Consider the following 57671-nt stretch of genomic DNA (forward strand, 5'->3'; position numbering starts at 1 on the left):
CGGGGACAGTGTCAGGCGGGCAGTTTGACTGGGGCGGTCGCCTCCTAAAGAGTAACGGAGGCGCCCCAAGGTTCCCTCAGAATGGTTGGAAATCATTCGCAGAGTGCAAAGGCAAAAGGGAGCTTGACTGCGAGACTGACAAGTCGAGCAGGGACGAAAGTCGGGCTTAGTGATCCGGTGGTACCGCATGGAAGGGCCATCGCTCAACGGATAAAAGCTACCCTGGGGATAACAGGCTTATCTCCCCCAAGAGTCCACATCGACGGGGAGGTTTGGCACCTCGATGTCGGCTCATCGCATCCTGGGGCTGAAGTAGGTCCCAAGGGTTGGGCTGTTCGCCCATTAAAGCGGTACGCGAGCTGGGTTCAGAACGTCGTGAGACAGTTCGGTCCCTATCTGTCGTGGGCGTAGGAAATTTGAGAGGAGCTGTCCTTAGTACGAGAGGACCGGGATGGACGCACCGCTGGTGCACCAGTTGTTCCGCCAGGAGCACAGCTGGGTAGCTAAGTGCGGACGGGATAAGCGCTGAAAGCATCTAAGCGTGAAGCCCCCCTCAAGATGAGATTTCCCAACTCGTAAGACCCCTTGAAGACGACGAGGTTGATAGGCCTGAGGTGGAAGTGCAGCAATGTATGGAGCTGACAGGTACTAATCGGTCGAGGGCTTATCCAAAAAACAACTAATTCGCAAATTTGTTTCGTATCCAGTTTTCAGGTGATCAAACATCTGAATGAAGCTGCACGCCTTTTCTAAGGGCTGATATTTTCTCGCAGCGATTTCGAGGAGCGGATGCTCCGAAAAATCATGTTTGGTGGCGATGGCGGAGGGGTTCCACGCGTACCCATCCCGAACACGACCGTTAAGCCCTCCAGCGCCGATGGTACTTGGACCGAAGGGTCCTGGGAGAGTAGGACGCCGCCAAGCAACTGAGAAAGAGCACTACCGTATGATGCGGTAGTGCTCTTTTTGTATGCTCAATAAGTATGCTATTTAAAATACCTGCAAATCTGCAGGAATTTCCGAGCGTTTTAGCTTTGAAAATAGAAAAAGATGCAAAAGTGCAGGAATTTTCGGCCCGTCCGGCCGAATCGGGCCCCGGTAGCAAAAAAGCCTGCAGATTTGCAGGAATTTCGCTCAGCAGGGGCTATCTCCTCAAAAAAGCCTGCACATTTGCAGGAATTCCCACATGTGAGTGCGCGATTCCCCCCATTCCAACTCACCGATATCATCATCGGTTGGTTTTAAAAATTATAAAGCGTACCGTATCTACAAGTGGTTTTTTTTCGTTTATAACAGTGAGGTTGAATATATAAGTACTCAAAGAGAACTTCAGGAGGTGTGCCGGCATGCGGAAAGAGCGGGCGGATGTCAAACCGTTGGAGATGGCGGTAAAAGACTCTGACACATATAGGGATCGGATCGTTCTGCACCACCAGGCTCTTCGGCAGTACTGCCGCGCTTTGGCAGGCTCTCCGTGGGAAGGTGATGACCTGGTTCAGGATACTTGGCTAAAGGTTTGGTCCGCGCTGCAGAAAGGTGTTGATGAAGGCCGGATTACCCGTGCGTACCTGTACAAGATTGCCCGTAATGCGTGGATTGATCGGAACCGGAAAAAGTCTCTTTCGTTGGTGCAGCAGCCCCTGGAGGAGTTGCAGCATCCAAACTCGGATCCAATGGAAGTGTGGATGGCCATGGAAACGCTGGTGCAGCAGCTGGCGCCGGGACAACGTACGGCTCTTTTGTTGGTGGATGTGCTGAAATATACCGCCGCGGAGGCGGCGGAATTGACGAAGTCCTCCGAAGGGGCGATTAAAGCCGCCCTTCACCGGGCCAGGGCGAAGCTGAGGAAGACGGCCGACGGTTCGAAATCCGAAGCGGATGCGCTCATGACATACGCTTACCTGGAAGCATTCCGCCAACAAAATACGGCCGCCATAGTGATGTTGATGAATGATGGCGTACCGAAGGAAGCGGTGGTTTCCGTTCTGCGGTCAAACAATGGGGCACCGCAACGTGCACACCGGATTGATAATGCGACGATGGATCAAGGAATAAACTGCCGGGCAATAGCGGCTTAATTTTATGGAGGTGTGCAAAATGAGCAATATGATAATCCCGTATGTTATCGAACAGACCGGTCACGGCGAACGTTCCTATGATATTTACTCCCGTTTGTTGAAAGACCGGATCGTATTCCTGGGATCGGCCATAGACGATCAAGTGGCGAACAGTATTACCGCCCAAATGCTGCTGTTGGCCGCGGAGGATCCGGAGAAGGATATTTACTTTTATATCAACAGTCCGGGAGGCTCCACCTCCGCCGGCTTCGCCATCTACGATACGATGCAGTACATCAAACCCGATGTGCAGACCATCTGCTCGGGATTTGCGGCTTCGTTTGCGGCGATCCTTCTGCTGTCGGGAACGAAGGGAAAACGGTTTGCTCTCCCGAACAGCGAAATTATGATTCACCAGCCGCACGGCGGTGCTCAGGGGCAGGCCAGCGATATCGAGATCAGCGCGCGGCGGATTCTTCGCATTCGGGAGCGGCTCAATGAAATTGCCGCGGAACGTACGGGACAACCGATCGAGCGGATCGCCCGGGATATGGATCGGGATTATTTTATGAGCGCGGAAGAGGCCAAGGACTACGGGATTATCGATAAAGTGATCACCAGCGCGAAGAGCGCTTCATAAGGGAAACTTAAAAGCGTCGTTGTTCAGCAAATGAACAGCGGCGTTTTTTGATTACTAAAAATAAGCGATATTGTGCACCCTAGATGGACACCCGTATACGGTAGAAAGCCTTCGAGTCAATCGATCCACTTGTCCTTGACAGCCTATAGGGCCTTTGCTAAGATGGCAATAATATATTTTTGTAAGTGAGATTCGGCGTTGATTTTATAAGGAAAACAAGACCGGACCCGATTAAAAAACAAGGAGGAAAACCTAAGGTGTGGGAAAGAAAATTTGAGAAGGAAGGCCTTACATTCGACGATGTATTGCTGGTTCCTCGCAAGTCGGAAGTATTGCCTAAAGAGGTGAGTGTGGCCACGAAATTGAGCGATAAGGTGAAGCTCAATATTCCGCTGATCAGCGCAGGGATGGATACGGTGACGGAGGCGGCCATGGCGATCGCGATGGCACGGGAAGGCGGCATCGGAATGATCCATAAGAATATGCCTATCGAGCAGCAAGCCGAGGAAGTGGATCGGGTGAAACGCTCGGAAAGCGGCGTAATCACCAATCCTTTCTCACTTACGGCGGACCATCTGGTTTCCGATGCGGAAGCGGTGATGGGCAAATTCCGGATTTCCGGGGTGCCGATCGTGGACGACGAGCATAAATTGATCGGGATTTTGACGAACCGCGATTTGCGGTTTGTGCATGACTACAGCATCAAGATCAGCGAGGTCATGACCCGCGACAACCTGGTTACCGCACCGGTTGGTACGACGCTGCAGGAGGCCGAAGTGCTTCTGCAGAAGCATAAGATCGAGAAACTGCCTTTGGTCGATGAGAACAATGTCCTGAAGGGCCTTATCACCATTAAGGATATCGAAAAAGCGATTCAATTCCCGAACGCGGCCAAGGATGCGCAGGGCAGACTGTTGGTCGGCGCTGCCGTAGGGATCTCGAAGGATACATTTGAGCGGACCGAGGCATTGGTCAAAGCCGGCGTTGACGTGATTACCGTCGATTCCGCGCACGGGCACCATATCAATATCATCGATGCGGTAGCCGAGCTGCGCAAGCGTTATCCGGACCTGACGATCATCGCGGGCAATGTGGCCACCGGGGAAGCCACCCGGGCGCTGATCGAAGCCGGCGCTTCCGTGGTCAAGGTCGGCATCGGACCGGGATCGATCTGTACGACCCGCGTCATCGCCGGCATCGGTGTACCGCAAATCACCGCGATCTACGACTGCGCGACGGTAGCCCGTGAATACGGCGTGCCGATCATCGCGGACGGCGGGATTAAATACTCCGGCGAGATCACCAAGGCGATCGCCGCAGGGGCGCATGCCGTGATGCTGGGCAGTCTTTTTGCGGGGACGGAAGAGAGCCCTGGGGATTCGGAAATCTACCAAGGCCGCCGCTACAAAGTGTACAGAGGCATGGGCTCCCTGGCGGCGATGAAACAGGGCAGCAAGGACCGTTATTTCCAGGACGACGACAAGAAGCTCGTACCGGAAGGCATCGAAGGCCGCGTGGCATACAAAGGACCTTTGGCCGACACGGTCACTCAATTGATCGGCGGTCTCCGCTCAGGCATGGGTTATTGCGGCACGAAGACTTTGGACGAGCTGCGGAACGATACGCAGTTTGTGCGTATCACCGGAGCCGGCCTGCGCGAAAGCCATCCGCATGACGTTCAAATCACGAAAGAGGCTCCGAACTACTCGCTGTAAACAGCGTGGGAGCCAACATATACCACTTGCAGGCAGGGCGGAAATCGCCCTGCTTGTCTTTTTTTGCGCTAGGGCCTGTGATAGAATAGATAAAGCAATTCAACGAGTAACTATGCATACTGGAACCTTGGATTGATAGACTAGATAGATTTACGAGAGAGGAGCTTTAAGAACATTGAAACTGAAACAACCCCCCCTTCATAAAACGAAATCCAGACGGAATATTGTCCGCAAAGGCGTGGCGTCCGTTCTGTTGTTTAATATGCTTTGCTTCTCGCTAGCCCCAACGTTAGCCTTGGCGGAGGGCGAACAAAACCAAACCCAATCCCAAACGGGATCTACGACGACATCTACGAAACCTGCATCGCAGCAGAGCGGAGCCGTGCAAATTCCATCTCCGGAGTCTCTGCAGTTGCAAGTGAAATCGGCGGTGCTGCTGGAACCGGTATCCGGCCAGGTGTTGTTGAACATCAACGGGGATCAGGCTCTGCCTCCCGCGAGCATGACCAAAATGATGACGGAATACATCGTGGCCGATTTGGTCAAGCAAGGGAAGTTTAAATGGGACGAAATGGTAACCGTTGGAGAAAATGCGTCTGAGACGATCGGTTCCCGGATTTTTTTGGCCGAAGGGGATCAACATACCATGGAGGAATTGTATATCGCCATGGCCGTCGGCTCGGCCAATGACGCCACCGTCGCTCTGGCGGAGCATGTAGCCGGTTCGGAGCAGGCTTTTGTCAAAATGATGAATGATGAAGCGAAACGCATGGGGATGAAGAATACCCATTTTGCCAACTCCACAGGCTTGGATATCGCGGATATGCCCGAGAAATACAAGACGCCCGGGAATCAGGAAACGGTGATGTCGGCGATGGATGCGGCGATCCTGGCCAAGTACATCGTCACCGATCATCCCGATTTTGCCCGGTTTACGTCCATTCAAACGCATAAATTCCGGGAAAGGGACAAAGCCCCGATTGTAAACTACAACTGGATGCTGGAGGCGAACAAGAATGTAACCAACTTCAAGAAGTACGCTTATGAAGGGCTGGACGGCCTGAAAACGGGACATACTTCGAATGCCGGGAACTGTTTTACGGGAACGGCCGAGCGTAACGGGGTGCGGTTGATCAGCGTCGTTATGGGAACCTCCTCCGAATCGGCCCGCTTCGTCGAGACCCGCAAGGTGCTGGATTACGGCTTCAACAACTTCGAAACGAAACAAATCATCGCTCCAAAAGCGACGGTGCCGGGAACGGAAACCGTTACGGTGAAGAAGGCGAAGAACACCTCCGTACCAGTCGTTAGCGATCAAGCCGTGAGCTTCGTGATTCCAAAAGGGACGGATACCAGCAAAGTACAGGCCAAGGTAACGCTGTCCAACGAAACGCTGACCGCACCGTTGAAACAGGGGACCAAGGTAGGCACGGTCACGTACTCCTTCAAGCCTGACGGCATGAACCAGACGCTGGAGAAGACCGTCAACCTCATTACCGCACAGGATGTGGAAAAGGCGGGCTGGTTCAAGCTGCTGATGCGGGCGATCGGGGATTTCTTCAGCGATTTGTTCAACGGAATCAAGAACCTGTTCTAGTCTTCCTTATTCCGAGTGGATATGTTGTATATTTCAGGCGACTATTGTAAAATATCAAGTTAGATTATTATCGGGAGGCATGGACATGGAAACAGGAACATCGCGAGTAAAACGAGGCATGGCTGAGATGCAAAAAGGCGGCGTGATTATGGACGTCATGAACGCGGAGCAGGCGAAAATCGCCGAAGCGGCCGGCGCTACTGCCGTAATGGCTCTGGAACGAGTTCCTTCCGATATTCGTGCCGCAGGCGGCGTTGCCCGCATGGCCGACCCTACCATTATCGAAGAGGTCATGAAAGTCGTTTCCATTCCGGTCATGGCGAAAGCCCGAATCGGCCACTATGTCGAAGCGAAAGTTCTGGAATCCCTTGGGGTAGACTACCTGGACGAGAGTGAAGTGCTGACTCCGGCCGATGAGGTATTCCATATCGATAAACGCGATTTTACGGTTCCTTTTGTCTGCGGAGCCAAAGACCTGGGCGAAGCGCTGCGCCGGATCAGCGAGGGAGCTTCCATGATCCGGACCAAGGGCGAGCCGGGAACCGGCAATATCGTCGAAGCCGTGCGTCATATGCGTTTGATCAACAGCCAAATCCGCAAGGTACAGAATATGTCCAAAGATGAACTGTATGCCGAAGCGAAAAATTTGGGTGTTGCCTACGATTTGCTGCTGGAAGTTCATGAGAACGGCAAGCTGCCGGTGGTTAACTTCGCGGCGGGCGGTGTAGCCACCCCGGCGGATGCGGCTCTGATGATGCATTTGGGCGCAGACGGGGTGTTTGTCGGATCGGGGATTTTCAAATCGGATAACCCCGAGAAATTTGCCCGTGCTATCGTGGAAGCGACGACCCATTATACGGATTATAAATTGATCGCCGAAGTCTCCAAAAACCTGGGCACGCCGATGAAGGGGATCGAAATTTCGAAGCTGTCGGCGGCGGAACGGATGTCGGATCGCGGCTGGTAAGAAGGAGAATCGGGGTTGCCCGGCGAAGAAGAAAGAAGGTTAGACCATGAAAGTTGGCGTATTAGCCTTGCAGGGCGCAGTAGCGGAGCATATTCGCAGTATAGAGCGTGCGGGAGCGGAGGGGGTTGCCGTAAAGCTCCCCGAGCAGCTCTCGGAGCTGGATGGACTGATCATTCCCGGCGGGGAGAGTACGACGATCGGCAAACTCATGCGCAAGTATGGGTTTATTGAGGCGATCCGCGCATTTGCAGCCCAAGGCCATCCGGTGTTCGGCACCTGCGCCGGGCTTATCGTCATGGCCAAGGAGATTGAGGGCGGCGAGGAACCGCATCTCGCCCTGATGGATATCCAAGTATCCCGGAATGCGTTCGGACGGCAGCGGGAGAGCTTTGAGACGGATTTGGACGTAAAAGGCCTGACCCAACCGCTGCGGGCGGTCTTTATCCGGGCGCCATTAATCACGGCGGTGGGCGATCAGGTCGATGTTTTGTCCACATACAAGGAAGAAATCGTGACGGCGCGCCAAGGCCACCTGCTGGTATCTTCTTTCCACCCGGAGCTCACGGACGACTGCTCGTTGCATGCCTATTTTCTAGAGATGATCAAGAGTAAAGCGGGAGCGGTTTAGGCCCATGATCTACCTTGACTCTTTTTTCAAAGGGTCGAGGTTGTTTTTCTTTTTAAATTAGAGGTTACGTTTATTAAAGGTTACGTTTTTCGGCGGTCCCGGCGGTCTGTTCAGGTGATGGAGTCGGTACGGCTGTGACGGGAAGAATCTAGGAGGGACTACCCATGTTGGATGTTAAAATATTGCGAAACGATTTTGCACGCGTCGAAGAGGCTCTGAAAAACCGGGGGAAATCGCTGGACCTGATCGCCGGCTTCCCTGAGCTGGACGAGAAACGCCGGGAGCTTCTGCAGGAGAGCGAGGCGCTCAAAAACCGCCGCAACACCGTATCGGCCGAAGTCGCCCAGCGTAAGAAGAACAAGGAGAACGCGGACGAGCTGATCGTGGAAATGCGCGAGGTTGGCGACCGGATCAAGCAGCTGGACGACGAAGTGCGTGAGCTTGAGGCCAAGATCGACGAATTGACGATGAGCATTCCGAATATCCCGCACAGCAGTGTTCCCGTGGGGGCGTCGGAAGAGGAAAATGTGGAGATTCGCCGCTGGAGCGAACCGAGAAACTTCGGTTTTACCCCGAAAGCGCATTGGGATATCGCGGCGGACCTGGGGATCCTGGATTTTGAAGCGGGCGCCAAAGTGGCGGGTTCGCGGTTTACTTTTTACAAAGGACTTGGAGCTCGTCTGGAGCGCGCCTTGATCAACTTTATGATGGATCTGCACAGCAATGAGCATGGTTACGAGGAAATGCTCCCACCCTACATAGTGAATCGAGACAGCTTGTATGGAACCGGACAGCTGCCGAAATTCGAAGAGGATCTGTTCAAACTGACGGAGAACGATTATTACCTGATTCCGACGGCGGAAGTGCCGGTGACGAACTACCATCGGGACGAAATCTTAAGCGCGGAGGACCTGCCTCGCAACTACGTGGCGTACAGCTCTTGCTTCCGTTCGGAAGCCGGCGCGGCGGGCCGCGATACGCGCGGGCTCATTCGCCAGCATCAGTTCAATAAAGTGGAAATGATCAAGATCGTGCACCCGGATCACTCTTACGAGGAATTGGAAAAGATGACGGCAAACGCGGAGCGGGTGCTTCAGCTTTTGAACCTGCCGTACCGGGTATTGACGCTGTGCACCGGCGATATGGGCTTTACGTCCGCGAAGACGTATGACCTTGAGGTCTGGCTGCCGGAGAGCGGCGTATACCGGGAAATCTCGTCCTGCTCGAACGTGGAGGACTTCCAGGCCCGCCGGGCCAACATCCGCTTCCGCCCCGAGCCGAAGGCCAAGCCGGAGTTCGTACATACGCTGAACGGATCGGGACTTGCCGTGGGACGTACCGTGGCGGCCATTCTGGAGAATTACCAGCTTGAGGACGGCAGTGTGGAAGTGCCGGAAGCGCTTCGTCCTTATATGGGTAATCTGCAGGTTATTGCCAAGCGGAAATGACTTGATCTCCGCATGGGGATATGATAGAATCTGATTTGTTACGCGAATCAGATTCTGATTTGGAGAGGTACCGAAGCGGTCATAACGGGGCGGTCTTGAAAACCGTTAGGGTGCAAGCCCACATGGGTTCGAATCCCATCCTCTCCGCCAGTTTATTATTATGATCTGAATACGAATGAAACCATGGAGGCGATGAAGATCGTCTCCTTTTTATATTTTGGCAAGTGCTGCCGCCTTGTATAAAGCATCCTCTGGAGAAGCAAGTTAACGGATGAACTTCAATTTACCTTGCAAAGGGGGAAATCATCCGTGACGAAGCCGCAAACCTACACCACGCCCGGAACTCAGCCCGATACGAGCAACCATAGGGAGCGCGGGCATGGCGGTCCTGAGCCGCTTTCCGGCTCGAAAAAAGTAAAAATGCGCCAGCAGGGCGGCAGCAGAAACCCTGAAGGAAGCGGACACCGCTAAGCGTGTCTTACCCCCGGCCTCGCGCCGGGGTTTTTCATGCCAATTTGGAATTTTAGCAAGACAATAAGCTCATAAAATGTCATAATAGATATAGAGGCGTCATAAAATGTGCCGATTTCAAGGAAATGGAGAGATGGAGAAAAACTATACTTTTTGAAAGGAACGTGATGCGTTTGAACTTGGTAGAAATGAACAACATCCCCACCCCTGACGCGAACGCGGGGGCGGCTCCTCGGCAGCATAAGCAAAGGACCGTAGGAAGCCTGGTGCTTCGATTTTTCTTTATTATAGTGGGAGCCATCCTGGTCTCCGTTGCGCTGGAACTATTTCTCGTCCCGAACAAGATTACTGACGGTGGCATTACCGGCATCTCTGTTATGTCCTCTTATTTGACGGAATTACCCTTAGGTATCTTCCTTTTCCTCTTCAATCTTCCCTTTCTTATTATCGGCTACAAACAAATCGGCAAAACTTTTGCAATCTCCACGTTGGTAGGGATTACGGTCATGTCGGTCGGAACCGCGTTGCTGCATCCCGTAGAAGCTTTTGTGCAAGATACCTTGCTGGCCTTTGTCTTTGGCGGAATTCTGCTTGGACTCGGTACGGGCATTGTGATCCGTTTCGGCGGATCCTTGGACGGGACGGAAATTGTGGCGATTCTTATTTCCCGGAAGTCCCCATTTTCCGTAGGCGAGATCATTATGTTTTTCAACTTTTTCATTCTTCTTAGCGCAGGTTTTGTGTTTAGCTGGGAACGGGCGCTGTTCTCCTTGCTGGCGTATTACATCGCTTTTAAAACGATAGACATCGTAGTGGACGGTTTGAACGAATCGAAATCGGTCTGGATTATCAGCGATCAAATCGATGAAATCGGGGCAGCCATTGTTAGCCGGCTCGGCCGGGGCGTCACTTATTTGTCGGGGGAAGGCGGGTTTACCGGGGACCCGAAGAAAGTGATTTTTTGCGTAGTCACACGTTTGGAAGAAGCCAAGCTGAAGGAAATCGTGAATCATTATGACGAAAATGCATTTTTGGCCGTAGGAAATATCCATGACGTAAAAGGCGGACGTTTTAAGAAGAAATCCATTCACTAAATTTTTGAAAATGTATTTCCGCTGAAACGAAAATGGTTTATGATAATGGTAGTTTTGATTTTTTTTATAGTCAGCTTTACATGACGGAGAGGGGTTATTAATGTCTAGGAAGTTTTACGTGTCGGCTTTGGTGTTGTTGATGTCGGTCGTTCTGGTGCTGTCCGGCTGCAACGCCAAAAAAGAACCGAAGGAAGCGCTCGGAAGTGCAGCGATTCAGGCGCTGAAGATGGACTCTTATGTTCTTAACAATCAAATTAAAATTTTGGATTTGACGTTCGACGGGTCCTCTTCCCAAGCAGCGGAAATGGGCGCCGTATTCTCGATGTTGAAGAACGCCGAAATTAACGTGAACCAGATTTACCAGAAGGATCCGATGCAAACGGAAGCTACTCTGGAAGTTAAATTGACCGGCGATATGACAACGACGATCACGGTACCTTTTGTGATGACGAAGGAAAAGATGTATGTCAAAATCCCAAGCATCCCGTTCCTCCCGATGCCGGAGAACATCGTAGGGAAATTCCTGGAGCTGGACCTGAAGGAACTGGCGGAACAAAGCGGCGAGGAATTCAATCCGGACCTCTTTAACGCGGATAAGACGCAGAAGCTGGCGGGTGAAATCTCCAGCGCGGTATTGGCCGAGTATGATTCGGCGAAATACTTCAAGAACGTGGATCCGAAGGAAGTGGAACTGCCTGAAGGATTTAACGCCAAGCAAGTCGTGCAGTTCAGCGTCAACAACGACAACGTGAAGGAAGCGATCACGATTCTGATCAATAACGCGCTTCCGAAAGTGCTGGATATCGTGGGCAAAGAAGAGTACCGCGCTATGTTCGATTTGAAGCCTGAAGATATCGAGGAAGCGAAGAAGGCGCTGAAGGAAGGCGATCAAGCCGAGCTCGGCAAAGCGCTGGATGAAATGCAAAAGCACCTGAAGGTCAACAAGTTCGTAGTCAATACGGCGATTGACAAGAAGGACTATCCATCGCATACCGATATGACCATGGATTTGGAAATCAACGATCCAGAATCCCAGATGAAGGTGAAGCTGGCGCTGCAGGCGAAGAGCACGTTCAGCAAAATCAACGAGAAGGCTGCATTCTCGATCGGAATTCCAAAGGACACGATTACGCTGGATCAATTGGAACAGGAAATGGGCGGCATGGGTTATTAATCCGATCTGTGCGGCTAACGCAAAAAAACCTTGCGAATCATATGATTCGCAAGGTTTTTTATGTTGATAACCGGCTCGTACTCAGGGCGAAGGTTCGCCGTTAGCCGGCTTTTTCCGGAGCTTCCGGAAAAAATCGCGCAGCAGCGAGCCGCACTCTTCCTCCAGCACACCGGAGACCAATTCGGTCCGGTGATTGAACCGGGGTTCCTGGAGCAGGTTCATCAGCGTCCCCGCGCAACCCGCCTTCGGATCGGGGGCCCCGTAGACGACCATAGGCACCCGGCTCTGGACGATCGCCCCGGCGCACATGGGACAGGGCTCAAGGGTGACGTACAGCCGACAGTGCAAAAGCCGCCACGCCTTTAGGTTCCGGCTGGCCTGCCGAATGGCGATCATTTCGGCGTGAGCGGTGCCGTCATGCGTGCTCTCTCTTAAATTGTAGCCCCGGCCGATAATTTCGTCGCCGTATACGATAATGGCGCCGATCGGGACTTCCCCGAGCGTTTCGGCTTTGTACGCCTCTTGAATCGCCTGCTCCATCCAGTACTCATGAGGCTGTGTCGATGGGGGAGGCTCCGGAATCCACGGAAGCGGCATGTAATCAATTCAGCTCCTTCAACGTCATTCGACATATTTTGTTCAGCGAACAAGCATTCGTTCTTAACATGTTGTGGACAAACCTGTGTATAACCCAGGGTTTATCCCCAATCTTATTCACATATCCTACTATGACGATGTTTATATGTTTATAATATGTGGACAACTTCCTGATTTATAAAAAGGATATGCACAGGATGAGTAGGTATTTTTTCTTATTGTAGGGAAATCATCTGGGAAATTCAACGTCTTTGCAAATCTTGTCGTTACAGGTATGATGGGGATAGCAACAGCATGTGCCAATTATCTCCATTGTCCGCCTGAGGGGGGAAGATTCTTTTGACGATTAAAACCAAACTCGCCCTCATTATGACGGCTTTTACCGTAACCTTGCTTTCTATTAATATTATACTCAGCTATTTAACGACCCAGGATAATCTACGCAGAGACAGCGAAGCGAATATGCTGCTGACCGCCAAACAAATCGCTTTGGCTGTAGAGCAGAGCCGCTCGGTTTATGAATACGTGAAGAATATGATCGACCCGCAGACCAGCCGGGATTTTGTCGATGAAACCCTAAGAATGACGAGTCCGGAACGAATCACTCAGGAATCTTTGCGAGCCAACCGGCACTTGCTTGAGATTTCGGGTCTACAGCCGGGGAGCAGCGGTCAGAAGCCGTCTTTGCTTTTTGGAACCTACAATTATCGAAAAGACCCGAATGTTGGCGATATGGCGCGAGATGCGCTGCTTAAAGGCACCAACCTGCTTCATGAAACCGAAATCAACGGCAGGAAGGTGCTGGAGAGCTATATTCCGATTCAGCGGCACTATCAGGAGGCTTATGTCATCCGCATTATCTCCAGCTACCAGCCGATTTCTTCGGTCATTTACAAACATATGGTTAGCCAGGTTTCGGTATCCATTGTGCTGCTGGTCATTGTGATAATCGCCAGCAATGTATTGGCGGGTCAGTTGATCCGGCCTATTCAGGATATGTTGGGGAGGGTGGGCCGGCTCTCCTCCGGCGATTTCGATGCGCGTATACGCCTGAATCGGAAAGATGAGCTCGGACAGCTTGCCGGCCAAATCGATACGATGGCGGACAGTTTGGGCCATTACATGACCGTTTTAAAGGAAAAGAGCGAAGAAAACCGCTTGATGAAGGAACACTTGGAATCGATTATCAACCAGACCGCCGATGCGATTCATGTCATCGATTTGGAGGGCAGGGTGCTCCGAGTGAACTCGGCCTTTGAAGAATTATTCGGGTGGACCAGCGAGGAAATCGTCGGGACCAAACCGGACTTTATTCCCCCGATTCTGTTAAGCGAAGGGGAGAGATGGTCCAAAGAGACCCGCCGCGGGAAACCCTTCGTTCTGACGGAGACGGTACGGCTGCGCAAGGATGGGAGCGAGGTCCATGTCAGCATCAGCGAGTCTCCGATTTATGACGAGCACGGTCGGATTATGGCTTACATTAGCATCACCCGAGATATGACCGAGCATAATAAAATGGAGGAGCTGCTCCGCCGATCGGAGAAACTAACCACAGTCGGCCAGTTGGCGGCTGGAGTGGCTCATGAAATTCGCAATCCCCTCACCACGTTGCGGGGATTTCTTCAGATGCAGCAGCGGACCAAGTCGATTAATCAAATGCATACCGATATTATGCTGTCCGAGCTTGACCGGATCAATTTGATTGTGAGCGAGTTTCTGATTCTCGCCAAACCGCAGGCCGTTCAGTTTGAGGTGAGGGACGTACGGTTTACGTTGGGCGATGTGATATCACTCCTGGATAGCGAGGCGCATTTACATAATATTGAGTTCCAGCCCCATTTCTCGTCGTCTCCTGTTCTGGTACACTGTGAAGAGAACCAACTGAAGCAGGTGTTTATCAATATTTTGAAAAATGCGATGGAGGCCATGCCGGCCGGCGGAACCATCCGGCTGCAGCTTGCGGAAGAAAGCGGGGCCGCGATCATCCGGGTAACCGATGAAGGGGAAGGGATCTCCAAGGAGCGGCTGGAGAAGCTGGGTGAGCCGTTCTATACGAATAAGGAAAAGGGAACCGGTCTCGGGCTGATGGTCACTCAGCGAATCATTGAAGGGCATCGAGGTTCGATGCGGATCGAAAGCGAGCTTGGCAAAGGAACCTGCGTGACCATCATTCTTCCAAGTACCGAGGCCAGGTCCGATACGGACGAGGACGGAAAGCAGAGTTTAGCGTGAAAGGTGACTAGGCGTGAGAATTAATAAATTTATCAGTGAGACAGGGTACTGCTCCCGGCGGGAAGCGGACAAGCTGATCGAAGCCGGCAAGGTGACCATCAACGGTCAGACGGCCATGCTCGGCAGTCAGGCGGAAGAAGGCGACGATGTCCGGATTGACGGGAAGCCGATTCAGCAGAAACGGAACCGCCATGTGTATATCGCTCTGAACAAACCGCCGGGAATTACAAGCACCACGGAAAGCCATGTCCGGGGAAATATCGTGGATTTCGTCGGGCATCCGGAGCGGATTTTTCCGATCGGCCGCCTGGACAAGGATTCCGAAGGATTGATTCTTCTGACCAGTGACGGAGATATTGTGAATAAGATTTTGCGAGCCGAAGGAAAACATGAGAAGGAATATATCGTAACGGTGGATAAACCGATGACTCCTTCCTTTTTGAAGGCGATGGGAGAAGGGGTTAAAATTCTGGGCGAAATGACGCTGCCTTGTCAGATCACCCGGGTGACGGATCGGGTGTTCCGGATTATTCTGACGGAGGGCAAGAACCGGCAGATTCGCCGGATGTGCAGCGCCCTGGGCTATGAAGTGAGGAAGCTGCGGCGCATTCGCATCATGAATATTCATCTGGGCGATCAGAAACTGGGAACCTGGCGTGAGCTGACTCCGCAGGAAAAGCGGGAACTCGGGCAGGCCTTGAATTACGAGCTTACTTAAACAACGACAACGACGTTTACGGACAAAAAAAGGCTGCCCAAACGGGCAGCCTTTCCGTTGTTTCTACAGTGCTGTATGCCGAGGTTAATCCGGTTATGGCTCGTGGGTCGCCGGCATGCCGATTTGTTGATCCCCGTCCTGGTATTTCCGGATAATCGAAACCTCGACCCGCCGGTTCTGGGCCCGGCCCACGTTCGTATCGTTGCTGGCTACAGGATGATACTCGCCGTAACCGATCGCGCTGAATTTCTTCGGATCCAGGTTTTCGTTAAGCAGCAGAATTTTCATAAAATTCAAAGCCCGAACGGAGCTGAGGTCCCAGTTGGACGCGAACTCATGATTTGAAATCGGAACGTTATCGGTGTGTCCCGATACAATGACTTCATAATCAGGGAATTTTTGCAGCATATTTGAAATCGCCTTGGCCAAGGCGCGGGCGTCCGGCTTCACTTGCGCTTCCCCTGAAGGGAAAAGGGCGTTGTCGCTGATCGTTATCATCAGTTGGGACTGATTCAGTTTGGTATCCAACTGTGTCGTAAGGCCGTTATTCTTGATGTAGTTATCGAGCTGTTTCTTTAACGCCTCCAGGTTCTCCGTCTCTTTTCGCATCAATTCCTTCTTCTGCTTCATCAGGTTGTCGGTCTTCGAGACATCTTCCGGATCCGGGGAGGTCTTGGTATTGCTCTCCAGCGCGGTTTGATCCAGGACTCCGGCACCGCCGGTAAGCACGCTTTGAAAAGCTTCGCTCATTTCCTGAAACTTCTTGGCGTCTACGGTACTCATGCCGAACAGAACGATAAATAACGCGAGCAGAAGGGTCATCAAGTCCGAATAAGGCAGCAGCCAGCTCTCGTCCGAATGCTCCTCATGTTCCTGGTGCTTCTTATTCTTTTTGCTCACCTTCACCCGCCCCCTTTTCTAAAATTTGCGCACGTTCAGCAGGGGTTAAGAAGACGGCCAGCTTTTGTTGAATCGCAATTGTAGATACGCCGGATTGAATGGAAAGCAAGCCTTCCACCATCATCAGCCGAACTTCCATCTCTTTCTTTGAAAGACGCTTCAGTTTATTGGCGATCGGGTGCCACATCACATAACCTGTGAAAATACCGAAAACCGTTGCGATAAAAGCCCCGGAAATGGCGTGGGACAATTTCGCGATATCGCTCATATCGGACAAAGCGGCGATCAAGCCGACAACCGCCCCGAGTACCCCGAGAGTAGGCGCGTACATCCCCGCCTGCGAGAAGATTTGGGCTCCCGCTTTATGGCGTTCTTCGGTGGCTGCGATATCTTCCGTAAGGACGTCTTGAACGAAATCCTGATCGTTACCGTCGATGATCATCCGCATCCCGCCGCGTAAAAAATCATCTTCAATTTCCTCCACCTTGGCTTCCAAGGCAAGCAGACCTTCACGGCGGGTAATGGTCGCCCATTCCATAAACAGGGTAATCAACTCAGCCTTGCTGATCATTTTGGGCTTGGACACTGTGAGTTTGAGCAACACGGGGAATTTCTTGATGTCCGAGAGCGGAAACGCCACAAACAGCGTTGCTGCCGTCCCTACAAAGATAATGACAAAGGCCGCAGGGTTCGAGACCAAGCTTTCAATAGGTGCACCTTTCAGGAACATCCCTAAAATAAGCGCCACGAAACCGAGAATAAGTCCAATAATCGTTGAAATTTCCATTGCACACCTCGTCCTTGAGATAATTGTTTCCATTTTTCTGTCACCCGCATCCTTGCTGGAGACATTACAACCTTGGCCGAAAAACGGTTTATCTTTTTTATCGACAGAATTCCCTTTTTTTTTAAGGTGTTTTTTCCGGTATAATGAGAATACAGTCTGTATTAGACTCTAGGAAGGGAGCCATTTGGCGGTGGGAGTAAAGCACGGTAGAGATTATGAACAAATTTTGGCAGATTTGACGGAAGCCGTTGGGCGTATTCCGGATAGCTATGAATTTTTTGAAATGGAGGCCGCGGAGTGGGAAGGACTTTCCGGCGATGAGCGTTATGAGGTACAGGAGGCTTTGGCGGAAGATTTATTCTTTGCGCTGGGAACCGAGCCTGTGATTAACGTCGGCAGCGCCGTGGTCATCCACGATGCGGACAACCACCGAATCAACCTCTTGATCGGAGAGGACGAGTTGACCTCCGTAGCTTTGATCTGACAACGGGTGGCGACTTTTTGGAATATTGTCCGGGAGCATGGTAAAATAAAGACTTAAAGGAATTCACACGCTGACGCTGCCAGCCAGGCAGCGGGTTAATCCGGAAATGCTCGTCCGCGCATGAACAGCCGACCTCGGGAATACAATAAACGGATGCTCGTGCCGGACCCGGACCGGAAACGATGAATCGAATCCTTAACTGCAGGATTACATACAGGGAAGTTTAAGGAAACGGGGAGGAAGAACAATGCCGTTTACACCGCAAGAAGTAGAGGCGCATTTGGAAAAGCTGGAAGGTTGGGAATTGGAGGAGGGGCGCTGGATCGTCCGGAAATACACCTTTTCCAACTTTATGAAAGGGATCGCCTTTGTGGACGAGGTTGCCGCCATTTCGGAAGCGTTTAACCATCACCCTTTTATAACCATCGATTACAAAACGGTGACGCTCCGGCTGACCTCCTGGGAGGAAGGCGGCATCACCGCCGTGGATATCAAGGAAGCGCAGCAATATAATGAAGCCTTCGAGAAGGCCCGCTCCGCTGGCTAGAAACGGACGCAGGAAGCGAAGCCAACCCGAGGCCGCAGAGAGAAGCGCCCGCCGGAAACCTGAACTCAGGCCCGGCGGGCGTGTTGTTGTATGCGTTATTTCTTCTCGGAAAGATACATCGCGACGTTGGCGATCTCCTCTTCCTTCAATTTATCCTTGAAGGAAGGCATCATGCCCTTACCTTTGGTGATGGTCCCGAACAATTGGTCCGCAGACAGCTCGGCACCTACTTTTTGCAGGTTCGGACCGGCTCCGCCTTGCAATTGATCTCCATGACAGCTAATGCAGTTCGCCTTTATAACAGCTTCGGCTTGTTCCGCATTTAACGTGATTTCAGGCATTTGCGGTTTCTCTTCCTGAGCAACCTGTTCCCGGCCGGGCAATGTAAACATTAACACGGCTGCGAAGGCGCAAGCCACGACGAGTAATCCGCTCATGATCCACTTCTGCATTCCGATCGTCCCTCCTATGTAAGTTACCCCTTCCATTATAGCGGAACAGGCTCATTGATCATAGCGTTTGTGTCAAAAAAAGTAACGAATTACTCCTCTTTTTTGTATATTTCCCAAAATGATGTGCTATTTATCATAGACGCGTTTTATCAAAGGGCTAAGGTGAGGTTGGGGCGCCTTTGTAAACCATGCAGTAGTAAGGTTTGGAAATTCCGCCGGGAGTCATTTTCTCGTACAAATCGGTAATGACGAACCCGGCCTTTTGATAGGCCCGAATCGCCCGGGTATTCCAGGTCAGAACCTCCAGGTCGATGACATCCTGCGGTTTGCGCCGCTGTGCTTCCTCCACGATCGTCAGCACAAAGCTTTTACCCAGTCCCTGGCCGCATAAATCGGGCCGCATCCCGATGCCGAGCCGTGTAACCCCCTCCATCGGGAAATATTGGGCAAACCCGGCGAGTTCGTCATCCGGGGTCAACAAAGAGACATACTGCTGCGCTCTTAAGGCCGGGTTCCCAAACTCCACGTCGAGCGCTTTCATTTGTTCCCAGGGGAGCCAGCTGTAAATATCGTATGGGGAATCGTATTTCCAGGTACAGATAGCCGCGCCGTGGCTTTCCTCCATGGGAACGATCCGGAAAGTGGTGACGGGTTTTTCCATGTTTGCGCCTCCTTAAACAATGGGAAATGAATATCGGGTGTGTCTCTCCATCGATTTGAAATTTCTATTTAACATCACTCTAACGGGAAATGGTTTGCTTGTAAAGATAGGAGGAACCTAGGTGTTTCGTCCTCCGTCAGCGGGGTAATGAGGAGTATGGGAAGATTTGGAGAGTGGGTATGGGAGAGAAAGCGGCAAACGAAAAAAAATAAATTTTGGCGGAAAGGCCATTTTCAGAAACCTTTTTGAACGGACTTTCGTTATATGGTATATAGCGAAAAAAAAACGCAGCGGTTCCGGCAAGAACCACTGCGGTGTCAGCAATGTTGAAATGAGCGCCTCAAATTAAGCAACGGGATCAAGATTCAGCATACGTGGAGTAACCGGTTTTGCTGAGAATTCTTTTGGCCCCGACATATTTGGACTTATAGTAACTGCTGTTTAATTGATCGGTACGGATTCCTTTGGATGAAGAAGCGTGCGCGAATTTTCCGTCACCGATGTAAATGCCGACGTGGGATACTTTATTCTTGCCCAAAGTATTGAAGAATACGAGATCCCCCGGCTTCAACTGGCTTTTGGCGACAGGAGTGCCTTGCTTGTATTGGGCCGAAGAGACGCGGGCCAGCTTGACGCCCATTTGCTTGAACACGTATCTGGTAAATCCGGAACAGTCGAATCCGTTCGTGGTAACCCCCCCGTATTTATAAGGCGTCCCGTATACGGACTTCACAACGCTGTTCAATTTCGTATCTGCGGCGGATACACTCCCCGTCCCTAAGGTGAACAAAATCGCCAAACTCGTCGCTGCTGCTGCAAATGTCTTTCTCATGCTGTAAAAGTTCTCCTTCCAAGGCCTGCGAGGTTAGCTTGAGGATTCGGTTGAAGGTTCCCTATGATCCCTATGTATCGGTAATCAATTCACCCAAAATGGTTCCCCCGTTTCCCGGGTGCCGGGAATTCGGCTGATCTAGTTGATGCACCCAAAGTTGTGACGTGGCGAACATTGTTTACAAAGTTGTTACTATTTACTTTGGTTATTGTACCAAGCCTGTCTTGCTTTGGCAAGTCATTCTAAGGCTGCCGGTTATTTTAAGCCGATCGTCCCGTTTATGACAAGGAGAGGCGGGTAATTTCTCCTAAGCGGGCTATGCAAAACAACCATGAAAAAACCCGCAGTCCTCGATTCGGGTGAATCGCTGCGGGCTTGTCGTAATTATTCTACATCGTCGTGATCTGTGGGTTCGCTGGTAACTTCCTCGTACTTGTCGGTACTCAGAATCCGTTTCGCCCCGACATAACGTTGTACATAATACTTCTCGCTTAATTTGCTGATAATTACGCCTTTGGAAGAAGAAGCATGGGCAAACTTGCCATCGCCGACATAAACGCCGACATGAGAAACGCCTTTACCGGATGTGTTGAAGAATACGAGATCGCCGGCAATCAGGTTTTCCTTCTCTACGGCCGTACCCATCTTGTATTGGGCGCCGGATTGATGCGGCAGTTTAATGCCGATCTTCGAAAAGACGTACATGGTAAATCCGGAACAATCGAAGCCGGCCGTTGTAGTGCCGCCGGAAGCATATTCCGTTCCCAAGGCTTTGTCGATGACGCCGTCCAATGTGGAATCGGCGAAAGCGCTGCCAGTGCCAACGGAGAAAAGAATGGCAAGACTTACTGCTGCTGCGGTCAACTGTTTCTTCAAGAAAATGCTCCTTCCAATGCCTACGAGGTTAGCTTAAGGATTCGGTTGAAGGCCCCCTATGATCCCTCTCTTGCGAGATCAATTCACCCAAAGTGGTTCCCCCGTTCCCCGTCAAGGGAATTCGGCTGTAGTATACATCCGATTTACTTACATATTCGACACCCGACACAGTTCTCCTGCCAAGGTGACAAAAATAATTACAAAATCGTTACTGAATTGTGCTGTTGCTATTGTAACAAAGGCAAGTATATTTTGGCAATGGCTATTTAGCAAGATTTAGAGGCGAAAACACAGGGAAAAGCCCCCGCATTAACGCGGAGGCCTTGTGGCGCAAGGGCTGCACAAAAGTGAAAAAAATTTAACCTTTATGTAACTTGGTTTGCCAGAGCTCATATTGAGAGGATACCGACCAAATTTGCAATAGACTGCGAATAAAAGGATAGGTTTGCTGCAAAATCATAGCGGTCAACCCGGTCCAGATCCAAGAGAAGGCCCCGCAGATGAGAAATAGGGCGGCTCCGGCCGTGCCGAGAATCAGGGATATGGCGATGCCGGGCAGCAGGTGTCGAAGGCTGATTAGTAGAGAGTTCCATATCCCCTCCTTGAACAGGAAGCCGAGTTGGGAGAACAGCAGGACTTGGCGAATGACCCAGCCGTAGACGGCCCATCCCGTCAGCAGCCCGACCATCGCAAGCAGAGGCCCCATTCGCCCGCTTTCGGGGACAAGCCAAGGCAAGAGGGTCGCCAATTGGGGGACCACCCATAGCCCGGGCAGGGCGAGCAGAATCAACTCTAACAGGAAAAAGAGGGTGACTGGCTTCCAGAATTCCTTCATCCCGCGGAAGAGGGGAAGCCCGGACCTTTGCTCCTCCGGAGGTCTCAGCCCGTAAAGAATACCGGCCTGGAACAGCGGCGTCATCAGCAGACGTAAGACAATCAGGCCTAGCAGCATCCACAAATGCTGGTGGATGGCCGGGTTCCGTCCAAGCTCGATTTGCCCCTCGATCATGTAGAGAACCCGGCTCATTTCATTCGGCGGGGGATCGGGATACCGCGACAGCAGAGCGATAACGGCCGAGTGAATCAGCCGATAGAAGAACAATCCCCAAAGCAGTTGGTACAGAAACAGGATGATTACAGAGGGAAATTGGCTTCGAACAAGCCCCCATCCATTCCGTACGTAGGTCATTATTTTCCCTCCTAAAAGTTTTGTGAGCGTTACATCTGGAGATAGCATCGTACAAAACATACTTCGTAAGCATAGGCTTAGTTTTGTGAGCGTAACATCACGGATAGCATCGTACAAAACATACTTCGTAAGCATAGGCTTAGTTTTGTGAGCGTAACATCACGGATAGCTGCGTACAGAACTTACTTCGTAAGCATAGGCCTAGTTTCGTGAGCGTAACATCACGGATAGCTGCGTACAAAAAGCATAGGCTCGGTTTTGCGGCTTACCAGACGAGGGCCCCCAGCATCGCTTCCAGCAGCTTTACGACCCCAAGCGTAGCCCGGGTTCCGGTAGGTTCGGCGACCTCCGCTCTCATGTAGTTGTTGATATGTTTGTTCTCAAGAACGAGCGAATAATCGGGATCGATCTGCACCCAGTCCAGAGGTGCCTTGTACCGCAGCGTCATCTGAACGGTTTCACCTTCGCCGTTCCAGACTTTGCGGACCGTGTGCCCGTCCTTGAAGCTGAAGAGGAGCGGAACCTTAGGGGCGCTTCCGCCCCGGCGGCTTAGCGTAACCTTCGATTCATACAGGGCCGCCCCGTTCTTGCCGGCAATGGATTGGACCGCTATGCGATCCACCGAAAAATCGGCCATTTTGCCATCGTATACATACTGGTTAAAATAAGCCTTCCAGCTTCGGCCGGTCACCTGCTCGACAATGCGTTGGAAATCGGAGGTGGTCGGGTGTTTAAACCGGAATTTTTGGCTGTAATTGTAAAGGATTCGCTTCATGGCTTTGGCTCCAACCTGGCGCTCGATATCCAGCAGAATCAATTGTCCCCGGGAATATACATTTTTGGCGTAAATATCGCTGGAGCCAAACTTCCAGGAGACTTGCGCCAAGGGGGCCGGGTTGGAGACAAGCGCGGCCTGCAGCGGCAGATTCGGCGCAATCCCGAATTCCTGCTCCATCAATTTGTCCTCCGCATAGGAGGCGAAGGCTTCGTCCAACCAGGCCTCTTCAAATTCGTTATTGGCCACCATTCCGTAAAAAAACTGGTGGGCCACTTCATGAATCACGGTGCGTTCCAGCTCATCGTAACCCGGGGATTCGCTGTTCGCCCCAAAGGCCGTGACCAGCGTCGGGTATTCCATGCCGCCGGCCCCGTTGCCCTGTGCGGGCGGAACGACGACGGACAGCGTAGAGTAAGGGTAGCGCCCGTACCACTTGCTGAAATTCGAGAGGGCCACTTTGGCCGCGTAGAAATACCGATCTTTCAGATCCTGGTGAGCCGGATCGAGATACAGCTTGATCCGGACTCCCGGCACCTCCGCCGAGGAAAACGGCTCTTCGGCGTAAACGAAGTGGGGAGAAGCCGACCAGGCAAAATCGTGGACATCGTCGGCATAGAATTGAACCGTCTTCCGGCCGTCCTTGCGAACCGCCGGCTTGGTCTGGAATCCGGTCGCGGCCACCGTATACGTTTCGGGCACATTGATGCTTACGCTATATATGCCGAAATCGGAGTAAAATTCCGAGTTGCCGTGGTATTGGTGAAGGTTCCAGCCCTCCGTTTGACGGCCGCGCGTCCCGGCGGGTTCATATACGCTGACTTTGGGAAACCATTGGCCCGCCATGACAAAATCGCCGGCGGTGCCCATACGGGCAAACACCTTTGGCAGATTCACTTTAAATTGAATTTTTAAAGTAAGGTCTTCGCCTCCGCGTACCGTCACGGGCAGACGGATTTTCGCCAAGGTCCGGTCATGCGTATTTCCATCGTCCGGCTGAACGTATTGAAGCCGGTGTAGCAGGGAAATACCGTCCGTGGTGCGGATCTCCGTCAACTCCATGCCGCCCCATCCGTCTTTGGGCATGAGGTCTCCGCGCAGCTTCCCGCCGGATTCCTTCATAAAAGTGGATTCGCCGGAGGCGAAAGCATTGGGATACAGATGCAGATAAAGCTCGTTCACGGATTTTTTGCCGGGATGTGTCCAGGTTAGCGTTTCGGTGCCGATGAGCGTTTGGTTCTTTTCGTCGAGATGCACCTGGATGTGATATTCCGTAATCCGGTCGCTGAGCACCTCCGCCGTCGGATGTTGTATGCTTTCGGTCAGAGGGAGCGCGGGGGCGGGCCCGGTTTTGGCCGAGTCCAGGGGCTTGGCCTTTTTGGACGCAAAGGAAGAAAGGTGCGAAGGCTCCGGGCTCAGCGTGTACCGGATGGTACCGGCGATGAGGCACAGGGCGAGAAAGGAAATGCCGATGAATAAACTACGTCGGGTCATACAATGGATACCTCCCGTTGACAAGCATCTACAGCATGTATATGTTTGCATTTGGGAGATTATTAGCTAAAATTAAATAAATGAATGAAACCCGCGCAAATGGCGGCTTCCCGCCGCTTGGCATAAACATCGGCGTTAAGAAAAGGACGACTCGGGAGGGAATTATGGATAATAAATCGGAATCGCAGAAAACAGGCAAAAAGATATTTGCGTTGAACATTATCAGCAATGAGGAGAAGAGCAAGCATAAGGGCTTTGGCGCGGGCTCGATCGATTTGAACAGCATGTCTCCGGTGATCATCGACGGCAATGAGGCTTATATCGATATCGGGGCGATGCACGCCAAGAGCAAAGTGGAGAAAGGAATCAAATTCTCCACCAACCGCGAAGATGTGCCGGCCGGCCGCCAGGTTTGGATCGTGTGGGTCGCTGTGGACCGTTCGCCGGAGGGCCAATTCTACGGCGGGCTTACGGCCTGTGAAATGTGGATCGATTCCGAAGCGCGCCGCGGGTGGAAGATTCTCGCCGATCATGTAAACAAGATGGATTACGCGTTGAAACGCCGCATTATTCTGGACGGCCTTTCGGCGGAGCAAAAGAACGCCTTGAAACAGCTGTTGATCGATACGAATCAAGAGTGGTGGGAACGCTCGCCCGACGAGCTGAAGGCGGCGTTGGAAGCCTAATAACAAAGGAGGTTGGCCCCGAGTCATGGGTATGACGGGGGCCAACCTCCTTTTTTGGTTTGCGGGATACTCATCACCGCTTAGGATTTGCCGAGTTCATATGTTTTGGTTTCGGGCGGCGTGCCGGAGCCGGGCAGAGCCCACTGGAAGTTCAGCCGGTTTCCGTCCCGGCCGGTGTAAATCAGCCCGTCGCCGGAGTTCCAGTCGCCGCCTTCGATTTTCTTGCTGCTGGCTTGATCCAGGAGCTTCCGGTGAAGCGGCGTGGCCTTACCGGTCGCGCGATCCACGATAAGCAGAGCGCCGGTGGAGAAGGGGCGGATCAGCAAAAAGTCGGGCTCGACGGCTTCCAGGCCGTATTCGTCGTCCGGGCCGCCGCTTTTTTCCAGGTCGATCGTTTCGGCGACCTTGCCGTCCGGCGTGACAAGCTGCGCGGTTTGGCCTTCGTTGAGCACGATTTTTCCGTCATGGGAGAGATCGGCGTTTTTTATACGGACTTGGGAGAGGCCTCCCCCGTAAGACAGGCTGGACTGGGCGACAATCGCGCCGCTGTGGATGACCGCGCGGTGAAGGCTGCTGAAAATATGCGGTTCCCCATAAGCGTTATCGACATCGACAATATAGGTGGTGTCATCGACTTGACGCGCGCTCAAGTTCAATTCATCGGGGATTTCGATATGGACGGTACCGAGCCGGGAGGGAAGCTGCCCGGTCGTCCCGCCATAAAGGACGCCCTGCTGCCGATTTAACCAGAACAGCATACCGCCGGTCTGAGTTAGCCGATATTTCGAAGAATAGGTGTAGCTGATTTTCTTCGGTCCCGCGGCGTTTACCGGAATGCCGAACAGCTTGGAAAACAGGGAGGCGGGCACGTAAGTCACTCCATATCTAACTTGAACGGGGGCGCCCAGGGAAACGGGAACCGCGTTCTTTCCGACGGCTTGGGCGCTTCCGGGTTGAAGCTTGGCATATTGGCTGACCCCGGTAAGCTCCAGAGCCTTGGTCTGTGCGTTAAACGTCAGGTGCAGGTCGAACAGCTCGGCGACGTCCCGCAGCGGAACATACAGCTGGCCGGATTGCTTAAATACGGGGTGCTTAAGGGAATAGACGACTTTTTGATTCGCCGAAACCGCCGCCGCAGCGGCGGCCTTTTGCGGGGCGGTCAGACCGGGCAAGGCTCCTGCGGTTCCGAGGGAAAGAACCAGACACGCCAAGGCGGTCTTGGATAGAGCAGTTCTCTTTTTTTTCATGAAGGAACCTCCTTTTCTACCTACTTTATGTAAAACGCAAAAGAGCCCGGTAAAGTTGTTGTTCTGCGCCCCGGTTTGCCCATAATTTCCTATAGTTATAATTCCTCGCCAGTCTTAGCAAAACCGAGGCAAAAACCGATATAAAAATTATAAATAATCACGAAAAGTTAGTAGACCCGCCGCTAGACAGCGGACATCGACGAAAAAGGAGAGAGCGGGTTGAACAGTTTAAGTTGGGGAATCGTCGTAACGGTCGGCATCATTTTTCTCATCGGCTCGTTCGGATTGGCGCAGAGGTACCGCAAGCGGCTGAGAGAGCTTTCGTCCAAGCTCGATCAAGCGGAGCGGAGGGCCCGCCTAATGGAAGATATGCTGAATAACATAAATTTGGGGACGTGGTCTTACGACAGCATGACGGACAGCGTCTCCTTTATTTCCAGAGCCTTTATTGGAATTACGGGTTATGTTCCCGAGGACTTTACGAGCAGATCGGCTTGGGAGCAAATTGTTTATCCGGAAGACACGGATCGCCTCCATACGATGGCTTACCGGGTAAGCCGGGGGGAAACCGTCGTCGATTCCTACCGTATCGTCCATGGCAACGGCGAGATCCGGTGGATGGAGTTCCGGATGATTCCTACCATGAATGAATTTGGGCAAATGGTCCGGCTCGACGGCATTCTCACCGATATTACGGACAAGAAAAAGATCGAGAAGGAATTGCTGGAGTTTGAACATCGCTTCTCCCGGCTGACCGAACTCTCTCCCCATCCGCTGCTGGTGCAGAAGGACGGGCGATTGACTTACGTCAACCCGGCGGGACTGCGGATGCTCGGTGTGGAGAAGCTGGATGATATCGTGGGGGAGGAGATCTATTGTATTCTGCCTCCCGAAGAGTGGGAGAAGGCTCGGCAGCGTATTCGGGTCATTGTGGAAGAGGAGTACGGGGAAGCCATCGAATACCAAGTGCTGTCACGGGACGGTCAACTGATCCAGACGGAGGTCACCGGGGTGTACGATGCCTCTTCGGGTTCTACCGTTCACGTATTTTACGATATTTCCGAGCGCAAAAAGGTGGAGACCGCATTGAAAGAGAGCATGGAACGGTACCGCAGGCTGGTTGAGCTGTCCCCTGTCGCTATCGCTTTGTGCCACGACGGTCTGATCATTTATGTAAACCCCGAAGGTTTGCGGATTCTGGGGGCCTCCAAACTGTCCGATGTCGTCGGAACGACGCCTTGGGATTGGGTCAGCGAGGAAAATCGGGATTGGGCCGAAGCGCTGATGCGGGACTTGGTCCGGAACGGTTCGCTTCCGCCGGAAGAGATGACCCTCGTGCGGACGGACGTGGAGAAGTTGGAGGCTTTGGTCGTCGGCATTTATGACCCGGCCCATGCCTCCGTCGAGATTGTTTTTGAAGACATTACATCGCGAAAGATGGCGGAGAGAGCGTTATTGGCCAGCGAGGAACTCAACCGTCACCTGGTCGAGTTGTCCCCGCTTTCCATTATTCTGCACCATAATTACAAGATCGCCTATATCAATCCGGCGGGGACGGCCTTATATGGCGCCAAGATGCCGGAGGAGATGCTGGGCCTGACGTTGATGGAGCTCCTCGGGCCGGAGGACGTCGAAGAGGTCATGACCTGCATATCCGGGCAGTTGGAAGGCCAGGGCAACACGCCGCTGATCCAACACCGGATGATCCGCAAGGACGGCGGTGTCCTGGAGGTGGAGTCGGTCACGACCGGCCTCCCTCATTTGGGACGGGGGACCGCGATGACGATGGTTTGGGATGTGACGACGCGAAAAAAGGCCGAAGAAGAACGGCAAACGGCCGAACAGAAAATCCGGGAGAGCGAGGACCGGTATTTCCGGCTGCAAATGAGCCTGGACCAGTTCTCGTCCGATCTGTTCGGTGTGGTGAAAGTGGAGGAGTTAAACGGCCGGTTGGTAAGGGAGGCCCGGCAGGTATTGGATACGTGCCGAATCAGTCTGATGAAGATCGGTGCGGATGGCGCAGTGGTGGTCACCCACGGGGGCAAGGAGGTTCCCGACGGCGTGCTGCAGAGCATTCGGGAGCGGGGGCCGGACCGGCTGCCGTTATGCCAACTGATCGATACCTTGGACGGGCATTATGTCAAAATCGGGGAAATGAACGGAGAGAGCCGGATTCTGTGCGTGGGGGAAAGCTCGGCGCTGCTCTTAATTCAGGCGCAGCGAGTTTGGCTGGAGACACTCTCCCGGTACGTGAACGTTTTGTACGATAACTTCCGGGTGATTGAAGACTTAAGAAGGAATGTGGATCAACTGGCCTCCGGACAAATGATGCCGCAATGGCTGCTGCGCTTTATGTTTCATCTGTCCGAAAATGAACGGAAGCGGCTCTCGCAGGATCTTCACGATGCGGCCCTGCAAGAGCAGATCATTTGGTATCGCCGGCTGAACCAGTTATCGGCCAATGCCGATCTTCCGGCCCGGTATCGGGAACAGCTGGAGGAAATCGAGCAAGGGCTTCTGGATGTCGTATACCAGATTCGCATTACCTGCAACGAGCTTCGTCCTCCGCTGCTACATGAGGAAGGGTTGGAGCGGTCGTTGGAAGCCCTGTTTGAATTTACCCAGATGCGTACCGATTACGCCATCCAGTTTGACTACTCGGATCTCGGCTACGTCATCCATGACGATGTCATTATCGGGTTGTACCGAACCGTACAGGAGATGTTGTCCAATGCAGCCAAGCATTCCGGGGCTTCCCGCGTCGTCATTAAATTGTTTTCCGAGGATGACCGGATAAACCTGCACTATGAGGACAACGGGATCGGCATGGATGTGGACAAGACGGCTAACACCTTTAACAGCATGGGGATATACGGAATGAAGGAGCGGATTCGCAGTATGGAAGGATGTATTGCATTCGCTTCTCCGGCGGAGGGCGGATTGTTTATCCGAATCTCGGTTCCGGTCCGATCGACAACAGGATAATCAAGGAGGAAGCGGAAATGATCAGAATTTTACTGGTGGACGACCATCCCGCCGTGATGGCGGGGACGAAGGTCTTGCTGGAGCAGGAAGGGGACATGGCGGTTGACCTGGCGGAAACGGCGGAGAAAGCGATGGAATTGGTCAGGCGGCAGGAGTATGAGCTGATGCTGATTGATCTGCACATGCCGCACCTCAACGGGATTGACCTGGCCAAACAAATGCTGGCTATCGCTCCGGACACGGCGGTTCTGATCTATACCGGTTTTGAATTTACCCATCACTTCAATTTAATGGTGGAGACCGGTATTTCCGGCTTCGTTCTCAAGACCTCGAATAAAGAGCAGCTGGTAACTTCGGTACGTTGCGCTCTGCGCGGGGAGGCCGTGCTGCCGTTGACGCTGGTGAAACAGCTGAGGAGAATCTCCGTGCAAGAAGCGGAAGCGACCGGGGGCGGATCGGGGATCGGGGTTATCTCGAACAAGGAATACGATATTTTAAAACAGATTGCCCGAGGCAAGAGCAACAAAGAAATCGCCGAGAATATGCTGGTGAGCCAACGGTCGTTGGAATATACGCTGACCAGTCTTTTTCAGAAATTGGGGGTGAAATCCCGAATCGAAGCGGCTATGAAAGCTAAAAACCTGGGTCTGCTATCCGACTCCGATTTTTCTGTACCCCCAAGATCATAACGCCTGGTTGAATAGTTCTAAAGTCCTGTAAAAAGTCCCTATGGGGCTTTTTTTTTTTCGACATAATTCCGCATTTATATACATAATTCTCTATAATTCCGCAATTTTTTTGCGGACCCCCGCAATAATTTTTCGGTTACCGTGGGTCGGGGCGCGTGTATCATGAAAATCAAACATAACTTAGGACATTCCTCACAGAAAGAAGGTAAAAATATAGTGCAAAAGTATGACGGGGCGACGGAGCTGCTTAACAGCGCCATAGAATCGATGCAGCATGTATTCTCTTGTCCAATCCAAGTGGGTGCGCCTCTTTTGTTCAGCCAAACCTTGATTCAGAGCGATGTCGGCGTTTTGGTCGGTATTGTGGGAGACTTGGAAGGCCGGTTGATTATCGAAGGGGAGAGCCGGATTTTTACGCATTTAAGCCAAAGTATGTTCGGCATGCCGCTGGAAGGAGAGATGCTCCACAGCTTCGTTGGGGAAATGGCCAATATGATTGCCGGCAACACGTCCACTCTGCTCGCCAACCGCGGAAAGCGCATCGATATCACGCCGCCGACCATCATGGTGGGGCAAATGCAAATGTACGGCTTTAACCGGGGAATTAAAATCGCGGTGGAGCTTGAGGCTGTCGGACCGGTGAACACCATATTATTGCTTCAAGGCTAAGGGGGAAATTTTGATGAAAAAGATATTGGTTGTAGATGACGCCGCATTTATGCGTTTGATGTTAAAGGGAATATTGAGCAAAAACGGATACGAGATTGTCGGCGAAGCCGAGAACGGGCAGGAAGCGGTGGAGAAATATCGCAGCTTGTCACCCGATTTGGTGACGATGGATATCACGATGCCGATCATGGAAGGCGTGGAGGCTGTCAGACAAATCAAGAAGTTGGACCCCAACGCAAAGATCATCATGTGTTCGGCAATGGGGCAGCAAACAATGGTGGTAGAGTCCCTCCAGGCGGGGGCCAAGGATTTTATTGTGAAACCGTTTCAGGAAGAACGGGTGCTGGAATCCATTCGCAAGACCCTGGGAGCTTAACAAGAGGCAAAGGCGGGTATCACAGTGAATTTTATTCGTTCTCATCATAACGAACACTTGTCGGGGGAAGATCTCGAGAAGATCTTGGAGCACTTGGAAGCGGAATTGGAGCAGATCAAAGACGAGGATAGCGAGGGATAAGACATGGGATGGTACCGTAACTTGAAGGTTGCAGCAAAGCTAAATCTGGGGTTCTTGTTTATGTCTGTCATGCTGGTGTTTGTGGGGTACTTTGGTTTGAACAGTTTGAATAAGATGAGCGACAGCCTTTCGGATATGTATGACAATAATTTGGTTACTGTAAGAGACGTGTCCGACGCCTATGGGATGTACCAGCGTTTGCGCGTAAACATCCGCGATATGTGGTTGTTATCGGAGACGCAAGCCGATCGGGAGGAATACAGCCAGAAGATCGACAGCTTCATGAGCGAGGTCGACCAAAGCGTCGCCCAGTACAGAGGGACCGTGTTGACCCCCAAAGAGTTGGAGATGCTGGATGCATTCGTGCCGGTCTGGGAGTCTTATAAGAAGCTGGTCGACCAGTCAAGGGAACTTATCAACGCGCAAAAAACCGAAGAATTCCTTGCATTTTTGAAGGGGGATCTGGAAACGACCGGGGATGAAGTGATGGCCGGCCTGCAGGATCTGGTGAAAATAAATGTCCAACTGGCCGAGGAACGTAATGTGGAAGGCAAGCAGTTATATGAGACTTCCAGGAACATCACGATCTTGGTTCTGGTGGCTTCCATTATCCTGAGCATCTCTTTCGGCCTTGTGCTGTCCCGAAGCATTTCCGGACCGCTGCGCCGGGTCGTGGATCTTGTTGAGCGGGTATCCGAGGGAGACCTTCGGGACACGATCGACATCTCGAGCAAGGACGAAGTCGGACAGCTTGCCGCCGCCATGAACAACATGATCGGCGGGCTGCGTACGATCGTCGGCGGTGTGGTCTCTTCCGCGGGAGGCGTTTCGGCAGCGGCTCAGCAAATCTCGGCCAGCACCGAGGAAATTGCCGGAGGAAGCACCAGCCAAGCGCACGCGGCACAAACGATCAACGAGCTGTTCAAAGAATTGTCGGCAGCCACCCACTCTGTGGCCCGGATTGCGGAACAGGCGTCGGACATTTCCGCCGATACGATGGACATCGCCGAGCAGGGCGGTAAAGTGGTCCGCTCTTCGGTGGATGGGATGAATGTCGTGAATGAACAAGTAGCCAAGCTGGAGGAAGATTCGAATCGGATCGGTGAAATTATCGAAGTGATCGACGATATTGCGGAACAAACGAATTTGCTTGCCCTGAACGCGGCGATTGAAGCGGCTCGTGCGGGTGACCAGGGCCGCGGCTTTGCGGTCGTGGCGGATGAGGTCCGCAAACTCGCGGAACGGAGCGGAGAGGCCACCAAACAAATCACAACCATCATTAAAGGGATGCAGGAAAATACGCGTCACAGCGTCAAGGCGACCCGGGACGGCGTGGCGTACTCCAAACAAACCGGCGAGGCCTTCGAATTGATCATCAACAAAATCAACGAGTCGGCGGGTAAAGTGACGGAAATTGCCGCGGCGAGCCAACAGCAGGCCGCCCAAACCACCGAGGTTATGGCTGCCGTCGAGAGTATTTCGGCCGCTACCGAGGAAGCCGCGGCGAGCTGCGAGGAGACCGCTTCCGCGGCGCAGTCTTTGTCGGGGCTGGCGGAAGAACTGAATCATACCATTTCGGTGTTCAAGTTGAATTCATAATGAGGCGGTGTCTAACGTGAAATTAAAGCAAGCGGCATTCTCCATGAAACTAAGAGCCCGTATGTTGCTGACCATCCTCGGGGCTATTGTTCTCCTGCTCGGTTTCCTAGTGACCTTTGTCAGTATCAGTACTCGGAACGAGGCGATCGACTCAGCCATGGAACTCTCCAAAGTATCCGGGGAGAAGATTGGAGTAGAAGTACAGAAGGAGTTTGACAACACGATCGTTTCCGCCCGGAACCTGGCCGACGCGTTCCAGAGTATGAAGCGGACGAATACGGTCAGCCGGGAAACGGTCAATGCGATGCTTAAAAATATGCTGGATAACAACCCCTCTTATATCGGGGCCTGGACGGTTTGGGAACCGAACGCGTTCGACGGCAAGGATGAAGCCTACCGCAACAAACCCGGATCGGACGAGACCGGAAGATTGCTGTCCTACTATCAAAGAACCGGAAGCGGCTCCAGGCTGACGGCAAGTGAGAATTATGAGGTTCAGGGGGCGGGGGATTACTACCTGCTATCCCGAAACAGCGGCAAGGAAGTCATCCTGGACCCCTACAGCTTTACCATTGAAGGGAAGGAGGTCATGATGACGTCCATCACCGTGCCGGTAAAAGAAGACGGCAAGGTCGTCGGGGTCGTGGGGGTGGATCTGGAGCTGGAATATCTGCAAACGATGATGAGCCAGTTTAAGTTGTACGATACCGGTTTTGCCCACCTCTATTCCCATGAGGGAACCATCGTGACGAATCCCGACCGGGAAGCCGTCGGGAAGAAATTGAGCGAAGCTTTCCCTACGGCGGATGTACAGGACATTATGACCTCGATTCAAGGCGGCGCCAGCTATTCGTCAAACTGGGAAGGGTCCTATCTCCTGTACACGCCGATCTCGATCGGACAGACCGAAACGCCGTGGTCGGTGGCTACGGTCATTCCCATGAAGGAAATTACGGCGGACTCGGATCGGCTGCTGACCACGATTATTCTCGTCGGAGTCATCACCACCCTCTTGCTTGGCGCGGTTATCGTCTGGCTGACCGGCAGTATCGTTAAACCGCTCAACCGGACCGTGGAGGTCGGGGAATACATGGCCCGCGGCGATTTCACGAAAGAGCTGCCGGAAAGGCTGCTGCGCCGAGGCGATGAAATCGGCGTATTGGGCAGGGTATTCCAAGAAATTACCCGGAGCATGGGCTCCATGCTGGGACAGGTGAGTCAAAACGCCGCCCAGGTCGCCGCCGCTTCCCAGCAAATCTCGGCAAGCGCGGAGGAGCTGGCCTCGGGCAGCGGAGACCAGGCGTATTCGGTGCAGACGATCAATGAGCTGTTCAAAGAGCTGTCGGGCGCGATCAATGCCGTAGCCGCCAGCGCGGCGTCGGCGTCGGAATTGACCAACAAAACGGCAGGTATAGCCGCGAAAGGCGGGACGGTCGTACAGCGTTCGATCGAAGAGATGGGGACGGTCAGCCGCCAGGTCCTCCGCTTGGAAGAGGACTCCAGCCGGATCGGTGAAATTATCGAGGTCATCGACGATATCGCCGAGCAGACCAACCTGCTTGCGCTGAACGCCGCGATTGAAGCGGCCCGGGCTGGAGAGCAGGGACGCGGGTTTGCCGTCGTCGCCGACGAGGTCCGGAAATTGGCCGAACGCAGCGGGGAGGCGACGAAACAGATTGCAGGCATCATCAAGGGCATGCAGCACAATACGGCGGAAACCGTGAGAGCGGTGGAAGCCGGGGTGGTCTCCACCGGCAAATCCGGGGAAGCGTTCGATCATATCGCTGCGATGATCAGCGAATCCGCCAGCCGGGTGATGGAAATCGCCGCCGCGAGCGAGGAGCAGGCGGCCCAGGCGACCGATGTGGTGTCCGCCATCGAGAATATCTCGGCCGCGACGGAAGAAACGGCGGCAAGCAGCGAGGAAACGGCGACGACGGCGGGCGCGCTGGCCGAACTGGCCGAGGAATTGAACCGCATGGCTGCGGCGTTCAAAATCTGATCATGCGGAGGTAGAGAAATCATGCAGGCGAGCGGTCAGGAGCAGTACGTTGAATTCGGAATCGAGCAGGAGCAGTACGCGATCCGGATCGAAGACATTCACGAAATCATTAAAATACAGGATATTACCGCAATTCCCAACGTCAAGGACTACGTGAAAGGCGTGATCAATCTGCGGGGGCGGATCGTCCCCGTCATCAGCCTTCGCTGCTTCTTCGGCAGCGAAGAGGTTCCCTTCACGAAGAGCAGCAGAATCGTCGTTATTCACCATCAGGAGGAGGCGGTCGGGATTATCGTCGACCGCGTTAACAAGGTCACCACATTTTCGGACATTCAGCCTCCTCCGGAACGGGTCGGAGGCGTGCAGGGGAGCTTTTTCACAGGAATCGGGCTTGCGGAGAGCAGACTGGTCGGCATTTTACGGCTGGACGAAGTTCTTCTGCATGAATAAGGGGGCCAACCGGGGTGCTGTCTGAATATAGAGAGGTTTTCCTGGAGGAGCTGGAGGAACAGCTTCAACTGATGGACGAGGAGATTTTAAAACTGGAGCAGGAAGAGGACTGCTCGCAGGTCGTGCAGAGCCTGTTTCGGGCCGCTCATACCTTGAAAGGCTCCTCCGCCGCCATGGGCTATGATGTCATGAAGAATTTGACGCATGAAATGGAGCAGCTGCTGGATCTGGTTCGCAGCGGCAAGCGGGGGGTGACCGGCAAACTGATTGACCGGTTGTTCTATGCCCTGGACCATCTCAAGCTGCTGAAGCTGGATATCGTCGATGGCGGCGGAGGAACGGGGATCGATATTTCCGTTTGTGTCCGGCAGCTGCGGAGTTATGCCAGCGGAGAAGAGACGGACGGCGAAACTGCGGCCATTGTGAACGGCGAAGCCGAAACGGAGACAAAGGCGGGGACAGGAGCAGAGACAGGCGAATTCGGCGGAATGGAGGGCTTTAAGGCTCAAGAGCCGGATTTCGCCAAGCCTCCACTACCGTTGAATGTTCGCTTGAAGGCCGGCGAATGCCTGGATCAGGGGCTGAACGTGCACTGGATTTTCGTGCGAATCGCGGAGTCCTGCGCCATCAAAGGCGCCCGGGCTTTTGTCATCCAGTCCGGCCTGGCGGAGTGGGGGGAAGTGCTGTTTGCCAGCCCCGAAATGGAGGAGCTCCCGGAGCAAAACGGCGAAACGGCGGATATCGCTTTCCTTCACGCCGGTTCGGGGCGAAGTCCGGGAGACCTGCAAACGCTGGTATCCGACATGATGGATGTCGCCGAGGCGAGAGTCGAGGCGGTTTCGTCCGAGGAGTTCGAGCTGGTGCAGCCGCAGCTGTCCGCGGCCCTTCCTCTGGAGCCGGCGATGTCGGCCATACAACCCGTGCGGAACGAGGAGCGCGGAGCGGGAACGTCCGCCAAGGGCAAAACCCAAACCATCCGGGTAAGCGTTGAGCGCCTGGAGCATTTGATGAACCTGGTCGGCGAACTGGTGATCGACCAGACCCGCATTCATGAGGTCGAGCGGGTCCAGCGCAGACGCTTCAACGATCCCTCGGTTGAGGAGCTGGGGCATATCTCCGATCATCTTTCGCGAATTATCGGGGATTTGCAGGAAAGCGTGATGAAGACCCGCATGCTGCCGATCGAGCAGTTGTTCAATCGTTTCCCCCGTATGATCCGCGACTTGTCGCGCGATCTGGGGAAAGAGATCGAGCTAGTCATCGAGGGGAAAGACACCGAACTGGACCGGACGCTTATCGAGGAGATTGCCGATCCCCTGATTCACTTGATCCGCAACGCCTTGGATCACGGGATCGAGAAACCGGAAATTCGCCAGTCCAAAGGGAAACCGGCCAAGGGTACCCTTACGATCCGGGCTGCCCATGAGGATAACCAGGTCGTCATTTATGTGATAGACGACGGGGCCGGAATCGATGCGCTGAAGATGCGGAACTCGGCGATCGGCAAAGGGGTGATCACCGAGGAGGAGGCCGCCTACTTATCGGAGCGCGAGTCCGTCGAATTGATTTTCCGTCCGGGGTTTTCGACCGCCGCGGTCGTCAGTGACGTATCCGGCCGGGGCGTCGGCATGGATATCGTCAAGAGCCATATCGAGAAGCTGAACGGCTTGATCGAAATCGACACCGCCGTCGGGCAGGGGACCTGCTTTAAAATCAAGCTGCCTTTAACGCTGGCGATTATTGAAGGACTGCTGGTGAAACTGACCGGGCAGACCTACATTATCCCGATGAGCAACATTGCGGAAATCGTCCGCGTGACGCCGGAGGACATCAAAACGGTACGGGGACAATCGGTCATTCTGCTGCGTAATCAGGTGATCCCGGTCGCCTGGATTCATGAATATTTCCGTTTGCCGAAACCGGAGGGGCACAAGCCATACATTTCTCTGGTGATCGTCGGGTCGGCGGAAAAAAGGCTGGCGATGGTGGTGGACGAGTTGATCGGAAACCAGGAAATTGTGATCAAATCGCTCGGTTCCTACATCGGCAAGGTGCCGGGGATCGCGGGAGGAACGATTTTGGGAGACGGCAGCGTCGCACTGATCATGGAAATCGCCGGTCTGATCGGGAAAATCGGCGGAAAGGGCGCCGTATCACAAGGAGGATAATGGGGATGCATAGTACACTACAGCCGGATCAGGATTTCGAACGGTTTATTCAGCTGGTTAAAGGCAAGTCCGGGATCGATCTGGCTTTATATAAGGAAGCCCAGATGAAGCGGAGGTTGACCAGTCTCCGGGAGCGCCGGGGCTACAAGAGCTTTAGCGACTTTTTTCAGGCTTTCTCCGCCGATCCCGCCCTTTACGCCGAGTTTCTGGATCAGATGACCATCAATGTGTCCGAGTTTTACCGGAATCCGCAGCGATGGGAAGTGTTGGCGGACAAGGTCATCCCGGAGCTGCTCAGCCGCAGTCCGCGGCTGAAATGCTGGAGCGCCGCCTGTTCCACGGGAGAGGAGCCGTATTCCATCGCGATGGCCCTCTCCCAGTTTATGGACCTCCGGGAGGTTCAAGTTCTTGCCAGCGACTTGGACCAAAATGCGATTGAACGGGCCAAGATCGGCAATTATCAGGCGTCCGCGGTCAAAGACGTGCCGCAGGCGCATTTGAACCGATTTTTTACCAAGCAAGGGGAACGTTATTTGGTCTCGGACTCCTTGAAACGCTGTGTGCAGTACAAAAGGCACAATTTATTGGCGGATGCTTACGATACGGGATTCGACTTGATCGTTTGCCGGAATGTGCTCATTTATTTTACCGACGAAGCCAAGGAGACCGTCTTCTCCAAATTCAGCCAGGCTTTAAAGCCGGGGGGCTACTTGTTTATCGGGGGGACCGAACAGATTTTCCAACCGCTGCAGTATGATTTGGAGGCGACGGAGACCTTTTTCTACAGAAAACGTTTGGCCCGTTAACAGATCACATAACAAAGGAAGATACCAGTCATGGGAAAAATCAAGGTACTCGTCGTAGACGATTCGCTGTTTATGCGAAGAATGATCGTTCGGCTGGTCGAAGAAGATGCGGATATTGAAGTGATCGGCACCGCGCGGAACGGGGCGGAAGGCGTGAGAATGGTCAAGGAGCTCCGGCCCGATGTGGTGACGATGGATATCGAGATGCCCGAAATGAACGGCATTGAAGCGTTGGGGAAAATCATGGAGGAATTGCCGACGCGTGTCATTATGCTCAGTTCCCTGACCCGGGAAGGGGCCGAGGAAACGATTACCGCCTTGCAGAGCGGGGCGGTCGATTTTATTCCGAAGCCTTCGGGTACGGCGACCGCCGGGCTGGCCGGGGCGAAGGAAGAGATCGTCGGCAAAATCAAGGCGGCCGCGCGCACCCCGTTATCGGTGCTGATTGCGGCGCGCCGGGGCGTTACCCGGCAGACCGCCTGGGAGCCGAAGCGTGCCGCGACGGAAGGAACGAAAGAGTTCTCGCAAGTCGTGGCGATCGGCACTTCCACCGGCGGACCGAAAGCGCTTGAAACGGTACTGACCGGGCTGCCGGCGGATTTTTCGCATCCTGTGCTTGTCGTGCAGCATATGCCCGCGAAGTTCACGCTGTCTTTGGCGCAGCGGCTGAACAACTTGTGCCGGATCCGCGTCGTAGAGGCGGAGGACGGTCAGGTGGTGCAAGGAGGGACGGCCTACATCGCGCCCGGCGGCTATCATATGACCTTGGTCCGGAAGCAGCGGGAGGTCCGGATTGTCCTGAATCAGGAGCCGCCGCAAAACGGCCATCGTCCCGCCGTCGATGTGATGTTCGAGTCGGTGACCGCGTTGACCGGCCTGAAAAAACACTTTGTGCTTATGACCGGTATGGGCAGCGACGGTGCGAAAGCGATGGCGCAGGCGAAGCGTCAGGGCGCCGAATCGACGATTGCGGAGGCGCAGGAAACCTGCGTCGTCTTCGGAATGCCGCGGGCGGCGATCAACCTGGGGTGCGTCGACCATGTCGTTCCGTTGACGGTCATCGCCGCCAAAATCCGGCAATTGACCGGACATTAAACCAAGAGGGGCGTTCCCGGATCAATAGGGAACGCCCCTCTCTTTGTCGATGACCGAGACATACGGATTGTCTCGGTAATAGAACCGCCACGGCAGGTCGGCGTATTCCGCCGCGTAGGCGATGTTGATGCGCGGCGCCGCGATGACCGCGGGCGGGGGCGCGGCCTCGCCGCCGGGCGCCGCCGCCGGGGCGCGCCCGGGACCGGGCCAGCCCGCCTCCAGGCGGAGAGGGCTGTCGCTGCGGTGCAGCAGCGCGCCGTTCAGCGACTTGTCGATCTCCAGGGCCCGGCACAGTTTGCCGGGACCCCCCGACAAGTCCACGGGCCGGCGCGCGCGGGAGCCGCGGCGGGCACGCATGAGCGCCTCGTCGCCCGGCGTGAGCGGCTCCACCGCCCGGATCAGGACGGCCTGCGGATCGTCCGGCGGGCCGGTGACCACGTTCAGGCAGTGGTACATGCCGTAGATCAGGTAGATGTAAGCGGCCCCGCCCTCGCCGAACATAATCTCGGTGCGGGCGGTCCGGCGGCCGCCGTAGGCGTGGCTGCCCTTGTCCTCGATGCCGCCGTAGCTCTCCGTCTCGACGATCCGGCAGCGGATCGTCCCCTCCGCGGTCTCCCGGACAAGGACTTGTCCGAGGAGCCGGGGCGCCGCTTCCAGGGCGGAGACGGCATAAAAAGATAGCGGGAGCAGCTCTCCCGACTGAAAACTTGCCGAATCGGACTTGCCGGGTTGGCCCGTCATAGCAGCATCCACTCCCATCGGGTCTGATAACAGGAATTCATGAGATTCATGAGCTCCATGAGTTCATGAGTTACATGAGTCCATGTTACTCAATCCGCCTCTTTATGCGCAAGCATGTATGCTCCCCCTCACCGTTATACCATTAACGGGAAAAAGCGGAGCTAAATGCCGGGTCATTGTCCTAAACGGCTCAATTACCTGGAAAAACTCCCGCTAATTGCCCCCACATGGCGAAAATCTGCCGATCGGGTGCGATTTAGCGGGAGTTTTTCCATCTATTCATCAATCCGGTTCGACCTAGTTAAATTTAACGGGAGGAACTCCCGTTATTATCTACGCCGCCGGGCGACACCGGCCTTTGGCCGCCTTTTACGCTACTCCATCCACCAGCGCTTCAGGTCGCTCCACCAGGAGCGGCTTTCCTCCTTCTTCTGCACCGGAAGCGGCTTGGCGGGTTCCTCCCCGCCGCCGTGCTCGCTGCAGAATTCGGCGGGTTCCGTGCCCCGGACGAACACCTCGAGCTTTTTGGACGGGCAATCGGGGGTGGCCAGCTTGCCGGTGGCGGCATCGATATAGACGCTGACCACATCGTCCGGCATCGGAAAAATCTTCGGCGGCACCTTCTCCAGCGCTTTCTCCGTAAACTTGGCGAAGATGGGCGCCGCTTTGCGCGACTCGGCCGTGCCGAGCGTCTTGCCCTTGTCGTAGCCGACCCAGACGGCCGTCGACAGCTCCGGCGTGAAGCCGACCAGCCAGGCATCCGTGCTGGTCGTGCCGGTTTTCCCGGCGACCGGCCTTTTAATTTCGGCCGATACCCGGTTGCCGGTGCCTCCGGTCTCGAACACGCTCTCCATTAACCGGGTCAGCACATAGGCGGCCGCCGGCTCCACGATTTTTTCCGCTTTCGGGGCGGAAGCTTCATATAAGACATGCCCCTCGGAATCGGTAATTTTCTGCACGGCGAACGGCTTGACGCTGCGCCCCTGGTTGCTGATAACCGCAAAGGAGGTCGCCATCTCGAACGGACTGACCGGCGAGGTGCCGAGCGCCAGGGAGGGCACGGCTTGGAGCGGGCTCGTAATGCCCATTTTCCGCCCAAGTTCGATGACCTGCTCGGCCCCGATCGTCAGGATCGTGTTGACGGCGTAAATGTTGTCCGAGGCCGCGATCGCCTGGCGCATGTCGATGTCGCCCAGGTATTTGTCGCCGAAATTTCTCGGGCTGTAAGTTTTGCGGTTGTCATCGTAATGGAACAACGTTGGCTCGCTGCTGAACTTGCTCGCGCTAGTCAGCTTGCCGGAGGCCAGCGCCGATAAATACATGATCGGCTTGAAGCTCGAACCCGGCTGCCGGGTCGTGGCAAACGCGTGGTTATATTGGCTTTCCGTATAGTTACGGCCGCCTACGAGCGCCTTGATCTCCCCGGTCCGCGGGTCGATGGAGACAAGCGCCCCCTCGAGTTCCGGCGAGCCGGCGAGTTCGGAAGCGACCGCGGTTTCCGCCGCCTGCTGCGCGGTCATATCGAGGGTGGAGTAGATGCGCAGTCCGCCATGCTCCAGCAGGCTTTCGTCGATGCCGAGTTCGCCGACGACCACGCTCCGGACATAGTCCCGGAAATAGGGGGCTTGGCTCGTCATCGCCCGCTCCTCGCGCGTGCGGAAGGTCAGAAGCTCGGCATAGGCTTTGTCGGCTTCCCGCTGCGTAATGGCCCCCGTTTCAACCATGACGGAAAGAACGGTTTTCTGCCGGTCCTTTGCATTTTTCATATGATTAAAGGGCGAATAATAGGTCGGTCCTTTGGGAACTCCCGCCAGCAGGGCGCTCTCCGCCAGGGTGAGCTCTTTGGCGGGCTTGCCGAAATACAGCTGCGAAGCCGCCTCGATCCCGTAAGCTCCGTGCCCGTAGTAAATTTCGTTCAAATACATCCTTAATATATCGTCTTTGCTGTATTTCATCTCCAACTGCGTCGTATACATCGCTTCCCGCAATTTCCGGGACCAGGTTCGCTCGTGGGATAAATACAGATTCCGGGCAAGCTGCTGGGTCAAGGTGCTGGCCCCCTGCAGCTTGCCCATCCCTTTCAGGTTGACGAAGGCCGCACGAGCCATGCCCTTGAGGTCGAAGCCGAAATGGTCATAGAACTGCCTGTCCTCGGTCGCCAGCGTCGCTTGGACCAGCCAGGGGGAAATCTCCGACAGAGCGACGCTTTTCCGGTTTCGCTGCCCGTCCGAAAACACGGCGATTTCCTTGCCCTGCGCGTCCAGCAGTACGGAGTTTTTGTCCGAGTTCGCGAGGGGCAGATCCGCTTGGAACAAATAGAGGAGCAGGGCCCCGGCGGCGCAAAGGCCGATGAGACCGAGCGCTCCCAGCCACTTCAGCCACAGCCCCAGGCCGCGGCGTTTCGGTTTTTTTTTGCCGCCGCTTCGGATAAGTCTTTGCAAGGGCGGGCGCCTCCTTCCAAACTTCAGGTATACTTCCATCTCGATCTTTGTTCTTTTACGATCAGTATGGGAAAGTTTGGGGCGGCCCATTCATTTTAAAATGGTTGCATTTTCGGCCTGTTTTAATATAATACAATTTGTTTGGTACAATATAGGAAGTGGAAACTTTGCAAGAAGTGAAACTGGAACCCCGCATTCGGTCTGGGTTGATATGACGGCTAAACACTATTCTGGCGGAAAGAAGGGTTGTACGATGGAATTGTGGTTTACGGAGAAACAAACGCCCGTCTTTGGCATCACGGCAAAAATTCGGGAAACATTGGTAACGGAGAAGACGGATTTTCAGGACCTGGCGATGATTGATACCGAGGAGTTCGGGCGGATGCTCGTGCTGGACGGCATGGTCATGACGACCATCAAGGACGAGTTTGTTTATCATGAGATGGTGGCCCATCCGGCCCTGTTCACCCATCCGAATCCGAAGCATGTGCTCGTGGTCGGCGGCGGTGACGGCGGCGTGATCCGTGAGGTTATTAAGCATCCCGGCGTCGAAAAGGCGGTTCTGGTTGAAATCGACGGAAAAGTAATCGAATATTCGAAAAAATATTTGCCGGAAATCGCCGGCGAACTGGATAACCCCCGGGTTGAGGTTCAGGTGAACGACGGCTACATGCATATCATTGAAAGCAAAAACAAATACGACGTCATCATGGTGGACTCCACGGAGCCTGTAGGTCCGGCGGCCCCGCTCTTTGAACGCGGCTTCTATCAAGGCATCTACGAGGCGCTGAAGGAGGACGGCATTTTCGTGGCGCAAACGGACAACCCTTGGTTCAAGGCGGACTTGATCCAAAAGGTGAACAAAGACGTGAAGGAAATTTTCCCGATCGTTCGCGTTTACGGCGCTAACATTCCTACTTACCCAAGCGGTCTGTGGACCTTCACGATGGGCAGCAAAACCTATGATCCGCTCGAAGTCGACGAGACGAAAATTCCGGAGCTGGATACGAAATACTACTCGCCACGCCTGCATAAAGCGGCCTTTGTGCTGCCGAAGTTCGTGGAAGATCTCGTAAAGTAGGGGGCGAACGATAGGATGAAACTGGATCAAGCCTATTCCGGCAACGTATTTATTTGCAGTTCGGAGGACTATGCGTCCTCCAAGGCGGTCATTTATGGGATGCCCATGGACTTTACGGTCAGCTTCCGCCCCGGCTCCCGTTTCGGTCCCGCCCGAATCCGCCAGGCTTCGGTCGGGCTGGAAGAGTACAGCCCTTACCTGGACAAAAGTATCCTGGACGCGAAGTATTTCGACGCCGGGGACCTGCTGCTGCCTTTCGGCAATGCGGGCCGCAGCCTGGACGTGATCGGCGAATATATCCGCGGTTTGCTCGCGGACGATAAGTTCCCGATCGGTCTCGGCGGGGAGCATCTGGTGTCCTGGCCGGTCATTCAGGCGATGTACGAGAAATATCCCGACCTGGCCCTGATTCATATCGATGCTCACGCCGATTTGCGCGAACAGTACGAAGGCGAGCCGTTGTCCCACTCGACACCGGTCCGTAAAGCCGCCGAGCTTATGGGCGGGAAGAACATTTATCAATTCGGCATCCGCTCCGGGTCCAAAGAGGAGTTCCTGTACGGACGCGAAAATATTAATTTCTATCCGTTCGAGGTCGCTGCTCCGTTGAAGAGCGCGCTGCCCAAGATGGGACAACGACCGGTTTACGTGACGATCGATATCGACGTGCTCGATCCGTCCTGCGCTCCGGGAACCGGTACGGCCGAAGCCGGCGGCATCACCTCCAAGGAGCTGCTGGAAGCCGTTCATCTGATTGCCGGGTCCGACGTAAACGTCGTCGGCTGCGATCTGGTCGAAGTGGCCCCGATCTATGACCCGACGGAGCAGACGCAAATCGTCGCGGCGAAGCTGATTCGCGAGATGCTGCTGGGCTTTGTGAAATAATTTGACAATAACCATATATGAAACTGAAGCACCCCTTCCGAATGATTCGGAGGGGGTGCTTTTTATGCTTTTTACGCTCCGCTCCCGGATCTTAGCTGCTCCTCGTCTAGCGATGGGGGGACATCACCTTAACGATTCAGTTACATTAGGGTCAAAATCAGCCACAATCAACATATCCATGTGTCTGGCGTTTCGGAGAAGATATTGCACAAAACTTTCTTTAAACCAAGTTTGCCATAAAGGTTTCCTGGACTGGCCAATGATAAGCTGAGTCGTCTTCACGCCGTTCATTCTATCCAACAAGTGGCGATGAATGTTAGTGTTTCGGGTCTTTTCGGCCACCTCCATGACTCCGCCGAGCCGTTCGGTTAAATGACGAAGGGCTTCCAGCCGCTTCTTCTCTTCCGGTGTCAGCGCAGATCCGCAATGCACGTAATGAACGAACCATTCCGCCTTTAGACGGTACGCGATCCGGAAGCCGCGGCGAATCAAACGTTCGGCTCTTGGTTCCAGATCAACGCAGACGAAAATAACTTCACGCCGGCTCCACGGTCCGCGCAAGGCGACGTCCCGATCCCAGGCTTCCAGCCGCTCGTCCACGTCATCGGCGATTTCACGAAGGGCCAGCTCGCGAAGTGCGATCAAATTGCCGATCTTAAAAAAGGATTCCAGCGCCTGGTTAACCTTTTCAGCGGCATATATTTTTCCTGCGCGCATTCGCTCCTGCAGCATTTGCGGTGTAACATCGATAAGCTCGACTTCATCCGCCATCTTTAAGATTGCGTCCGGTACCGTCTCCCGAACCCGAACCCCGGTTAATTGGGCGACCGCATCATTCAAACTTTCGAGATGCTGCACATTTACGGTTGTGATTACGGAGATGCCGTTTTCCAGCAAGGTGATGACATCTTCGTACCGTTTGCGGTTTTTGCTGCCGGGGATATTGGTGTGCGCAAGCTCGTCAACCAGCACCACTTCCGGATGACGGGCAAGAATGGCATCCGTATCCATTTCCTCTAAAGTCGTCGACTGGTATTGAATTTTAGCACGCGGGATCATTGATAATCTGCCGATTTGTTCCCTGGTTTCCTCCCGCCCATGGGTTTCCAAGAGACCGATAACGACATCGATCCTTCGGCTTAATAGCAGATTTCCCTCCTGCAACATTTTGTAGGTCTTGCCAACGCCAGGTGCCGCACCGATATAGACTTTGAAGGAGCCCCTGCGCATGGTCTGAATTTTCTTCTCCATCTCATTGGTGGTCAACCGGTGGAATGGTTCCTCCGTTCCTTTCGCATTGGGCTTGATGGGCAAAATCCGTTCTCCTTCCTGTTCGGCGCGATCGGCCATCAGAAAAACGTCGATGTTTCTCGCTTTTCTAAGAACGCGGTTTGCGATGGAGCCTTGCCATTTTTCCTGCCAACGGCTTTTTTTGGAATGCCCCATGACGATCCGGGTTACGTTATTCCGGGTGGCATAGTTCACTAATTCGAAAGGAAGCTGTCGCAAGGTAACCAGACTCAGTTCTTCAAATTTGGCATTCACGCGTTCAACCAATTTAACAATGGAGCGTTTAAAGGTTAGCTGTTCCTTTGACATGGACTTGCCGCGCACGGTGAAAGTTACTACCATCAGGTCACCGTTCAACCGCTTGGCGATTTGTTGTCCTCTTCTTACATATAGCGAACCGTTCCAGTGATATTGGGCGGAAACGAGGATTCGTTCCGTGGCGCCGGAAGGCCCGATCAGCCCATGTTCTTCCCGATGTTTCTCCAGAGAGTCATTGACTCCCTCCGCCACGAGTCGTAAGGAGATCTCACGCAGCACGCCCAGATTTCCGCGGGTAGACATCGCCGGGTGTGCCACGTCGCCGAGCACTCCTTCCTCGATTCGCTTTAGAATGGTTTCCGGCGATACATCTATCAGGCGTACTTCATCCGCAAGTTCCAGAGTGTTCATGGGCACCGTATCATCCGCTCGGATCCCCGTCATTTGGAAAATAAGCTCACCGGCTCCGGCCAGCTCATAAACGTTGATCGTCGTAATTATGCTGATCCCGTGGTCCATCAAATATCGGATATCTTCCAGACGCGTGGAAAAAAGCGCACCATTGCGGTTACGATGGGCCAATCCGTCAACCAGCAGCACCTCGGGATTTCGTTTCAACAAATCTTCCAGAGGGAGGTCCTTCTGCTCCTTGCCGTCTCTCCACCAATGGATGCTTGGGACGCGCTCTAATTCCTCGAGCTGCTGGACGGTCTCTTCCCGCTGCATAGTCGATACGGCGCTGCATACCACATCGATGCCCTGCTTTTTCAATAGGCGGCCTTCTTGCAGCATGTGGTAGGTTTTACCCGATCCGCTGACGGAGCCGATGATAATCTTCAATCGGCCTCGACGTAATTGGTAGATGGAATATAAAATTTCTTCAGGCGTTTTTCGCTTGTACGGTGTCATGGCCAACTCCTTATTCCCCCTCTGGTCCATTCCGCTATTTCGACGACCGCTCCATTAAAGCCATATTCAGCTTCAGAATGTTGACACGCTTTTCGCCAAACAATCCGAGGTCGCGTCCTTCGGTGTGTTCTTTGACGAGCTCTTTCAGAGTCTCGGACGGAACACCGGTCAAGCCGCTTATTCTCGGGATCTGTACCAGGGCTGCCGCCGGCGAAATATGCGGGTCCAGGCCGGACCCCGAGTTGGTAACGAGGTCGATCGGCAGTTCATGGATGGGCACCTCGGGATTATCGATCTTCCACTGCGCGATAAAGTCGCTTGTCCGCTTCAGCATATCAGGATTGGAAGGGCCATAGTTATTTGAACCGGAAGCCTCGGCTTTGTATTCAATACTGGATACGCGGCCATGGAACAACGCCGGATTACTGAAATTTTGTCCGATCAGTTCCGAACCGATCACCTTACCTTCCTTGTTCTTAAGCAAACTTCCATTCGCTTGGGAAGGCATTAGCACCTGGGCCAGGGCCGTGGAGGCCAGCGGGTATATGATTCCGCACAGGATGATGAGGACAGCGCTGAGTCTGACCACACTTAATAAGTAGCTTCCTTTGGATACTGGCTTCTGTTCCATGATTTCTTCATGTATATTTTTCAATGGGATCATCCTTTCCGCTTCTGAAGTGTATCTGTCTTTCTTAAATCCATAGGCTGACAATCAGATCAATGACTTTAATGCCAAGGAAAGGGACAAGAATGCCACCAAAGCCATAGACAAATATGTTCCGCCGCAACAGTTTTACCGAACTCATCGGTTTATACGACACCCCTTTCATCGCCAGCGGAATTAAAAGCGGGATAATAATGGCATTAAAGATCAGCGCCGATATAATCGCGGAGCTTGGCGAACCGAGCCCCATCACATTCAGGAGATTCATTTCCGGGATAGCCAAGGTGAACATAGCGGGAATAATGGCAAAATATTTTGCAATGTCATTGGCGATGCTGAAGGTCGTCAATGCGCCGCGCGTCATCAAGAGCTGCTTGCCGATCGCTACGACTTCAATGATCTTGGACGGATCGGAATCCAGGTCGACCATGTTGGCCGCTTCCTTGGCGGCGGAGGTGCCGCTGTTCATGGCTAGACCCACGTCAGCCTGTGCCAAGGCGGGAGCATCATTCGTACCGTCGCCTGTCATGGCAACCATCTTGCCTTCCCTTTGTTCGCGGCGAATGACTTCGATTTTATTCTCCGGCGTGCTTTCGGCAATAAAACTATCCACACCGGCCTCTGCCGCAATGGTTGCCGCCGTCAAAGGGTTATCCCCCGTGCACATAATGGTTTTGATGCCCATCTTGCGCAATTCGTCAAAACGGTCCTTCATCCCGGGTTTTACCGTATCTTTCAAATAGATCAGCCCGTAAATCCGGTTATCTACAGCCACCGCAAGCGGAGTTCCGCCTTTGCCTGCAATTTCGTTCGAGCTCTTGTCCAGGTCGCCCGGAATCTGTCCTCCCTGCAGCTGTACCCAACGTTTAACGGAATCCACAGCCCCCTTGCGAACCTTCCGGCCGTCTTTCAAATCCAGTCCGCTCATCCGTGTTTCGGCCCGAAACTCGATAAATTCTCCGTCCACTTCCCATCCGGTTTCATAGTCGTATCCGAGTTTCTTGACCAGTTCAATCACGGAACGCCCTTCCGGCGTCTCATCCTTTAGCGAGCTGATCGCCGCCCATGCGGCCAATTCCTTTTCGCTCTCCTTGACCACGGGTACGAATTCGCTGGCCATCCGATTCCCGAACGTGATGGTGCCGGTTTTGTCGAGAATCATCGTGTTAATGTCTCCTGCCGCTTCTACCGCCTTACCGGACATTGCCAGAACGTTGAACCGGGTGACCCGATCCATGCCCGCAATTCCGATGGCGGACAACAGCCCGCCAATGGTCGTCGGAATCAAGCACACCAACAGCGCAATCAGAACCGGAATTTCCAGGTTCACTCCAAGGTAAGAGGCAATCGGACGCAGCGTAACGACCACAATCAGAAAGATGATCGTTAAGCTGATTAACAGCGTGTTGAGGGCGATCTCGTTAGGTGTTTTCTGCCGCTTGGCGCCTTCAACCAAAGAAATCATCCGATCCAGGAAGGATTCGCCGGGATCGCTCGTAATCTGAACCTTGATTTCATCACTAACGACTCTCGTACCCCCGGTGACCGAATTGAAGTCACCGCCGGCCTCTTTAATAACGGGTGCCGATTCCCCCGTAATCGCCGACTCGTCTACCGAAGCCAGCCCTTCAATGACTTCCCCGTCGCCGGGAATCCATTCTCCTTGAGCGACAAGCACGATATCGCCTTTGCGCAATTCCGAGGAGGCGACCGTCTTGATCGCATCGCCTACCAGTTTGTTTGCGGTAATATCTTGCTTCGTTCTCTTTAGCGTATCCGCTTGCGCTTTACCTCGCCCTTCCGCGAGGGCTTCCGCAAAGTTAGCGAACAATACCGTCACCAGCAGGATGATAAACACCGCGATATTGAATCCTACCGATTCTTCCGCATCGAAATAACCCGGGGCCAGAACCATCAGCAGGACCAGAATCGTCCCCATTTCGACTACGAACATAACCGGATTCTTGATTAAAGAGATCGGATTCAGTTTTAGAAAACTGTCTTTGATTGCACTTCGTATGATCGGGCCGCTCAACAGCCGCTTTTTTTGTACCGTATTCATCTCTGTTCTCCCTCTCTCTACCGTAGTGTCAAATGTTCCGCTATCGGCCCTAGCACGATGACCGGCAAGAACGTTAAAGCGCCAATGATCAGTACCGTGCCGATCAAGATTCCGGTAAAGAGGCCGTTATCCGTACGGAAGGTGCCGGCCGTTTCCGGTACGGGCTGTTTGCGGAGCAGGGAACCGGCAACGGCCAGCATGGCAATCATGGAAATGTAGCGCCCCAGCAGCATGACAAGTCCGGTCGTCATATTCCAGAACGTGTTGTTGTCGGCCAGTCCTTCAAATCCCGAGCCATTGTTGGCGGCGGATGAGGCGTATTCGTACAAGACCTGCGTCAATCCGTGATAGCCGGGATTGCTGATCGAGCCTTGCCCGAGGTCCGTCAGGAAGGACGCGGCCGTCGGTGCCAGAATAATCAGAGGATGAATCAGAATCGCGATCGCGATCAGCTTCATTTCCCGGGCTTCGATTTTGCGGCCAAGGAACTCCGGTGTCCGGCCTACCATCAGTCCGCATAAAAAGACCGCGAGAATGGCGTACATCAGCATATTAATCAGCCCCACGCCCTTGCCCCCGAAGACGTTGTTCAGCATCATCAGAGCCAGCGGAGTAATTTGTCCGAGCGGTGTTTGGGTGTCGTGCATATTGTTGACGCTGCCGGTAGTCGCCGCGGTAGTCACGGCAGTAAACAAGGAAGATTGCGCAATGCCGAAGCGAACCTCTTTCCCCTCCATACTGCCTTGAGACGCATCGATTCCCATGGCATGGATCGCCGGGTTTCCTTTGCTTTCCGCATAGAAGTTCAAGGACAGCAGCAGGACGAACAGGATCATCATGGCGCTGAATATGCCCCAACCTTGCCGTTTGTTCTTGGCAAACAAACCATACATGTATGGAAGAGATGCAGGCAGCATCCACATCGACAGTATTTCAATCACGTTGGTCAGCGGTGACGGATTTTCAAACGGATGTGACGAATTGGCTCCAGTAAATCCGCCGCCGTTCGTTCCGAGATGCTTAATGGATTCCAGGGAAGCGACCGGCCCAACCGCGATCTGCTGACTCTGTCCTTCAAGCGTCGATACTTCCAGCGTAGGCTGCAGCGTTTGCGGGACTTTCAGCGCTACAAGAGTCAGTGCAACGAGTAAAGCCAGCGGAAGGAATATCCGTGTATGGGACTTAACGAAGTCCTGGAAAAAGTTGCCCAGGGTCTTTTTGCCCGTAACGCCTCTTACAAAAGCGACTGCCACGGATAATCCGCTCGCCGCGGAAGTGAACATCAACATGGTGATGACGGCCATCTGCGAGAAATAGGAGAGTCCCGTTTCTCCGCTATAATGCTGCAAATTGGTATTGGTGATAAAGCTGATCACCGTATTGAACGAAAGGCTCTGATCCATTCCGCCCATGCTGTTCGGATTCAGCGGAAGTCCGCCCTGCAGGCGGAGAATTAAATATCCAAACGCTACAAGCACGATATTGGTCGATAAAAAACTGATCGTATACTTCTTCCAGGACATGCCTTCCAGTTTTTTTAAGCCGCCTAATTTATATATTCCTCGCTCGATCCCCCCAAAGATCCGGTCACTCCGGTTCGGCTCATTGGAAAATGTATAATACAAATAAGTGCCGAGCGGTTTAACAAGCAGCAGCAGTATAGCGATAACTGCGATGATTTGCACAATACCCACGAATGGCTCCTCCTTGATTTAGGCAAGCTGTCGCCTAATGGTTTCTTTTTGGAAATATTCTTTGTGATGCTTAGAATTTCTCCGGATGGATCAAGGCGTAGACCAGATAGAGAAACAAAAACAAGGTTACTGCAATAACCACGATCATTGTTTATTCCCCCCTTTATCGTCAACAACACGTTCGCACCAACCCGCAAACGCATAGAACAGACCGAAAATCGCGGCCAATGCCGTAACCATGTACAAATCCATCATTTTCTTCATCTCTCCTCCCATCGAAATCGGTGCTGGTTTAACCCTCTGTCCATAACCTATCTCCCTCACCGGCGTATATTTTCTCTTTCCGACATTCAGCGTATCACTCCCGCCATTAGTTTAGGATTAGGGTTTGCGGCAAAGGATTAAGATCATCTAAAGATTTCCGCTAACACAAAAAAACCATGCTCCGTAGGAGCATGGCTGCTGAATTTCAAATCTTTCATAGAGTTCTATACTTCATCATTGACTTGCAACATTCGATACCCGATTCCGATATGCGTTTGAATATATTTATGCTGGAAAGGGGGTTTTTCTATTTTTTTTCTCAAGGTCGCCATAAAAACTCGCAGGCTGGAGACGTCGTAGGGGTGGCTGCCCCAGATCTCGTGCAGGATGTGGTTGTGGGTCAACACCTTCCCGACATTTTTGGCCAGCAGACATAGGAGCTTATACTCGCTAGGCGTCAGGTGGACTTCTTCTTCCTCCAGCCATACGCATCCCGCAGCGTAGTCGATTTTCAGAGGGCCGTTAATAAATTGGGAAGCCTCCTTAAGAAGCTTGTCACTGTCATACCGGGCTCGCCGCAAACTAACCCGCAGTCTTGCAAGCAGTTCTTCCACACTGAAGGGCTTGGTCAAGTAATCGTCCGCCCCGGCATCCAGCGCCTCAATTTTATCCCGATCCTCACTTCGCGCACTGACGACGATAATGGGCAGGTTGGACCAGGCTCGCACTTTTTTTATAATTTCCACCCCGTCCATGTCCGGCAATCCTAAATCCAGGATCATGATATCAGGTGGTCTGGATACCGCCTCCAGAATCGAGGCTTCGCCCGTTTCAGCCGCGTGATAGCGATATCCTTGCGTCTCCAGCGTAGTCGTGATCAGCTTGCGGATCGGCTTGTCGTCTTCCACGACAAGTATAAAAGGGCTATTCATAAACGCTTACCTCCTCAGACTGCAGCGTGAAGTAAAATACGGTTCCCTGGGGAAAACGGTCTCTGACACCTATCGTACCGCCATGGGCGCTCACAATCGATTTGCATAGAGAAAGCCCGAGCCCTAACCCGCGATGCCCGTCTCCGCGTATATTATCCGCCGTATAAAACATTTCGAACAATTTGGCCTTCGCCTCTTCCGCGATTCCCGGCCCATCATCGGAAACTTCTACTACGACCCTATCGTTGTCGCGCCTTGCCGATATCGTAATATGCGACCCGGTATGCGTGTACTTGATTGCGTTATCCACGAGATTGATCAGCACTTGCACGATTAATCGGGTGTCCATCCGGGCCATAATCCATTCGTCCTCCAACACCGTTTGAATAATATGGTTATCTTTGCTGCGATTCACGTGGAGCAAGGCTTCGGCGATGACCTCCTCCATTAATTCGGCCTGTAAATTCAGATTTATAGTGCCGTTGTCCATCCGGCTGATGGAGAGTAGATTCTCCACCAAAAGAATCAGCCACATGGCATCGTCATAGATGTCCGTGTACAGGCTGGTTCTTTGTTCTTCGCTCAGCATCCCCGAGTTACCGATAAGAATGCCGGCGTTACCGGAAATGCTCGTAAGCGGGGTCCGTAAATCATGGGAAATTTGCCGGAGCAGATTGGCGCGCAGCTGTTCCTGACGGATTTGCATGAAGATTTCCTTCTGTTGGTCGTTCAACCGCTCCTTCTCCAGCGCGAGCGCGCATTCTCCCAGCATGGCAATCGTCAGGCTTTGTTCGAACACATCCAGGGGGTCCTCCCGATCCATCACGATAGCCGCAACCGCAAAGACCGAATCCCCCCCGCGAACCGCATGATACAAGCAATGGGCGTCGGAAAAGGTCTCCGTGGTCGCCCCGGCCCGTTTATTGTTTTGGTACACCCATTCCGCTACCGCATGCTCATTTTCTCCAGTATAGATTTGTGGATCAACCGCCGATCCTCTCTTTGGAAAGATAAGCGGCTCGCTTAGCCCCTCATGCCGAACGGAATAAAAAATGATCGTTCTGTCCAGCAGTTTAACCAATTGAATGGCCGTTTCATCGATAATTGCCGAGGAGTCCGTGGCCTGTTGCAGCTTCCGGCTCGTTTCCAGAAGCACTTCCGTACGATAGGCTTTTTGCGCGGATTGCATGGCTTGTTCTCTTACTCTCATGGTCAGCGTACTCATGACGAATGATGCCACCAGCATCACCAGAAAAGTAACCGGGTAGCCGGGATCGTACGCCCGCAGGGAATAGTAAGGCTCAGTAAAGAAAAAATTGAACACGATTACGCTCATAATCGAACATATTGCGCTGTATAGCCGCCCTTTGGTGACCGTTGCGTTCAAGAGGACACCGAGGATGTACACCGTAATAATGTTCGCTTCTCGGAAGCCCAGATGATTGAACCATGCTCCAACAAGAGTACATGCGGCCAAAATGGAAGCGGTCTTGCCCATATCCGCCAAAGAAAACGCCGGAGACTTCAGGTAAATGGCCGATTTTTTATGGAACACAGGCTCGGAATAAGGAATGATATACGTCTCGATATTGGGGACCAGGTCGATTAACTTGTCCACTACCGTTGATTTTGCGAACCCTCTCTTTTGGCGGGGAGAGCGGCCCAATACAATTTTCGATACATGGCTCGTTTTTGCATATTCCGCAATCTGTCCCGAAATATCATCTCCATATACCGTAGCGATTTTGGCGCCCAACTGCTCGGCCAATCTCAGATTTTCTCTCAGACCGATTTTGTTTTTTTTCGTTACCGGTTCGGTTTCCGGCGTCTCTACAAATAAAGCCGTGAATTGGCCGTGGAAAACCTCGGCCATCCTTGCCGCTGTACGGATCACTTTTTTGTTGGATGCGGACGAGGACAGGCAAACCAGTATATGATCTTTCCCTGAAAATTCATTTCTGCTATTTTTAGCGCCGATCTGGAGCGCAATCCGGTTCAATTGAGCTGCCGTTTGTTGCAATGCCATTTCCCGCAAAGCATTCAGCTTCTCATTCGTAAATAAATGCGCATTTGTTTGTTCCGTCTCCCGATCGCTATAAATCTTCCCCTTCAGAAAACGGACAATTAACGTTTCGGGTTCAATATCGACGAATTCCACCTGATCGGCACATTCAAATACGCTGTCCGGAATGCGTTCCTTCACGGACATCCCGGTAATGGAGGCGACGGTATCCGCCAGACTTTCGATTTGCTGGACATTCATCGTTGTGTACACGTGAATTCCTGCCCGAAGAAGCTCTTCCACGTCCTGGTATCTTCTTTTGTGACGATTCCCTGCCGCATTGGTATGCGCCAGATCGTCAACCAGGATGAGACCGGGTTTTCTTTGAAGGGCGTGATCCAGTTCGAATTCTTGAAAGCCAAGGCCGTCGTTTGCGTTTCCCGTATGGGGCAACATCTCTAAGCCTTTAAGGAGAGCCGCCGTATCGGGACGAGCATGTGGGTTAACATATCCGGCAACCACATCCACTCCGTCTTCTTGCGCCGCATGGCCGGCTTTCAGCATAGCGTAAGTTTTGCCTGTCCCCGGCGCGTAGCCGATAAATATCTTCAGCTTTCCTCTACTTCCCGGTGTTTTGCCAGTTATCTGTGTCCGTGCAAATGCTGACTCCATCGGTGACGTAGCCATCCTCATGCCTGCTTTCCATGAATCTTTATTGTAAGTTGTTCCTTGTTTTGTAAGTATATCATGAGCCGTATCAGTATCGTGTTACAACTTCGACTGCGGCATTAAGAAGATATAAAGATTTATGGTTAGACGACTTACTCCCAAAGATGCTGTTTTTCCTGGAATATCTGGTAAAATTAAAGTCGAACGCCTAACTTAAATATATGGGAAACCGCAGGTGAGCGAAGTTGATTATTAGCGCCAGCAGAAGAACGGATATCCCGGCCTTTTTCGGAGAATGGTTTATGCGCAGAATTGCCGAAGGGTATTTTTACCGGGTGAATCCGTTTAATTACAAGCAGGTGACGGCCTTTAGCCTATTGCCCGAAGATGTGGACGGCATGGTGTTCTGGACTAAAAACCCCAAACCGTTCATAAGGCATTTGTCTCTATTGGACGATAAAAGTTACATGTACTATTTTCAATACACGCTCAATGATTACCCGGAGATTTTTGAACCTAATTTACCTCCTGCTGCGAGCCGCGTGGACTATTTCCGCGAGTTAAGCGAGCGGCTTGGGGCAAACCGGGTCATCTGGAGATACGATCCGATCATCATCAGCAATATCACCCCGGTGGAGTACCATCTTGAACGCCTGGAACGTTTAGCTGCCCAATTGAAGGGGTACACCCATCGGTTGGTGATAAGTTTCCTGGATTATTACGGGAAAACGGTGGCGAAATTCAATAAACTGCAGCAAAACCATGCGGTGTTATACACCGATATTACTTTGCCCGATTACAGAGAACAGCTAAATGAATTTGCCAAGAACATAAGCCTTATTGGAGCGGCTCAGGGTATATCCGTAGAGACTTGCTCGGAAGCCGCCGATTTGGATCACTGCGGAATTCGTCACGGCAGTTGTATTGATGCCCGGCTCCTCTCGAGTATCATCGGGCGGGATCTGGACGATGCCAAAGATAAGAATCAGCGGGATACTTGTCTTTGCACCGCAGCGGTAGACGTGGGCGTGTACAATACATGCAAGTTTAACTGTCGGTATTGTTATGCGGTTCAAAGCGAAAACGCCGTGGCCAAAACTTTGCAGAACCATTTCATTGACAGCCCGTCCCTGATCTACTCATACAGTGGGGATTTGGAAGTTCACGGGAAAAAGTAACTCTCATCGTGGTGTGATTTTGGCCAAAGCGAATCTCGACTATACCTCATTTAAGAGCTGCGATGTATCTTACTCCAAATGGCCGGAACATACCGATCCGACCCGAACCGGCGCAATACGACTGGAGGAAGGAGAACGCGATGATCATCCGACGACTTAATCCCAAAGATGCGAAACTGTACAGAGCGATCCGGCTGGAAGCGTTGCAAACGGCCCCGGAAGCTTTCGGCTCAAGCTATGAAGAGGAAAAACAATATCCATTGGAACTGTACGAAAGGCGCTTTCAAGAGGAGTACTCCGCCACGTTCGGTGCATTTTTGGAGGAGCAACTTTGCGGAGTGGTCACCTTAGTCAGAGAACAAAGAAATAAATTGAAGCACCGGGCCAATATTTACGGCGTTTACGTATCCCCTCAAACACGGGGCCGCGGGATCGCCAAAAAGTTATTGCTGGAAGCGATTCGGAAGGCGGAGGACATGGGAGGAGTTGAACAGATTCATCTCTCTGTCGTCACCAGCAACGAGGCGGCCGGGAAACTTTATCGATCGCTTGGATTCGAGACATACGGTGTCCAGAAGAAAGCTTTAAAAATAAATGATTCTTATTACGATGAAGAGCTGATGTGCTACCCAATCCACGGAGATGGATCTATCGGCCAATAAGGAAGTGAAGCCACCGGTGTGGACCAAGTATAAAAGCAGCGGCACCTGGTACGGACCCGTTTCGGACTGCGATGTTCTACAAATTAGAGAGAGTATGGTACGCGCAAAAACGGAAAAAGAGCTTTTACGGCTCCTTTTGGAACTATTCAAGTGGGGCGATTTTTCGCAAAAGCCGCTTTTCATTGAACTGTTGAACCATACGGAAGACGAAGTGGTGTTGCATTTGGGCATCAGGGTTTTTTGCTCGATCTGCACACATGAGGATTTACGGGATTCGAACAACCTGTACTTCCTGGGGTGTGCCGAGGCCGAGGCCGTTCGGGTTTTTGCGTCGGCAGCCGAGTCCACGCTTTCCCTGGAGGCCATCCCGTATCTTTTGGCTTTGCTTGAGCAGTGGGATGGGCATGCCGATATTTCGAGGGCGCTCCGGGACTCGATCGATGCTATCACGGATTGCCGAAAAGTGGCGGGAGACCGGGCCACGATCGATGAGCTCGGGCAGGCCTATGTCGAATACACCGAAACGTTGGATACGCAAAAATACTACTACCGCACCAAACCGGCGTTTCCCGGAGATTTGACAAAAGTCCTCATGCAACGGGTCTTCATGGCGGCGAATCAGGGACAGTCGCTCGACATGGACCAAATCTCCGCACTACTGTCGATTTGGTCGGGTGAGAAAGTGCCC

49 protein-coding genes, 1 tRNA gene, 1 rRNA gene, 2 riboswitches and 1 other annotated feature (2 of these 54 only partly in view) are annotated in these 57671 nt (G+C 53.1%); of the genes, 32 read left to right on the plus strand and 19 right to left on the minus strand.

Annotation, left to right across the window (positions count from 1 at the left end):
* Positions 1-673: a sequence feature (most likely nonfunctional fraction of RNA operon), on the plus strand (it extends 197 nt beyond the left edge of the window).
* 134 nt (positions 674-807) lie between these two features.
* The 12 genes from rrf (at position 808) to FRY98_RS17700 (ending at position 11791) form a co-directional block, all read left to right on the plus strand.
* Positions 808-924, plus strand: a 5S ribosomal RNA gene (rrf, locus tag FRY98_RS17645).
* A 422-nt stretch (positions 925-1346) separates the two neighbouring features.
* On the plus strand, positions 1347-2078 hold the full coding sequence (locus tag FRY98_RS17650; RefSeq protein WP_148454313.1) for an RNA polymerase sigma factor: 732 nt from the start codon (positions 1347-1349) through the stop codon (positions 2076-2078).
* Between the two features lie 19 nt (positions 2079-2097).
* Positions 2098-2697: an ATP-dependent Clp endopeptidase proteolytic subunit ClpP gene (clpP, locus tag FRY98_RS17655; RefSeq protein ID WP_148454315.1), complete on the plus strand. Its 600-nt coding sequence runs from the start codon at positions 2098-2100 to the stop codon at positions 2695-2697.
* 257 nt (positions 2698-2954) lie between these two features.
* A complete protein-coding gene (gene guaB, locus FRY98_RS17660) occupies positions 2955-4412 on the plus strand; it encodes an IMP dehydrogenase (RefSeq protein WP_148454317.1) in 1458 nt (485 codons plus the stop codon).
* Between the two features lie 175 nt (positions 4413-4587).
* Entirely contained in the window at positions 4588-6009 is a 1422-nt protein-coding gene (locus FRY98_RS17665) for a D-alanyl-D-alanine carboxypeptidase family protein (RefSeq protein ID WP_249043439.1), read from the plus strand.
* Positions 6010-6094: 85 nt separating this feature from the next.
* Positions 6095-6976, plus strand: a complete 882-nt coding sequence (pdxS, locus tag FRY98_RS17670) for a pyridoxal 5'-phosphate synthase lyase subunit PdxS (RefSeq protein ID WP_148454319.1) — start codon at positions 6095-6097, stop codon at positions 6974-6976.
* 46 nt (positions 6977-7022) lie between these two features.
* Complete coding sequence (gene pdxT / locus FRY98_RS17675) at positions 7023-7604, plus strand: pyridoxal 5'-phosphate synthase glutaminase subunit PdxT (RefSeq protein WP_148454321.1); 582 nt, start codon at positions 7023-7025, stop codon at positions 7602-7604.
* A gap of 164 nt (positions 7605-7768) precedes the next feature.
* Positions 7769-9052, plus strand: a complete 1284-nt coding sequence (gene serS, locus FRY98_RS17680; protein ID WP_148454323.1) for a serine--tRNA ligase — start codon at positions 7769-7771, stop codon at positions 9050-9052.
* Between the two features lie 61 nt (positions 9053-9113).
* Positions 9114-9202, plus strand: a tRNA-Ser gene (locus FRY98_RS17685).
* A gap of 159 nt (positions 9203-9361) precedes the next feature.
* Positions 9362-9523, plus strand: a complete 162-nt coding sequence (locus FRY98_RS17690) for a small acid-soluble spore protein P (protein WP_148454325.1) — start codon at positions 9362-9364, stop codon at positions 9521-9523.
* Positions 9524-9711: 188 nt separating this feature from the next.
* Positions 9712-10617: a YitT family protein gene (locus tag FRY98_RS17695; protein ID WP_148454587.1), complete on the plus strand. Its 906-nt coding sequence runs from the start codon at positions 9712-9714 to the stop codon at positions 10615-10617.
* 100 nt (positions 10618-10717) lie between these two features.
* A complete protein-coding gene (locus FRY98_RS17700; protein WP_148454328.1) occupies positions 10718-11791 on the plus strand; it encodes a DUF6612 family protein in 1074 nt (357 codons plus the stop codon).
* Positions 11792-11872: 81 nt separating this feature from the next.
* On the opposite strand, the gene tadA is transcribed toward FRY98_RS17700, so the two are convergent.
* The gene (gene tadA, locus FRY98_RS17705) at positions 11873-12388 is read right to left on the minus strand and encodes a tRNA adenosine(34) deaminase TadA (RefSeq protein WP_148454330.1); all 516 of its coding nucleotides are present in this window, start codon (positions 12386-12388) and stop codon (positions 11873-11875) included.
* 339 nt (positions 12389-12727) lie between these two features.
* On the opposite strand from tadA, the gene FRY98_RS17710 reads away from it, so the two are divergent.
* Complete coding sequence (locus FRY98_RS17710; protein ID WP_148454332.1) at positions 12728-14620, plus strand: ATP-binding protein; 1893 nt, start codon at positions 12728-12730, stop codon at positions 14618-14620.
* Between the two features lie 13 nt (positions 14621-14633).
* Positions 14634-15338, plus strand: coding sequence for a pseudouridine synthase (locus tag FRY98_RS17715; RefSeq protein WP_148454334.1), 705 nt, complete (start codon positions 14634-14636; stop codon positions 15336-15338).
* A gap of 93 nt (positions 15339-15431) precedes the next feature.
* On the opposite strand, the gene motB is transcribed toward FRY98_RS17715, so the two are convergent.
* Positions 15432-16238 carry a flagellar motor protein MotB gene (motB, locus tag FRY98_RS17720; protein ID WP_148454336.1) on the minus strand — a complete coding sequence of 269 codons (807 nt, stop codon included), beginning with the start codon at positions 16236-16238 and terminating at the stop codon, positions 15432-15434.
* On the minus strand, positions 16222-17025 hold the full coding sequence (gene motA / locus FRY98_RS17725) for a flagellar motor stator protein MotA (protein WP_148454338.1): 804 nt from the start codon (positions 17023-17025) through the stop codon (positions 16222-16224). Before motA ends, motB begins: the two co-directional genes overlap by 17 nt.
* Positions 17026-17215: 190 nt before the next feature.
* Here motA and FRY98_RS17730 point away from each other — a divergent pair, with 190 nt between their 5' ends.
* Positions 17216-17509: a hypothetical protein gene (locus FRY98_RS17730; protein ID WP_148454340.1), complete on the plus strand. Its 294-nt coding sequence runs from the start codon at positions 17216-17218 to the stop codon at positions 17507-17509.
* A 247-nt stretch (positions 17510-17756) separates the two neighbouring features.
* The gene (locus FRY98_RS17735; RefSeq protein WP_148454342.1) at positions 17757-18056 is read left to right on the plus strand and encodes a 4a-hydroxytetrahydrobiopterin dehydratase; all 300 of its coding nucleotides are present in this window, start codon (positions 17757-17759) and stop codon (positions 18054-18056) included.
* Between the two features lie 95 nt (positions 18057-18151).
* Here the strand turns inward: FRY98_RS17735 and FRY98_RS17740 are convergent, their stop codons facing one another.
* The 6 genes from FRY98_RS17740 to FRY98_RS17765 all read right to left on the minus strand — a co-directional run bounded on the left by FRY98_RS17740 (position 18152) and on the right by FRY98_RS17765 (position 24335).
* Positions 18152-18508 (minus strand): c-type cytochrome, encoded by a 357-nt coding sequence (locus tag FRY98_RS17740; protein ID WP_148454344.1) that lies wholly within the window; start codon positions 18506-18508, stop codon positions 18152-18154.
* A 157-nt stretch (positions 18509-18665) separates the two neighbouring features.
* On the minus strand, positions 18666-19169 hold the full coding sequence (locus tag FRY98_RS17745) for a GNAT family N-acetyltransferase (RefSeq protein ID WP_148454346.1): 504 nt from the start codon (positions 19167-19169) through the stop codon (positions 18666-18668).
* Positions 19170-19527: 358 nt separating this feature from the next.
* Positions 19528-20001: a C40 family peptidase gene (locus FRY98_RS17750; protein WP_148454349.1), complete on the minus strand. Its 474-nt coding sequence runs from the start codon at positions 19999-20001 to the stop codon at positions 19528-19530.
* Between the two features lie 7 nt (positions 20002-20008).
* Positions 20009-20146: riboswitch (cyclic di-AMP (ydaO/yuaA leader) on the minus strand.
* A gap of 239 nt (positions 20147-20385) precedes the next feature.
* Positions 20386-20877 (minus strand): C40 family peptidase, encoded by a 492-nt coding sequence (locus FRY98_RS17755; RefSeq protein ID WP_148454351.1) that lies wholly within the window; start codon positions 20875-20877, stop codon positions 20386-20388.
* 2 nt (positions 20878-20879) lie between these two features.
* Positions 20880-21014: riboswitch (cyclic di-AMP (ydaO/yuaA leader) on the minus strand.
* 221 nt (positions 21015-21235) lie between these two features.
* Positions 21236-22066 (minus strand): hypothetical protein, encoded by an 831-nt coding sequence (locus FRY98_RS17760; protein ID WP_148454353.1) that lies wholly within the window; start codon positions 22064-22066, stop codon positions 21236-21238.
* A gap of 265 nt (positions 22067-22331) precedes the next feature.
* On the minus strand, positions 22332-24335 hold the full coding sequence (locus tag FRY98_RS17765; protein ID WP_148454355.1) for a M1 family metallopeptidase: 2004 nt from the start codon (positions 24333-24335) through the stop codon (positions 22332-22334).
* Between the two features lie 164 nt (positions 24336-24499).
* Between FRY98_RS17765 and FRY98_RS17770 the strand changes: the two genes are divergently transcribed.
* On the plus strand, positions 24500-25021 hold the full coding sequence (locus tag FRY98_RS17770; RefSeq protein WP_148454357.1) for a YwhD family protein: 522 nt from the start codon (positions 24500-24502) through the stop codon (positions 25019-25021).
* An 80-nt stretch (positions 25022-25101) separates the two neighbouring features.
* Here FRY98_RS17770 and FRY98_RS17775 read toward each other — a convergent pair whose 3' ends face one another.
* Positions 25102-26268 carry a copper amine oxidase N-terminal domain-containing protein gene (locus FRY98_RS17775; protein WP_148454359.1) on the minus strand — a complete coding sequence of 389 codons (1167 nt, stop codon included), beginning with the start codon at positions 26266-26268 and terminating at the stop codon, positions 25102-25104.
* Between the two features lie 219 nt (positions 26269-26487).
* Here FRY98_RS17775 and FRY98_RS17780 point away from each other — a divergent pair, with 219 nt between their 5' ends.
* From FRY98_RS17780 to FRY98_RS17825, 10 genes are all read left to right on the plus strand, one after another.
* Positions 26488-29253 carry a PAS domain S-box protein gene (locus FRY98_RS17780; RefSeq protein ID WP_148454361.1) on the plus strand — a complete coding sequence of 922 codons (2766 nt, stop codon included), beginning with the start codon at positions 26488-26490 and terminating at the stop codon, positions 29251-29253.
* Positions 29254-29270: 17 nt separating this feature from the next.
* Positions 29271-29942: a response regulator transcription factor gene (locus FRY98_RS17785; protein WP_148454363.1), complete on the plus strand. Its 672-nt coding sequence runs from the start codon at positions 29271-29273 to the stop codon at positions 29940-29942.
* Between the two features lie 216 nt (positions 29943-30158).
* Positions 30159-30611, plus strand: a complete 453-nt coding sequence (locus FRY98_RS17790) for a chemotaxis protein CheX (protein WP_148454365.1) — start codon at positions 30159-30161, stop codon at positions 30609-30611.
* 13 nt (positions 30612-30624) lie between these two features.
* Entirely contained in the window at positions 30625-30987 is a 363-nt protein-coding gene (locus FRY98_RS17795) for a response regulator (protein ID WP_373317769.1), read from the plus strand.
* Positions 30988-31131: 144 nt separating this feature from the next.
* Positions 31132-32727 (plus strand): methyl-accepting chemotaxis protein, encoded by a 1596-nt coding sequence (locus FRY98_RS17800; protein WP_148454369.1) that lies wholly within the window; start codon positions 31132-31134, stop codon positions 32725-32727.
* 16 nt (positions 32728-32743) lie between these two features.
* Complete coding sequence (locus FRY98_RS17805) at positions 32744-34729, plus strand: methyl-accepting chemotaxis protein (protein ID WP_170287116.1); 1986 nt, start codon at positions 32744-32746, stop codon at positions 34727-34729.
* A gap of 21 nt (positions 34730-34750) precedes the next feature.
* On the plus strand, positions 34751-35179 hold the full coding sequence (locus FRY98_RS17810) for a chemotaxis protein CheW (protein ID WP_148454371.1): 429 nt from the start codon (positions 34751-34753) through the stop codon (positions 35177-35179).
* A 14-nt stretch (positions 35180-35193) separates the two neighbouring features.
* Positions 35194-37347, plus strand: a complete 2154-nt coding sequence (locus FRY98_RS17815) for a chemotaxis protein CheA (RefSeq protein WP_148454373.1) — start codon at positions 35194-35196, stop codon at positions 37345-37347.
* A 5-nt stretch (positions 37348-37352) separates the two neighbouring features.
* Entirely contained in the window at positions 37353-38153 is an 801-nt protein-coding gene (locus tag FRY98_RS17820; RefSeq protein WP_148454375.1) for a CheR family methyltransferase, read from the plus strand.
* A 30-nt stretch (positions 38154-38183) separates the two neighbouring features.
* Positions 38184-39248 carry a protein-glutamate methylesterase/protein-glutamine glutaminase gene (locus tag FRY98_RS17825; RefSeq protein ID WP_148454377.1) on the plus strand — a complete coding sequence of 355 codons (1065 nt, stop codon included), beginning with the start codon at positions 38184-38186 and terminating at the stop codon, positions 39246-39248.
* A gap of 21 nt (positions 39249-39269) precedes the next feature.
* On the opposite strand, the gene FRY98_RS17830 is transcribed toward FRY98_RS17825, so the two are convergent.
* Complete coding sequence (locus tag FRY98_RS17830) at positions 39270-39989, minus strand: DNA-3-methyladenine glycosylase (RefSeq protein WP_148454379.1); 720 nt, start codon at positions 39987-39989, stop codon at positions 39270-39272.
* Between the two features lie 374 nt (positions 39990-40363).
* Positions 40364-42430, minus strand: a complete 2067-nt coding sequence (locus FRY98_RS17835) for a transglycosylase domain-containing protein (RefSeq protein WP_249043441.1) — start codon at positions 42428-42430, stop codon at positions 40364-40366.
* 253 nt (positions 42431-42683) lie between these two features.
* Here FRY98_RS17835 and speE point away from each other — a divergent pair, with 253 nt between their 5' ends.
* Complete coding sequence (gene speE / locus FRY98_RS17840; RefSeq protein WP_148454383.1) at positions 42684-43511, plus strand: polyamine aminopropyltransferase; 828 nt, start codon at positions 42684-42686, stop codon at positions 43509-43511.
* 15 nt (positions 43512-43526) lie between these two features.
* Entirely contained in the window at positions 43527-44396 is an 870-nt protein-coding gene (gene speB / locus FRY98_RS17845) for an agmatinase (RefSeq protein ID WP_148454385.1), read from the plus strand.
* A gap of 123 nt (positions 44397-44519) precedes the next feature.
* Here speB and FRY98_RS17850 read toward each other — a convergent pair whose 3' ends face one another.
* The 7 genes from FRY98_RS17850 to FRY98_RS17880 form a co-directional block, all read right to left on the minus strand.
* Positions 44520-46853 carry a histidine kinase gene (locus tag FRY98_RS17850; RefSeq protein WP_148454591.1) on the minus strand — a complete coding sequence of 778 codons (2334 nt, stop codon included), beginning with the start codon at positions 46851-46853 and terminating at the stop codon, positions 44520-44522.
* 34 nt (positions 46854-46887) lie between these two features.
* Entirely contained in the window at positions 46888-47484 is a 597-nt protein-coding gene (kdpC, locus tag FRY98_RS17855) for a potassium-transporting ATPase subunit KdpC (RefSeq protein ID WP_148454593.1), read from the minus strand.
* Between the two features lie 64 nt (positions 47485-47548).
* Positions 47549-49582, minus strand: a complete 2034-nt coding sequence (gene kdpB, locus FRY98_RS17860; protein WP_148454387.1) for a potassium-transporting ATPase subunit KdpB — start codon at positions 49580-49582, stop codon at positions 47549-47551.
* A gap of 17 nt (positions 49583-49599) precedes the next feature.
* Positions 49600-51276, minus strand: a complete 1677-nt coding sequence (gene kdpA, locus FRY98_RS17865) for a potassium-transporting ATPase subunit KdpA (RefSeq protein WP_148454389.1) — start codon at positions 51274-51276, stop codon at positions 49600-49602.
* A gap of 70 nt (positions 51277-51346) precedes the next feature.
* Complete coding sequence (kdpF, locus tag FRY98_RS29455) at positions 51347-51424, minus strand: K(+)-transporting ATPase subunit F (protein ID WP_148454595.1); 78 nt, start codon at positions 51422-51424, stop codon at positions 51347-51349.
* Positions 51425-51764: 340 nt separating this feature from the next.
* A complete protein-coding gene (locus tag FRY98_RS17875; protein ID WP_148454391.1) occupies positions 51765-52472 on the minus strand; it encodes a response regulator in 708 nt (235 codons plus the stop codon).
* Positions 52465-55146 (minus strand): sensor histidine kinase, encoded by a 2682-nt coding sequence (locus tag FRY98_RS17880; protein ID WP_225040659.1) that lies wholly within the window; start codon positions 55144-55146, stop codon positions 52465-52467. Before FRY98_RS17880 ends, FRY98_RS17875 begins: the two co-directional genes overlap by 8 nt.
* Before the next feature lie 242 nt (positions 55147-55388).
* Between FRY98_RS17880 and FRY98_RS17885 the strand changes: the two genes are divergently transcribed.
* The 3 genes from FRY98_RS17885 to imm47 all read left to right on the plus strand — a co-directional run.
* Positions 55389-56321 carry a DUF1848 domain-containing protein gene (locus tag FRY98_RS17885; protein ID WP_148454395.1) on the plus strand — a complete coding sequence of 311 codons (933 nt, stop codon included), beginning with the start codon at positions 55389-55391 and terminating at the stop codon, positions 56319-56321.
* 140 nt (positions 56322-56461) lie between these two features.
* The gene (locus FRY98_RS17890) at positions 56462-56983 is read left to right on the plus strand and encodes a GNAT family N-acetyltransferase (protein ID WP_148454397.1); all 522 of its coding nucleotides are present in this window, start codon (positions 56462-56464) and stop codon (positions 56981-56983) included.
* Positions 56984-56999: 16 nt separating this feature from the next.
* A protein-coding gene (gene imm47 / locus FRY98_RS17895; protein ID WP_249043443.1) for an Imm47 family immunity protein crosses the window boundary here: on the plus strand, positions 57000-57671 show its 5' portion. 120 nt of this gene lie beyond the right edge of the window; 672 of the gene's 792 nt are visible here — the first part of the coding sequence; it begins with the start codon at positions 57000-57002; the stop codon falls past the right edge of the window.

This window comes from Paenibacillus faecis (genome assembly GCF_008084145.1).
Lineage (GTDB): Bacteria > Bacillota > Bacilli > Paenibacillales > Paenibacillaceae > Fontibacillus > Fontibacillus faecis.

Excerpts from the sequence above, each read along its gene's own strand:
- FRY98_RS17650 (WP_148454313.1), top strand. The coding sequence starts at position 1,347 with ATGCGGAAAGAGCGGGCGGATGTCAAACCGTTGGAGATGGCGGTAAAA.
- clpP (WP_148454315.1), top strand. The coding sequence starts at position 2,098 with ATGAGCAATATGATAATCCCGTATGTTATCGAACAGACCGGTCACGGC.
- pdxS (WP_148454319.1), top strand. The coding sequence starts at position 6,095 with ATGGAAACAGGAACATCGCGAGTAAAACGAGGCATGGCTGAGATGCAA.
- pdxT (WP_148454321.1), top strand. The coding sequence starts at position 7,023 with ATGAAAGTTGGCGTATTAGCCTTGCAGGGCGCAGTAGCGGAGCATATT.
- serS (WP_148454323.1), top strand. The coding sequence starts at position 7,769 with ATGTTGGATGTTAAAATATTGCGAAACGATTTTGCACGCGTCGAAGAG.
- FRY98_RS17695 (WP_148454587.1), top strand. The coding sequence starts at position 9,712 with ATGAACAACATCCCCACCCCTGACGCGAACGCGGGGGCGGCTCCTCGG.
- FRY98_RS17700 (WP_148454328.1), top strand. The coding sequence starts at position 10,718 with ATGTCTAGGAAGTTTTACGTGTCGGCTTTGGTGTTGTTGATGTCGGTC.
- tadA (WP_148454330.1), bottom strand. The coding sequence starts at position 12,388 with ATGCCGCTTCCGTGGATTCCGGAGCCTCCCCCATCGACACAGCCTCAT.
- motA (WP_148454338.1), bottom strand. The coding sequence starts at position 17,025 with ATGGAAATTTCAACGATTATTGGACTTATTCTCGGTTTCGTGGCGCTT.
- FRY98_RS17735 (WP_148454342.1), top strand. The coding sequence starts at position 17,757 with ATGCCGTTTACACCGCAAGAAGTAGAGGCGCATTTGGAAAAGCTGGAA.
- FRY98_RS17740 (WP_148454344.1), bottom strand. The coding sequence starts at position 18,508 with ATGCAGAAGTGGATCATGAGCGGATTACTCGTCGTGGCTTGCGCCTTC.
- FRY98_RS17745 (WP_148454346.1), bottom strand. The coding sequence starts at position 19,169 with ATGGAAAAACCCGTCACCACTTTCCGGATCGTTCCCATGGAGGAAAGC.
- FRY98_RS17750 (WP_148454349.1), bottom strand. The coding sequence starts at position 20,001 with ATGAGAAAGACATTTGCAGCAGCAGCGACGAGTTTGGCGATTTTGTTC.
- FRY98_RS17760 (WP_148454353.1), bottom strand. The coding sequence starts at position 22,066 with ATGACCTACGTACGGAATGGATGGGGGCTTGTTCGAAGCCAATTTCCC.
- FRY98_RS17765 (WP_148454355.1), bottom strand. The coding sequence starts at position 24,335 with ATGACCCGACGTAGTTTATTCATCGGCATTTCCTTTCTCGCCCTGTGC.
- FRY98_RS17770 (WP_148454357.1), top strand. The coding sequence starts at position 24,500 with ATGGATAATAAATCGGAATCGCAGAAAACAGGCAAAAAGATATTTGCG.
- FRY98_RS17775 (WP_148454359.1), bottom strand. The coding sequence starts at position 26,268 with ATGAAAAAAAAGAGAACTGCTCTATCCAAGACCGCCTTGGCGTGTCTG.
- FRY98_RS17785 (WP_148454363.1), top strand. The coding sequence starts at position 29,271 with ATGATCAGAATTTTACTGGTGGACGACCATCCCGCCGTGATGGCGGGG.
- FRY98_RS17795 (WP_373317769.1), top strand. The coding sequence starts at position 30,625 with ATGAAAAAGATATTGGTTGTAGATGACGCCGCATTTATGCGTTTGATG.
- FRY98_RS17800 (WP_148454369.1), top strand. The coding sequence starts at position 31,132 with ATGGGATGGTACCGTAACTTGAAGGTTGCAGCAAAGCTAAATCTGGGG.
- FRY98_RS17810 (WP_148454371.1), top strand. The coding sequence starts at position 34,751 with ATGCAGGCGAGCGGTCAGGAGCAGTACGTTGAATTCGGAATCGAGCAG.
- FRY98_RS17820 (WP_148454375.1), top strand. The coding sequence starts at position 37,353 with ATGCATAGTACACTACAGCCGGATCAGGATTTCGAACGGTTTATTCAG.
- FRY98_RS17825 (WP_148454377.1), top strand. The coding sequence starts at position 38,184 with ATGGGAAAAATCAAGGTACTCGTCGTAGACGATTCGCTGTTTATGCGA.
- FRY98_RS17830 (WP_148454379.1), bottom strand. The coding sequence starts at position 39,989 with ATGACGGGCCAACCCGGCAAGTCCGATTCGGCAAGTTTTCAGTCGGGA.
- speE (WP_148454383.1), top strand. The coding sequence starts at position 42,684 with ATGGAATTGTGGTTTACGGAGAAACAAACGCCCGTCTTTGGCATCACG.
- speB (WP_148454385.1), top strand. The coding sequence starts at position 43,527 with ATGAAACTGGATCAAGCCTATTCCGGCAACGTATTTATTTGCAGTTCG.
- FRY98_RS17850 (WP_148454591.1), bottom strand. The coding sequence starts at position 46,853 with ATGACACCGTACAAGCGAAAAACGCCTGAAGAAATTTTATATTCCATC.
- kdpC (WP_148454593.1), bottom strand. The coding sequence starts at position 47,484 with ATGGAACAGAAGCCAGTATCCAAAGGAAGCTACTTATTAAGTGTGGTC.
- kdpB (WP_148454387.1), bottom strand. The coding sequence starts at position 49,582 with ATGAATACGGTACAAAAAAAGCGGCTGTTGAGCGGCCCGATCATACGA.
- kdpF (WP_148454595.1), bottom strand. The coding sequence starts at position 51,424 with ATGATCGTGGTTATTGCAGTAACCTTGTTTTTGTTTCTCTATCTGGTC.
- FRY98_RS17875 (WP_148454391.1), bottom strand. The coding sequence starts at position 52,472 with ATGAATAGCCCTTTTATACTTGTCGTGGAAGACGACAAGCCGATCCGC.
- FRY98_RS17880 (WP_225040659.1), bottom strand. The coding sequence starts at position 55,146 with ATGGAGTCAGCATTTGCACGGACACAGATAACTGGCAAAACACCGGGA.
- FRY98_RS17890 (WP_148454397.1), top strand. The coding sequence starts at position 56,462 with ATGATCATCCGACGACTTAATCCCAAAGATGCGAAACTGTACAGAGCG.